Source organism: Leisingera sp. ABD4_442 (assembly GCF_056160905.1).
This window is the reverse complement of the sequence record NZ_JBSWYB010000001.1, coordinates 337,234-391,920: the sequence shown is the minus strand read 5'-3', so window position 1 is coordinate 391,920 and position 54,687 is coordinate 337,234. Positions and strand designations below refer to the sequence as shown.

Sequence of the window (54,687 nt, the reverse complement as noted above, 5' to 3'; positions counted from 1 at the left end):
GTTGGGCCTTATGGAGTGGGTGGGGTGGGTGTTGTTTGAGGCCGTTTTGGGTGGCTGGCCTGAGTTGGGGGCTCTTGGGGGGCTCGGTCGGGGGACCCCCCCCTCTCGCTCCCCGGAGTATTTGGAGAAAGATGAAAGCCCGCTCCGGGCCGTGGTCCTCTGCGGGCCGGGCAACAACGGCGGCGACGGCTTTGTAGTGGCGCGGCTGCTGAAGGAGCGGGGCTGGGAGGTGGAGGTGTTCCTCTACGGAGACCCGGAAAAGCTGCCTGCTGACGCGCGCACAAGTTACGAAAGATGGTCGACAATCGGTACCACCGAAATAACCCCCCAAACGTCACCGTTTTGGGAGGATACCGAGGCTTGGTCCCGCGATGATTTGCTGATCGACGCCCTGTTTGGAACGGGACTAAGCCGTCCCTTGCCTGAGTGGGCAGACGTCTGGACGTCCCACACGGGGTGGGACGAGGCAGATATGGACAGGCAGGGGATTTACCCGCCGAGGTGTGTTTCTGTGGATATGCCCAGCGGAATTTGTTCTGACTCTGGCCGTCGAATAGCCCATGCGCCGCACAAGCTGGATGATCTTTTTCAAGGAAAGGACCTGAGAGAGAAAGATGCCCCTTCTGTTCAGGCTGATCTCACGGTGACCTTTCACGGATCTAAACTTGGGCACGTACTTGATGGAGGGTCCGAGAGTTGCGGCAAAGTTGTGGTCAAAGACATTGGCCTCACCTGCGGATACCGCTCATCGCCGGCAAGGAGCGCTCCGGACGAAAGGGCAGTGCCCGCCTGGCTTGAGATTGTGAGACCGGCCGTACCCTCCCTCGGGCGTAAAGAAGCCGGCCACAAATACACCCACGGCCACTCCCTCGTCCTTTCCGGCGGCCACGGCAAAACCGGCGCTGCCCGGCTGGCTGCCCGTGGTGCGCTGCGGATCGGGGCCGGGCTGGTTACCGTCGGTTCGCCGCGCTCGGCGATGTTTGAAAATGCCGCCAACCTGACCGCCATCATGCTGCAGCAGATCGACGGGGCGCATGGGGTCAGCGAATTGCTGGAGGACACACGGTTCAACGCGGTCTGCCTTGGCCCCGGATTGGGGCGCGGGGCGGATACGCAGGCGCTGGTGATGGCCGTCTTGAAAGAAAAGCGTGCCACTGTGCTGGATGCTGATGCGCTGACCCGGTTTGAGCTGAAACCAGAGGCGCTGTTTGAAATCCTGCACGAGAACTGCGTGCTCACCCCGCATGGCGGCGAATTTGCCAAGCTGTTCCCGGACCTCGCGGAGAAGCTGAACGCACCAGCCACCACCGGCCCCGCCTATTCCAAAGTGGACGCCACCCGCGAGGCCGCCAAACGCGCGGGCTGCGTGGTGCTGTTCAAGGGGCCGGATACAGTGATCGCCGCGCCGAACGGGCGCTGCTCGGTCAATTCCGCCCATTACGAGCGCTCCGCGCCCTGGCTCGCCACCGCCGGATCCGGCGATGTTTTGGCGGGGTTCATCACCGGACTGATGGCACGCGGTTTCGGTCCAATGCAGGCAGCAGAGACCGCCGCCTATATCCACGTCGAATGCGCGCTGGAATTTGGCCCCGGCCTGATCGCCGAAGATCTGCCGGAGCAGATCCCCGCGGTGTTCCGCAAGCTGGGGATGTAAGCAGGCTCAGGCCGCCGGGCGCAGGTCCTCTTGCGGCGCGGCGGCCGCGGCCAGTTCCAATCCGCCTGCATAGATCACATGCGGGCGGGAGAACTCGAGAATGGTCAGATCCATCATCTGCAGCCCCATGTCGCGAATAAACTCGCCGTCCACCAGCTCATAGGCCGGCACCACCGCCTGCGGCTGGCCGAACATCGCCTTGGCGCGCCAGTCGCGCACCAGGATGCGCTGGTCCCATGGCACCACCAGATCGCTGTCAGCACGTGTGTCGCCTAGCGACCCGGCGGCAATGCAAACCGCCTGCAGCATCGCGCGGCGGCTGCGCACTGCCGCTACCTGCGCCATGCCTTGGGTGCGGGTGATCAGGCTGTCGCCCGCCTTGATCTCTTCCGCGGCGCGTTCGCCGTCGCGGGTCAGCACAATGGTGCCGCGCAAAAGACTGATGTTTTGGCTGCCCTGAAACAGCCGCTGGGGACGGGCCTGGCCACGCGCCGCCAGCTGCGCCCGCAAGGCCGCATTGCCGAATGGTTTCATCTTGTTGCTCGCTTTGTCTGCCTCAGACTTTTTTCTGAAACTACGCTACAACTGGATTCCAGGCCCAGTCTTTTCCGGCAAAAATCCGCCCATTGTTGCACGATTGCGGACGGATTGTTGCTGTTTTGCATAAGCCGCCGGCGGGTGCGTTTTCCGCTCGCATCCCCCGCAAAGCTTTGCTATTGACCGCGGCACGCAGGGCCGCGCGCCTTGCGGAACCGTGCGGGTGTGGCGGAATTGGTAGACGCACCAGATTTAGGTTCTGGCGCCGCAAGGCGTGGGGGTTCAAGTCCCTTCACCCGCACCACTTCACAAAGATTTCTGCCATGCGCAGGTGCGGTTCAGTACCGGGTCCAGAGACAATGTTTTCCCCTTTCCGGCGGAAAATATGCTATGCTTGCCGCTGCAGCCTGCGGACAGGGCTGCCGTGTTTGTTCACCAGTCATCAGTTGCAAAGGAGGATGGTCATGAATCGTCTTCTTTCCCTCTCGTCAGCGGCTGCGGCCGGGCTGTGCGCCATTGGCCAGCCTGCCGAGGCCGACCTGAAATACAACAACAGCTCCGGCGGTTATGTGGAGATCTATGGCCAGTTCAATCCTGCCATCATCTCGGTTGACGACGGGCAGCAGACCGAAACCAACCTGCTGGACAATGACCTGTCCCGCTCCCGTGTCGGCCTGCGGCTGATCCAGCCCTTTGGCAGCAATACCTTCGGCTTCCGCTTTGAAACCGGGCTGGGCTTTCCGAACTCGACCGAAGTGAACCAGTTCGGCTCCAACTACAGCGGCTGGACCCGGGCGGATCTGCGGCATGTGGATTTCTGGCTGGAGGGCAGCTGGGGCAAATTCTCTGCCGGGCAGGGCAGCATGGTGGCTGACGGGGCGGCGGAAACCGATCTGTCCTATGTCGGCACCGCGCTCTACTCTTATACCGCTGATGCCAATGCGGGCTTTCTGATCCGCGACACCGGCGGCGTACTCAGCGGGCCAGCGCTGGTGAATGCCTATGATAACCTCGACGGCTCCCGGCGCGGGCGCATCCGTTATGATACCCCGGATTTCAACGGGTTCTCGGCAGGCGTGGCCTGGGGGCAGAACGTGCTCTCCTCTGGGGATGACGCCGACTATTATGATGCAGGCTTGTTCTATGGCCAGGAAATCGGCTCCGCTGCCTTTAACGCCTCGCTGGCCTACCAGGTCCGTGACGATGCAGGGGCCGAACGGTCCGACGTGCTGGGGGCGGCGTCAGTTCTGCTGGACAATGGCCTTAGCCTGACGGTTGCCGCGGGCACACGGGATAATGATGCCGCAGGCGCAACCGATCCAAGCTATTACTACGCCAAGGTCGGTTATGAGGATGAGTGGCTGCCCTGGGGCAAAACCGGGTTTGGCCTGCATTACTATGACGGCGAGGATTTCAACGTCACCGGGTCCAGCTCCAAGGGCTGGGGCATCGGCGCGGTGCAGAAGGTAGAGCGCCTCAATACCGACATCTATCTCACTTATCAGGAATACGATTACGAGGATGGCGCGGCAACCTATCAGGATCTGACCACCTGGGTGCTGGGTGCGCGCTGGCGGTTCTGAGGGTCGGACCGGGCTGGCGGGTGCTTTGGCCGGCTGCTCCTTCTGAACCGCGCGGCGGATGTGCGCAAAAACGCGGAAATCTGCGCGCCAGCGCAGGGTTGCAGCAGCTGCATGGCCCCTCTGCCGCCCGCGCCTTGTAGAATGTGAACTTCATTACCTAACGCTCTGTAATTGCGCGGTTTGCTGCTTGTCTGCTTTCCGGATGCGCGGAAATCCGCCTATTCGGCACCCCTGTGAGTCTCTCTGTTTTTCAACCCTGAAGGCGCAAAAAGCAGCGTGATACCTCCCGGTTCAGGCAGCGGTCTCAGGGATGGAGAGGCGTGCTGCCTGTGGAACAGGAGACTCACAATAATGAGCATCACAGTCGCGTCCCGCGCGGGTCTGGCGTCGCTTGCGGCCCTGCTGGCCGCCCCCGCCGTTGCCGGCCCGAGCTACACCAATGATACCGGCGGCAGCTTCCGCTGGTACGGGCAGTTCAACCCTGCCTTCCAGTCGTTTGACGACGGGCAGGAGGATTTCAACCGCCTGGTCGACAACGAAGCTTCGAATTCCCGGATCGGGTTCGAACTGGAACAGGCCTATGGCGAAAACACCTTGCGGTTCCGCTTTGAAACCGCGTTCGGGCTGCGCGCCTCGGATGGCGTCAGCCAGCTGACCACCGGCGACAACCTCAGCTGGGACCGCACCAACATCCGCCATGTCGATTTCCAGTTCGACACCGCAAGCTTTGGCCGTTTCTCAGCCGGTCAGGGCTCAATGGCGACCGATGGCATCACCGGTGCGGATTTCTCAGGAACCGGCCTTGGCGCCTCGAACTCCGTGGCCGACTCCGCGGGCGGCTATGCGTTCCGTACCGGTGCCGGCGCGCTCAGCGGCATTGATATCGGCGATGCCTTCACCGATCTGGATGGCAGTCGCCTGGGCCGTATCCGTTACGATTCGCCGGAACTGGCGGGCTTTACCCTGTCGACGTCTTACGGCACCGATATCCTGCGCGACGCCAACGACCGCGAAAGCTATGACGTGGCGGTCCGCTGGGCCGCTGACGATGCGGCAGGCTTTGCCATCGACACCGGCATCGGCGCGTCCTGGACCGAAGAGACCGGGGAGGCAGACCGCCGCGACATCTCCGGTTCCTTCGCGGTGCTGCACAAGGCGACGGGCCTGTCGCTGAACCTGGCCGCGGGCGAACGCGACATCGCAGGCACCTATGCCTATGCCAAGCTGGGCTATAAGGCGGATCTGATCGCAGCAGGCTCCACCTCGGTGTCGGTTGACTACTACGACGGCTCCGACATGGTCAGCGCAGGCGACAGCGCACAATCCTGGGGCTTGGCCGCGGTTCAGAAAATCGACGCCTATAATGTCGAGACCTATCTGGCCTACCGCGACTATTCCTACGACGACACCAGCGCCACTACCTACCAGGACGCAAATGTGATCCTGGCTGGTGCCCGCTGGAAGTTCTGAGCCGCAACTCCCTTGGTTTTCAGATCGGAAACACGCCCCTTTGCGGGCGTGTTTTTTCGTTTGCGGCCCGGGAAATCCGCGCGATTGCGCGACAATCGGGCAATGCCCCTTGCGCCGGGGCGCCGGGGGAAATAGAAGACCGCAAATTGTCTGGGGGCACCTCGCGAAGGCGCCCCGAATCTCTATGGGGAATAGGATGCAGGTCACCGAGACGCTGAACGAAGGTCTGAAACGCGGCTACGCCATCACCGTCACCGCGGCGGAGCTGGACGAGAAGGTCAACGAAAAGCTGGTCGAAGCACAGCCGGAAATCGAAATGAAAGGTTTCCGCAAGGGCAAGGTGCCGATGGCGCTGCTGAAAAAGCAGTTCGGCCAGCGCCTGATGGGCGAAGCCATGCAGGAAGCCGTCGACGGCGCCATGAACAAGCATTTCGAGGACAGCGGCGACCGCCCGGCGCTGCAGCCCGACGTCAAGATGACCAACGAAGACTGGAAAGAAGGCGACGACGTCAACGTCGAGATGTCCTATGAGGCACTGCCGGAAATCCCTGAGGTCGACTTCTCCGGCGTCGAGCTGGAAAAGCTGGTTGTGAAGGCTGAAGAAGAAGCGGTCACCGAGGCGCTGAACAACCTGGCCGAAACCGCCAAGGAATTCGAAGCCCGCGAAGAGGGCGCTGCTGCCGAAGACGGCGACCAGGTCGTGATCGACTTCGTGGGCCGCATCGACGGCGAAGCCTTTGACGGCGGCGCAGGCGACGACTACCCGCTGACCCTGGGCTCCAACTCCTTCATCCCTGGTTTTGAGGAACAGCTGGTCGGCACCAAGGCCGGTGAAGAAAAAGACGTGACCGTGTCCTTCCCCGAGGAATACGGCGCAGAGCACCTGGCAGGCAAAGAGGCCGTGTTCTCCTGCACCGTCAAGGAAGTCAAAGCCCCGAAAGCGGCTGAGATCGACGACGAGCTGGCCAAGAAATTCGGCGCCGAAGATCTGGACGGCCTGAAGGCCCAGATCACCGAGCGCCTGGAAGCCGAATATGCCGGTGCCGCCCGCGCGGTGATGAAGCGCGCGCTGCTGGACAAGCTGGACACCCTGGTCTCCTTCGACCTGCCGCCGTCGCTGGTCGAGGCAGAAGCCAAGCAGATCGCACATCAGCTGTGGCACGAAGAAAACCCGGACGTGCAGGGCCACGACCACGGTGAGATCGAAGCCACCGACGAGCACAACAAACTGGCTGAGCGCCGCGTCCGCCTGGGCCTGCTGCTGGCCGAGCTGGGCCAGAAAGCCGAGGTCGAAGTGACCGACGCCGAAATGACCCAGGCCATCATGGCGCAAGCCCGCCAGTACCCGGGCCAGGAACGCCAGTTCTTCGAGTTCATCCAGCAGAACGCCCAGATGCAGCAGCAGCTGCGCGCGCCGATCTTCGAGGACAAGGTTGTCGACCACATCGTCGAGCAGGCCAAAGTCACTGAGAAAGAGATCTCCAAGGACGATCTGCAGAAAGCCGTTGAGGAGCTGGAAGAGGAATAATCGCCTCCGCTCAGCATGTTACGGAAAGGCCGCCCAGTGGGCGGCCTTTTTGCTTGCGGGCGTTTACAGAATAACCCGCTCTTGCAGCCACAGAAGCGACGGGTAGGCCGCCAGCCAGATCCAGAAAAACCGGTTCAGCCCGAACAGGCAGGCATTGGCAAGATGAAACAGCGCCGCGGTGAACAGCGCCACCACCAGCGCCTCCCGGCTGAACAGGGCCAGCGGAAACGCCACCTCAAACAGCATCACCGCCCAGCCCATCATCCACAGCAGCCTGGGGCGGTCTGCAAGGCTGCGGAGACCCTCGCTAACGGGGTAGGCTGAAAAGCGGAACACATCCTGTAACGCCCGGCCGGAGCGCCATTCCGGGTTCACGATCTTGACCTGGCCCGAGATGAAGTAGCAGATCACCAGCTGACCGGCGAGATAGGCAAAAGCGTATTCCTGCCATTGCTCCGACGGCAGCCATTGCGCCGCGGTCAGGCAGCACAGGATCAGCAGGCTCATCTTGTCGCTGCCGCCATTATACGGCCCCTGAAACCGCTGTAGGATCAGCAGTCCCAGCCCAACCAGCCCCAGCAGAACCCAAGGGGTGGCCACACCAAGCAGCAGCAGCCCGGCCAGAACCAGCCGCGGCCCGTAAATCAGCTGCTCCTCCCGGAAACCGGCCAGATGCTCGGCGCTTTGCTGCAGGAACGCCAGCGCCAGCAGAACCTCGGTTGCGCGCAGGGCGATCTCCAGGGTCATGGCGCCGCCAGCCCGGCCATCAGATGCGGCTCTGACTCATAGGTGACGGCCTGGACCAGCCGGCCGTCTTCGCCCCGGTCCAGAAAGACCAGGCGGAACTGCACATAGGGCAGGCGGGCGCCGGGCGGCAGGCTGCGCTGCAGCTCGGCTGTGATCCGGCGCAGGATTTCCTGCTCGCTGTGCGCCGTGGGTTCCAGCGTCAGCCGCTCGGCGCAGGAGACCAGGAACAGGCTTTCGTTCCAGCGCGGGTTCCACAGCATCCGGCGCGCGATTGCCAGCCCGGACAGGTGCTGCGGCCGGGGCCGGAACTCCCGCCAGCTCTGCGGTGCGCTGGCGGCACTGGCCAGCATCGCCCATTCCACCCGGGGCGAGGGGTCAACCGACTTGAAGAACTGCCAGGACGGCATCAGCGCAGGCAGAAGAAGTGTGAACAGGCTCAGCATGGGGCCAGTAAAGGCCGGCAGCGGTTAGAATTTCCCTAAAATCCGCGGCATGGAGCACCTGGGCGCTCCCGCCCGGCCTTGGCGCATCCTGCGGATGCCGCCGCGTCCCGTTGGGCCCGGCAGCGCCCCTGCGGGGCGCTGCGGCCGCCTGCGGCGGCACTCCCAGGGGTTACGGGCGCAGGCCGGTTTCCTTGAGCATCCCGCGCCGCTTGGCCTCGTGGTAATACCCGCGGGAGTAATGCTTGACCGCCATATCCTGGCTGCCGTCGGAAATCAGCCACGCCCCGCGCAGGTATTTCACCGCAAACTGAAGATTGGTATCGGCATCCAGCAAGTCCTTCGGTTCGCCCTCAAACCCCATCGAGCGCGCCGTGGCCGGCAGGATCTGCAGCAGCCCGTAATAGGGCCGGTTCACTGCCCAGGGGCGGTGGGTGCTTTCACGCACCGCAAGCCGGTGCACCAGGCTGCGCGGCACCTCGTAGTGATCCGCCCAGTAGTTGATCTGCTGGCGCAGTTCGGGTGTTTCATTGGGATAGAGCGGCGGGCTGATCCGAGGGGCTTCTGGCGGCGAAGCGGTGCTGCTGCAGGCCGCCAGAACAGCGGCAGCAAAGAACATAATCAAAGTGGTCCGGCGCGTCATGCAGCCTCCGAAATCAGTTTCCTGCGGACAGCTTAGCCGCCTGGCCCGGCACCGCAACGCTGCCGTTCCTCAAATGCTGCGCAACCGGCAGGGAACCGCCAAACCCGGGCGGGAAACCCGCCGGACCCCGGGCCGCGACGGCATGGGGACGGGTGCATCAAACTTTAATCATTAGACATTTGTTAAATATGGTTTCCCACTACATATTGGGGGTGCGCATTGAGGCAGAAACAACCCTCAGGGCAGTTTGCCCCTCACGCCTGTGGGGCAGCTGACCAACTCGGGCAGAGGGGGCCGCGGCTGTTTCCCAATTTTCCGCGGTCCCTATAATCCATGCCTGCTGCCCGGCTTTGCGCCGCCCGCGGCAGGCCCCGGCCCTAGGCCGGCGAACGGTTCAGCAGCTGCTGCAAGCAGTCCGCAGCTGCATCCAGATCGGCACAGGGAAAGACCCCCAGCGCAGCCAGCTCGCGGCTGACATCGACCGGCAGGCTGGTGTTGCTGGCCTCGGGGATTTCATTCAGGCGGCCGCCGATCAGCACCGGAATATCCGCGCCCTGGTCCTGCAGCGCCTGCAGCAGCTGCCGGGCATAGCGCAGCGCCACACCGTTATAGGTGCTCAGCGCAATGGCATCGGCGCCGCTGGCAATGGCCGCAGCAGCGACCTGCGGCGGGTCGCTGGAGATGCCGCCATCGGCCAGCGTAAAGCCGGCCCCGGCAAAGACGCTGTCCAGCAGCATCTTGCCATGCTCATGGACGTCGGAGGCCGCGGTCAGGATGCATAGGTCCGGCCGGGCCAGCGCCGTCAGCATCTGCCCGCCGCTGCTGGCAAGAAAGGCCGCGGCCTCCGCTTCGATTTCCGTGAACGTTGTGGCGGGCACAACCGGCTGGCGCCGCTGGGGCATATCCGCGCGCGCCCGGCCGGCGCCAAAGCGCTGCTCCAGCGCGCGGCCGCCGATGCGGCGCAGCGCCAGCAGCATCTGAAATGGATCGGTGATGTCGACCCCGGCCGCCTCCAGCCCGCGCAGAACCCGGTTGCAAAATCCGGCCCCTTCGGCCAGCAAGGCGGCGCGCAGCCTGTCTGCCGCCTCCAGGTTCAGCAGCGGCAGATATCCTTCTGCCAATTCCTCCAGCCGGTTCAGGTGGCATTGCGCGTCGATGATTTCCTTGGCGTCGGGGATCCGCTCATTCTCGCTCACCGGGACCGGGTTCACAGCATGGCCGCTGGGCAGCAGCTTTTGCGCCGCAATATCTGCCAGCAGATAAGACGACAGCCCGGCGTAGTTTTCCGCGCGGCTGCCCTTGTACAGCACCGTGGCGCCATAGACCTGGGAGCCGGGAACCCCCTCGCAGACCGCCGCCAGCGCTCGCTGGAACGCAATCCGGGACAGCGGGTCGGTGAAATGATGGCCGTAACACACCGCATAGGGCGCGCCGATCAGATCCGCCACGATGTATTTCTCCAGCATCGCCTGGCCCAGGGCGCTGGTCAGATCTTCATAGACCGCGGCATAACCGTCATCCAGGTTGGAATGCACCAGCACCTCGGCAGGCTGTGCCGCGATTAGCCCCAGGGCCTGCACGGTGGCGGCGGTGGCGGCCGCGTCATCGGTGCAGCCCGGCAGGCGGAAGGTGAAATACTGCCCCAGGTTGCCGATTGCCGTGGCCCCGGCCGCCAGGGCGCTGCGGGTGTTTTCCAGCGCTGCCGGAAAGCCCAGCATGAAGTCGCCGAAATGCATCGCGGCCGGCGCCGCCTGGGTGAGCCGGGCAAAATCCTCGCAGTCTTGCAGCAGAATGCCTGTGCCACGCGTCTGCGCGCTGCGCTGCGCCCGCGGATAGCCCATGGACCAGTCCAGGCACATGCCGAACCGGTCGATCCGGGCACCGCGTGCCGCACAGGCCTCATAAACTTCGGCGGTGGCCGCAACCGTTTGCTCCAGATCCCGGAAGCCAAGATGCGCGTGCCGCATCACCCGGCCCCGGGCCATCATCCGCCGTTTATACTCCGCTTCGCTGCTGCAGCCCTGAGCCGTGTGAAACGCGCTGCGGCCCAATTGCCAGACCGCCGCCATCGACCGGCCTTCCTGCAGCAGGCTGTGCCCGTCCGGCAGGCTATCATCCGGGAAAATATCCTGGCGGGTGAGGGGCGCAAGATGCTGCATCGGCGGGCCTGTCCTGATTGTCCGGCAGCGCGACCTTACCCGTGCAAACCGAGCAGCGGTAGACTGAACCGGGGCAGGCGGCGGCGCTCAGACCGTCCGCCGGGGCACGCTGGGCTGGCGGAACAGCTCCCGCCCCGGCACGATCAGCCCCTGCGGCACCAGGTCCGAGACCGCCTCTGTCTTAAAGGCCGGCCGGTCGAACTTGTGGCCCCGCAACAGGCGGAACAGCAGCCGACGCCGCAACGCCAGCTCTTCACGGTCCAATGCAGTTTGCATCCTCATCCCTTTCCGTTTCTCCCGCCGCCAGTCTGGCGCGGCAGGGCAAAGGCAAGGTTTACGGGCAGGGGCATTCTGCCGGCAGTTTGAGGCGCTTTATCAAAGCACTCTGCAAAAACAGAAAAGGCCGCCCGGACAGGCGGCCTTTCCCATGTCTCACTGTCCCAATAAGGATCAGTTGGTTTCTTCGCCAGCGGCTTCGGCCGGTGCGTCGTCGTCGTCAGACGCCGCGGAGCCGATGTCGTCGAACAGCTCGGAGATTTCGAACTCAGCAGCGGCTTCCTCTTCGGCGGCCAGCTCCTGGATCGATTTGCCCGTTGCCTGCAGCTCGGCTTCCTCTTGGGAGCGGGCCACGTTCAGCTTGATTTCGACTTCCACTTCCGGGTGCAGTTTCACGGCGACGGAATGCAGGCCCAGTTCCTTGATCGGTGCGATCAGGGCGACCTGTTTCTTGTCGACCGAGAAGCCGTCCGCGGTTGCAGCATCTGCCGCGTCGCGCGGGGTGACGGAGCCGTACAGCGCGCCCGCGTCCGAAGCGGAGCGAATCACGATGAACTGCTGGCCGTCCAGCTTCTCTGCCAGGGCCTCGGCTTCTTTCTTGGTCTCCAGGTTGCGCGCTTCCAGCTGCGCTTTCTGGGCCTCGAAAGAGGCGATGTTGGCCTCAGAAGCGGTTTTTGCCTTGCCCTGCGGCAGCAGGAAGTTGCGGGCGTAACCGGGCTTCACGTCGACGACGTCGCCCATCTGGCCCAGCTTTGCAACGCGCTCAAGAAGGATAACTTGCATCTGCTTTTCTCCTTACTTCACGGCGTAGGGCAGCAGGGCGAGGAAGCGGGCGCGCTTGATAGCACGGGCCAGCTCACGCTGCTTCTTGGCCGAAACGGCAGTGATGCGCGAAGGCACGATCTTGCCGCGCTCAGAGATGTAGCGCTGCAGCAGACGGGTGTCTTTGTAGTCGATCTTCGGCGCATTTTCACCCGAGAACGGGCAAACCTTGCGGCGGCGGAAAAACGGTTTGGCTGCCATGATTTAGCGTCCTTTTCTCAAGCGTTGATCAGCGGCGCTCGCGACGGCCGTCGCGTTCGTCGCGCTTCTGCATCTGGACCGAAGGGCCCTCGGCGTGCTCGTCGACCTTGATGGTCAGGACGCGCATCACGTCATCATGCAGACGCATCAGGCGCTCCATTTCCTGCACGGCAGACGCAGGGGCGTCGGTGCGCAGGAAGGCATAGTGGCCCTTGCGGTTCTTGTTGATCTTGTAGGCCATCGTCTTGACGCCCCAGTACTCATTGTCGACCAGCTTGCCGCCGTTGTCGGACAGAACAGCACCGAAATGTTCGATGAGGCCTTCAGCTTGCGAGTTGGACAGGTCCTGACGCGCAATCATGACATGCTCATAGAGTGGCATGCGAACTCCTGTTTGTGTCTAGGCGCATTTCATAGACAGGGCATGTCGCACTTCCGCTGCCCGGTCACGAGAGGCTGCGCGGATCGAAGATGTCGCGGAAGCAGGGCCTCCTATACAGGCTGCGGCCAAAAGAGCAAGGCCAAAGGGCATATTGCCTATGCTGCGGCCGCCCGCCGCGGCAAAACCGCAAGCCCGCCCCATTCATGCCCCAATGCGGGTCTTCACTCCTTAACGAAGCCTTAACGCGGACAGAAGACCGCAGGGCCGGAAACCCGGCATGGGCAGCTTGAGAAAGGGCAGACAGATGGCAGTGACAGATCAAACCCCGCCGCAGGCAACAAGAACCCCGGGCGCTGCCGCCTTTGGCGTGGTGGCCGGTGTGGTGCCGCTCAGCCTGCGGCTGGAGGCCAACTGGAAGCTTCGGGTTGCCGTGCTGCGGCTGCTGGGCGCCGCCATGATCCTCAGTTCGACCGGCCTGTGGCTGGTGCCTGGCGCGGGTGCCGACCCGGACATGAACCTGATCCGCTTCGGCATCTCGGTGGCCTTCCTGCTGACCGGCCTGGTGCTGATGACCACCCATGAGCCGGGCAACAGGCCTGAGGCCTGTTTCGACCCGGTCCGCCGCGAGCTTCGGGTGCTGCAGCGCGACAGCCGCGGCCGTCCGCGCACCGTGCTGCGCCGCAGCTACGACACGCTCGGCGGTGCACGGCTGACGGCCTCCACCGTGCAGATGTTCGAAACAGACGGCAGCCTGCTGATCGAGCTGCCCATCGGCTCTGCCGCCATGCGCAGCGAGCTGCGCGACCAGCTCAGCGGCGCGGTTCGGATCCTGACCTGAACCGCCATCACGTCTGCGCGAGGATTTCCCGGCGGTGCCCCCGCCGGGTTTTGTGTTCGCCCGCTCACAGATAGTGTTGGAATTTGCGGGCTTTCCTTTTGCAGGCCTAATGCCGCATCTTTTGCCACAAGATTTATTCAGACGGAGCTTTCCCATGAAAAAGACCCTGCTTGCCGCCGCCCTTGCTGCCGCTGCTGCAACCGGTGCCGCCGCAACACCTGAGAAATACGTGCTGGATTCCAGCCATAGCCAGATCCTGTTCGATTACAACCACTTGGGCTATTCGACCACCTACGGCCTGTTCTCCGGCTTTGAAGGCGAGATCATGTTCGACCAGGAAAACCCGGCGAATTCCTCCGTCTCCGTCTCGATGCCGCTCAGCATGATGTTCACCGGCTGGCAGGCCCGGTTCGACCACTTCATGACCAAAGATTTCTTTGACGCAACCGAGGATGAGACCATCAGCTTCACCTCCACCGGCATCGAAGTGACCGGCGACAGCACCGCCAAGATCACCGGCGACCTGACCCTCAACGGCGTGACCAAGCCGGTGGTGCTGGACGCCAAGCTGAACCAGACAGGCGACCACCCGATGGCGAAAAAGCCCTGGGCGGGTTTTGACGCAACAGCCACCGTGGTGCGCTCCGACTTCAACCTGGGCCAGTTCGCGCCCTTCGTCAGCGACGAGGTCAACATCAAGATCTCGATCGAGGCAATGAAGGCCGACAGCTAAGCCAGCCTGCACAGTCTGAAAACGCTGCCGCCAGCGCCTCATGGGGCTGGCGGTTTTTTGCGGCCTGCCGCCATCTGCCTCCCCAAAGCGTGACAGGAGTTCATTGGCCTTTCCCCGCCCGCTGCGGCAGGCTGAGGATGGCCCCTCCGGCCACCTCGGAAAGGAGGCACCATGTTCCGCTTCGGCTTATTGACTTCAGCCAGCGCGGCATTGGCCCTCGCTGCCAATCTGGCCTTCACAGCGCCAGCCGCCGCCCATGATTCCAGCCGCGACGCCGCCCGTGCCATTGCCGGGCTGATCGCCCTGGGCCTCATCGCCAAAAGCCTGGATGACCGTAAGGACCGGCACTACGGCTACACGCATTCTTATCAGCCGCGCACCTATTACCGGCCCCACGGCGGGCGCCGGCATGTCAGGCAGCACCGGCACCGTTACCACGGTATCCACCGGCACCGCACCCGTCACGGCGGCTACTACCGTCACAGCCACTGACCTGCCAGACCTGCCGGGCACCTGTTGAGCAGCAGGAGCGCGGGCCGCGCCAGGCAGAAGCGGCCCGCCAAAAGCAACAGCGCCGCGCGTCAGCGCGGCGCCAGGGCAAAGACTGCCCCAAGGCTGAAAGGAGGCGCCGGCGCAGCCGGAAGCCTCCGCTGGCCCTGGCTATTCGGCCCGTTTCGCCTCCAGCTCCACCGCGACATCCACGGCAAAGGCCAGCGAGCTTTCGTCCGGCAGGTTCTTGCCGACCCCGAAATCCAGCCGGTTCAGCGTCAGCCCGCCGCGCATCTTGGCGCTGTCGCCGGTCAGCTCCAGATCAAAGGGCAGGGTGGCCGGCACGGTTTCCCCTTTGATGGTCAGCGTGCCCACGGCCTGATAGCCATCTTCCAGTTTCTCGATCTCAGCCTTGAACAGTGCGGTGGGGAAATTGGCGCTGTCGAAATAATCCGCACCCATCGCCTGGCCCGCGACGGAGCCCAGCTCCAGCGAGGGGATCACGATGGTCACCTCCACGTCGCCCGCAGGGCCGGGGGCGGCAGGTTCTTCGAAGTTGATCATCGCCGACCATTCGCCAAAGCTGCCATTGATGACGCTGCCCATCTGGGTGACGGAAATCCCCAGCCTGCCGGATTGCACCGCCCAGCTGCCCGCAGCCTCAGGTGCCGCGGCCACAACCGGGGCCGCTGTGCCTTCTGTGCCATGATCATGGCCGCCCAGAAGGCCCAGCGCTGCACCGCCGCCCAGCACGCTGCCCCAGACTGCCAGCGCCGCCAGCAAGGGCAGGACGCTGTGCGCCTGCGCAGGCGGCTTGGGCAGGGTGCCGCTGCCCGGCAGCATCCGCCGCAGGGTGGCGTCGCGGTCGATCACATGGTGCTTCAGCGCGCCGGCAATATGCAGCCCCAGCGCCGCCGCCAGCGTCCAGACCAGCAGCCAGTGCAGGCTGCCAAAGAAACCAGCCACCGCTTCCGACTTCGCCACAAACGGCAGGCTCTGCCCGAACGGCCACCAGATCGGCGCAAAGCCTGTGGTTGCCGCATGGTGGATCCACCCCGTAAGCGGCACCGCCACCAGCGAGCCATAAAGCAGCCAATGCACCATCTCCGCCGCCAGCGCCTCTGCCTTGCGGTCCGGGTGCAGCAGGCCGGGTTTCGGCTGGCTCAGCGCCCACAGGATCCGCAGCAGCGCGGTAAAGAACACCGCGACGCCGATGGTCTTGTGCAGCGAAAACAGCAGCGTCGCCCGCTCAATCACCGCCTGGCTGCCGTCAAATCCGGGGCTCTGGATCTCATGCGCCAGCTCATTGGCAAAATAGCCCAGCGGAAAGGCCGAGAAGATCAGCAGGGCGGTCAGCCAGTGAAAGCCTTTGGCAACAGAGCCATAAGACGAAAACGTGTTGGAGCGTGACATAAAGCGCATTTCCTGGTCAGGGTCGGGTTGACCTTAACCTAACTGCGCGCACCCGGGATGCAACGCATGGGGCTGTCCGCCCATGCACAGCTTGCGTGCGCAAGATGCACCTTTGCTTGTACGTTAGGGAAAGGGCGGGTACATCAGGCAAAACGCTAAAACAGACGAGGTCATCAATGACGATCGCATTTGTGTTCCCAGGGCAGGGCGCCCAGACCATCGGCATGGGCAAGGCGCTGGCCGAGGCCTATCCGGCCGCCAAGGCCATCTTTGACGAGGTGGACGAGGCCCTGGGCGAAAGCCTGAGCCAGCTGATCTGGGAGGGCGACATCGAAACCCTGACCCTGACCCAGAACGCCCAGCCTGCGCTGATGGCCACCTCCATGGCCGCGATGCGCGCGCTGGAGGCCGAAGGCGTCACCATCGGCAAGGCAGCCTTTGTGGCCGGCCACTCCTTGGGCGAATATTCCGCACTGGCCGCGGCCGGCGCCATTTCGGTCGCTGACACCGCGCGCCTGCTGCGCACCCGCGGCCTCGCGATGCAAAGCGCGGTGCCGGTGGGCGAGGGCGCCATGGCTGCGATCCTCGGCCTCGGTCTCGACGACGTGCGTGCGGTAGCTGAAGAAGCCGCGCAAGGCGAGGTCTGCCAGGCAGCCAACGACAACGATCCCACCCAGGTTGTGGTCTCCGGCGCCAAGGCCGCGGTCGAACGCGCGGCCGTGATCGCCAAGGAAAAAGGCGCCAAGCGCGCGGTGATGCTGCCGGTGTCCGCCCCCTTCCACTGCGCCCTGATGCAGCCCGCGGCGGACGCGATGGCCGAAGCTCTGGCAGGCGTTGATATCAAATCCCCCGCAGTGCCGCTGATTGCCAATGTGCGCGCCGATGCCGTCACCAGCCCCGATGAAATCCGCCAGCTTCTGGTCGAGCAGGTCACCGGCTCCGTGCGCTGGCGCGAAAGCGTGCAGGCGATGGCCGCTAAGGGCGTCACCGAATTCTGGGAAATCGGTGCAGGCAAGGCGCTGTCGGGCATGATCCGCAAGATCGACCGCAACCTGGCCTGCCGCCAGGCCGGCACTCCGGAAGAGGCCCAGGCCGCCGCCGCAGGCTAACCGGAATTTTGCAAAAATTCCGGCCCGTTTTCCGCGCCGGAAAACGGCGCCCCTGGCGGGCCGGAGCGTTCACAAAGGAAATGATATGTTTGATCTGACTGGCAAGACCGCCCTCATCACCGGCGCCTCTGGCGGCATCGGCGGCGACATCGCCCGCGCCTTGCACGCTGCCGGCGCCACCGTGGCGCTGTCCGGCACCCGCGAAGAGCCGCTGCAGGCGCTGGCCGCCGAACTGGGTGAACGCGCCCATGTGCTGCCCTGCAACCTGTCTGATGCCGAGGCGGTTGAGGCGCTGCCGAAACAGGCGGCTGAGGCAATGGGCTCTGTCGATATCCTGGTCAACAACGCGGGCATCACCCGCGACAACCTGTTCATGCGTATGAAGGACGAGGATTGGCAGAGCGTCCTGGACGTGAACCTCACCTCCACCATGCGCCTGTGCCGCGGCGTGCTGCGCGGCATGATGAAGGCGCGCTGGGGCCGCATCATCAACATCTCCTCGGTTGTGGGCGCCACCGGCAACCCGGGCCAGGGCAACTATGCAGCGTCGAAGGCCGGCATGGTCGGCATGTCCAAATCGCTGGCCTATGAGGTCGCCAACCGCGGCATCACCGTGAACGCGGTGGCACCTGGCTTCATCGCCACCGCCATGACCGACAAGCTGAACGACACCCAGAAAGACGCGATCCTGACCCAGATCCCGGCCGGGCGCATGGGGGAATCAAAGGAAATCGCCTCTGCCGTGCTGTACCTGGCCAGCCAGGAGGCAGGCTATGTCACCGGCACCACCCTGCATGTGAACGGCGGCATGGCGATGATCTGAGCCGCCCTGGGCCGCAGCGCTCTGTCAGCCCCGCAGCCTGCTGCGGGGCTTTCTTTTTCCCGGCACCCGCCTGGACAGCACAGCCTCCCGGCTGTTTCGCGCCGTCAAGCCGTTGAAATGCGGCGGAAATGCGAAAAAAATTCCGCTCGGGCCTTGCAAGCTCTTGATCAGAGCGCCATCTGCACGCTTCATAGCGCCCACAGGCCGCCCGGCCCCGGCCGCTGTGACCAAGCGAAACCGTTTGCCTTGGCCGCGGTCTATGCTATAGGCGGCCCGTATCCGCCGGCATTTCCTAACGGAAACGCCGCACAGCCCCGCCCGGCGGGGACCACACCGCCCGCACCGGGCAATAACCACGCCGCCCGAACGGGCAAGGGCAGAACCGGGCAGAGTGCCCTGAAAGACGAGGAAGAGACATGAGCGACGTCGCAGATCGCGTTAAGAAGATCGTTGTTGAGCACCTGGGTGTTGAAGAAGACAAAGTCACCGAAAACGCCTCCTTCATCGACGATCTGGGCGCAGACAGCCTGGACACCGTGGAACTGGTGATGGCGTTTGAAGAAGAGTTCGGCATCGAGATCCCGGACGACGCAGCCGAAACCATCCAGACCTTCGGCGACGCGGTCAAATTCATCTCCGAAGCGTCCTAAGCCACGCTTCCGGAAGACCGGATTGAGCGGCGCTCTCCCCAGCGGAGGGCGCCGTTTTCTTTTGTCCGGCGGGGCGGTGCGAATCTGGCGCTGCGGCGATCCGCCGCCTTGTTTGTTTGCGCTATCATGCGGTGCGCATTTCCGCGCCGCAATTGTTCCATAAATCGTCATGATACGCCGTTCAGCCGGGAAAAATCCGTGCTACTGTGACCCCAAGAGGCAACAGAGAGGAGATAGGCACTATGATGATTTACCCCACGATGGAAATTCAGAACGGCCGCTGCGTGACCCTCGAGAAAGGCCGCCTGGACGAGCCGATGATCTGGCATGTGGATCCGGTGGAAACGGCCAAGGGATTTGCCGCTGCCGGCGCGGAGTGGATGCATGTCACCGATTTCAACGCCATTGAAGGCGACTACAGCAACGAAGAGCTGATCACCGAAATCATCCGCGGCGCCGGCATTCCGGTGCAGCTGGGCGGCGGCATGCGCTCGCGGGAACATGTGGAGCATTGGATCGACAAGGGCGCCGGGCGCATCGTGATCGGCACTCTGGCCGCACGTGATCCGCATCTGGTGCAGGAGCTTGCCAAGCACCACCCGGACCAGATCGTGCTGTCTGTGGATGTCTACCAGGGCCAGGTGATGACAGACGGCTGGCGCCAGTCCGGCGCCATTGCGCCCGAGGATTTCATTGCCGCCTTCCAGTCCGCGCCATTGGCCGGGATCATTGTCACGGATATCGACAGCGACATGTCGGACCTTGAGGCGCAGCTGGGCCTGATTTCCGGCCTGGCGGAAAAAGCCCGCACGCCAGTGATCGCCAATGGTGTTGTGCGGACCGCCGACGACGTGTCCCGGCTCAAGTATATCTACAACATCTCCGGGGCCATGGTGGGCCGTGCGCTGTTCCGCAAATCCGTTTCGGTCGAAGAAGTGCTGGACGTGGCCCGGCCCGAGCCGGAGGCGGTTGCAGAGTTCCAGTGATCCGCATGTCCCGGCGCGGCCTCAGCGGCAGCGGCGGGACGCAAGCGGCTGGATTGTGAACATACCTGCGGCGGCCCTGACGGGCCGGCGCAATACCACAGGAGGCACCGGCAGGCGGGGCGGGCATTCTGCAGCCATTGCCTGAACGGTCTGCGGGCTGGTTGTCAGGTCGGTTGTTAGGCCGGTGGTCAGGCCGGTTCCGTCTGCTCCAGCAAGGGTGCAGCTTTCGACTTACTGAACCGCAGCAGCCTGTTCAGCTCCTCCCGCGTCAGCCGGCTGCTGAATTTAATACCGGTATAATCGGCATTCTGCCAGCTCACCTGCGCCTCTATCGGCTGAAAGCCCGTGATCACGGCGGTTACAGCCTGCCCTTTGGACAGCTCATCCCCTTCCATCTCCTCCCAGATCCTCAGCTTGGCGCCTGTGCAGCTGATGTCGACGAACAAGGCTGGCAGGTGCGCGGGACCGGACCGCAACAAGGCAGGCAGGGCGCAGGGGTGGCGTTTCCGGCGCCGCCGCTGCCTGCGCGCAAAATACCCCGCGGCCACAAAGCCGGCCGCCCCAAGCGCCAGCGCCAGCAGGCCGCTGGCAATGGCCGCATTTCGCGGCAGCAGCTTCAGGGGGCCGATCCCTGTCCGCGCGCTTGCCGCAAGCTGTTTTTGCGGCGCAAAATCGCAGGGCAGCGGCAGGATCCGGCCTGCGTAGTCGTCCAGCAGTGCAGCCACCCCCAGCCGCTGCGCGCTGGCCGCTGCCTTGCGGCGGCCCTTGCGGCGGTGCACTTCCAGCAGCGCTTTGTGCCGGGCGATCAGCGTGAGGGTCTGCGCCTCATACCCGCCCATGCCGGCCCGCCGCATGCGCACCCGCAGATCCACCGGCGGGTGGTCTGCCAGCCAGTGGCGCAGATAACGGGCCTGGCCTAGGTCCTTGCCGGTGTCCAGGTATTCCAGAAACGCACGCATTTCATGCTGCATCAGCGCCAGGTCCGATTGCAGCAGGCAGGTGTTCCTTGAAGCCTGTGCAGGCAAAGCGGTGCTGAATACTGCGGCAGGCAGGAAAATCGTCGCTATGAGTATCGGCCATTGCTTCATGTCAGGCTTGGCTCCAGACAAACAGGGGTTGAGTCTATCGGAGCGAGTCTGTCAAAGAGTGTTGATTGGCCTGTTAATCAGAAGCGGCCGGGCAGCTAATTCTCCGCAAAAGCCGCAGCACCGCAGGCCGGCACGCGCCGGGCTGGGCAGAACTGATCAGAGTCGCAAGACGTCCCGCTGCATGCCGCAGAGTTTGGCAGCGGCGGCGAAGGGCAGGGCAGCGCGGCAGGGCTCAGCGCGCCAGCCGCATTTCCTCGCGCAGGCTTTCGCCTTCCAGCGGGTAGGCCTCCAGCAGGCGGTGCAGTTGCAGGAAGTTGAAGTCCTTGGTGAATTCCACGCCAAAGTAGTCGGCGGTTTGCCAGCGGATCTGCGCCTCGACCGTGTGGCCGCCGAAATTGAGCGTGACCCGGCCGGAAACGCTGCAGGCATGGTCCGGGCGCACCTTGGCGCCGGCCCGGCTGAGGTCAACCAGATGCGCCTGAAAGCTGCGGCCGCCGGCCAGAACGGCACAGGGCACCGCGCAGGGATAACGTTTGGTGCGGCGGATCTTGCGGATGCCGATCCGGTCCAGAAAATACAGGATGCTGCCGCCCAGAACCAGAAAGGACACCCAGGCGATGGCAGCATTGATGATCTGCTGGCGCTGCCGGGCGTCCGAGGCCGCCACCGCCACCAGTTTACTGCCAAAACCCTCTTCCTTGACCTGGTCGCAGGGCAGCGCCTCCACCTGGATGCCAAAGTCCCGGGCCAGATCGGCGGTGCCGAACTGCCGTGCGCTGTCCTGTGCGGCGCCGCGGCCCTGGCTGCTGAGGATCTGCAGCAGAACCTTTTGCTGTTTCAGCAGCGCCAGGGTGTTTGCCTCAACCGTCTGAATGCCAACGGCCCGCATCCGCTGAAGCAGCGGCGCGGGCGGATGGATGAGCATCCAGGCCTGCAGATCCTGCACATAGTAACCGCCCTGGCCGGAACTCAGATACGACAGGAAGCCCTTGCTGGCGCGGTGCAGATTCGACAAATCCTGATGCACCGCGCAAGTGGCGCCTGCGCGGGCAGGCAGCAGGCCAATCATCAGCAAAAGAACAGCAATCGGAAGCCATTGGCGCATGGCAGGGGTCTTTCTTTGGTTCCTTCCGCCTGACAGGATCGCGCAAATAAGCGAATTTGCGGTTAACACGGAGCCCGGTGCCGGCAAATGGCCGCTTGCCGCCCGGCATCTGCCCGCGGGCCGCTTGCCGCGGCAGGCCGATCCTGCCACCCGCAAAAGGGCAGGAAACCTATGATATCGGAAAAAGGAAAGAAAAAAGCAGGCTGGAGACAAAATGGCCCAGAGCTCCAGCCTGCGTTGGCATGTCGTGAGGACGGATGCCGAGTATGGTTGTTGACTTCATCTTCAACTTAGGGGTGATTGGTTAACGGAATATTCCTGCTGCGCAATTCCTCCGTAAAAAACCAGCTGACGCTGCGTGACACAGGCTGTCACCGCGCTCTTGCACCTTCAGGCCATTCCAAGCTATCTGGACGGACGGATTGCCGAGGCAAAGGAGAGCAAGGAATGCGTCGAGTAGTTGTCACCGGTCTGGGCCTGGTTACCCCTCTGGCCAGCGGAGTCGAGGAAACCTGGTCCCGGTTGCTGGATGGACAGTCGGGCGCCGGCCCCATCACCCTGTTTGACGCCGAAGCCAGCGGTGTCGCCACCACCTATGCCTGCGAAGTGCCGCGCGGCGATGGTGCGGATGGCACCTTCAACCCGGACGACTGGGTGATCAAGAAAGAGCAGAAGAAGATCGACGACTTCATCCTCTATGGCATCGCAGCCGCCGACATGGCCGTGCGCGACGCCGGCTGGACGCCAGAGGATGAGGAAAGCCGCCTGCGCACCGGCGTGATGATCGGCTCCGGCATCGGCGGTCTCAGCTCGATCGCCGACACAGCCGTGATGATCAAGGAGAAGGGCCCCCGCCGGGTCTCCCCGTTCTTTATCCCCGGCGCGCTGATCAACCTTATTTCCGGCCAGGTCTCGATCCGCTTCGGTTTCAAGGGCCCGAACCACTCCGTCGTGACAGCCTGTTCAACCGGCGCCCATGCCATTGGCGATGCTGCCCGGCTGATCAAATCCGGCGACGCCGACGTGATGATTGCAGGCGGCGCCGAAGCCGCGATCTGCGAAATCGGCATTGCCGGCTTCAACGCCTGCAAGGCGCTGTCGACCAAACGTGCCGATGATCCGGCCAAGGCCTCGCGCCCCTATGACGCCGACCGTGACGGCTTTGTCATGGGCGAGGGTGCCGGCATCGTGGTGCTGGAAGACTATGAACACGCCAAGGCCCGCGGTGCCAAGATTTACGCCGAGGTGCTGGGCTACGGCCTCTCCGGCGACGCCTACCACATCACCGCGCCGTCCGAGGACGGCGAGGGCGGCGAACGCTCGATGAAGGCGGCGCTTGCCAACGCAGGTCTTGACGCAACCGCCATCGACTACATCAACGCTCATGGCACCTCGACCATGGCCGACACCATCGAACTGGGCGCTGTCGAACGGCTGCTCGGCGGTCACGCGGGCAATGTCACCATGTCCTCGACCAAATCCGCCACCGGACACCTCTTGGGCGCGGCCGGCGCGATTGAGGCGATCTTCTCGATCCTGGCGATCCGCGACCAAGTGGCGCCGCCGACCATCAACCTCGACAACCCCGCGGTTGAAACCCCGGTCGACCTGGCCCCCAACGCCAAGCGCGAACGGGAAATCAACGTAGCGCTGTCGAACTCCTTCGGCTTTGGCGGCACCAACGCCTCGGTGATCTTCGGGAAAACCAGCTGATGTGGCGCAGCCTCGCCTCTAATATGCTGACGGTCCTGATCGCCGCCCTATTCCTCTTGGGCGGCCTCATCCTGTGGGGCCAGTCGCAATACACCGCCGAAGGCCCGCTGGAGACGGCGATCTGCCTGCGGGTGGAGCGGGGCTCCAACATGGCCCGTGTCAGCCGCGATCTGGAAGAGCAGGGGGCTGTGGCCTCCGGCACGCTGTTCCGCCTTGGTGCCAAATACAGTGAGAAGACGAGCCAGCTGAAGGCCGGCAGCTTCCTGGTGGAGCCGGGCGCCTCAATGGAGCAGATCATCAGCCGGATCACCACTTCCGGCGCTTCCACCTGCGGCACTGAGATCGTCTACCGCATCGGTGTGACCCGCACTCAGGCAGAGGTGCGCGAGCTGGACCCGGCGACCAACAGGTTTGCGGAGAAGGCGGAGTTCATCCTGGGCGAGGATGACGTCCCGGCTGAGTACACCGAAACCCGCCAGGACGCCGACACCCGCTACCGTATCGCGCTGGCCGAAGGCGTGACCAGCTGGCAGGTGGTCGAGGCGCTCAAGGCGATGGATGTGCTGGCCGGCGACCCGGGCGAGCGCCCCGCCGAGGGCCATCTGGCGCCAGACAGCTATGAGGTCACCCCGGGCACAGAGCGCTCCGCGGTGCTGGCCGAGATGCAAGAGCGCCAACAGCTGCGCATCAACGCCGCCTGGGAAAGCCGCTCCGCCGATGCAGCGGTGCAAACCCCTGAGGAGATGCTGATCCTTGCCTCGATCATCGAGAAGGAAACCGGTGTCGCCTCCGAGCGCGGCGTGGTGGCTTCGGTCTTCACCAACCGTCTGAACCGCGGCATGCGGCTGCAGACGGACCCGACGGTGATCTATGGCGTCACCAAGGGCGAGGGCGTTCTTGGCCGCGGCCTGCGCCAAAGCGAGCTGCGCCGGGCAACCCCCTGGAACACCTATGTGATCGAGGGCCTGCCGCCCACCCCCATCGCCAACCCGGGGCTTGAAAGCCTGGAGGCGGCGGTGAACCCGGACAGCACCGGCTATCTGTTCTTTGTTGCCGATGGCACCGGCGGCCATGCCTTTGCGGAGACCCTGCAGGAGCACAACCGCAACGTTGCCAAATGGCGCGAGATCGAAGCCCAGCAACAGCAGAACAACTGACCGGGCGCCGGAGTTTTGCAAAAATTCCGGCCCGGAAAACACATGTTTTCCGAACCGTTTCCCGTGCGGGGAAACGGTTTGCGGGGCAGGGCGGAAACAGGAAAGGGCGCCAAGCGGCGCCCTTTTTTTGCGGCCCCTAGGCTGTTACGGTTGGTCAATTTAGGTACGAGCAAATTTGTCTCCGAAACCACTGTGTGGACAACGAACAACACATTCAACATTCGCCTGATCAGCGTTTAATCTCTTAGGCTCGTTGAAAAAGCCGTTTCATTCGTCACTGATGCGGTCATGTAAAGGCATGCACAGTTCTCCGGGCGCAAAAGTTGCGAGTTGTGTAGCGGGGAACGGCAGCTGGGAGCGATCATCTGCCACGAAAGCAGCAACTGCGAAGGATTCTCTAACTTTTGCGTAGTAGAGCCGCGTATCGGGTTGGGTGACAAAATTTCCCCAACCATACTCGAATACTTTGTCAGAAGTTATCTTTCCCTGCCGCATTATCTCAATTGAACCCAAACTTTCGTAAAGAGTTTGAGGAATATTGCCATTGTAAAGTTCACCACTCGTGAACCATCGAACCTGGACCCCCCCTTTTTCTGGGACCGGGTAGTGGACATCTTCGTAACGCAATGCGAAGCCGACCTTTGCTGCAAATGCCTGCATGTGAGCGCCGAGCAGAGGCCCATTTGCACGAAAAGCAGCAAGCTGAGGGTCAAAGATACCTTCTCGCAACATCATTGCGCGCATTTCCTCAGGAGAAAGCCACATTTCCTGTAGGAGATCAGGGGCAACGCGCTTCATTTCTTGCATTACCCTGTCCCATTCCCCTTCGTCGGCCTGATTTGCAATCCCCGGGAACGTTCGTGCCATAAATGTTGCCGCCACGTCCAAGTGGCTGGTACCTTGATTGCATGCTGAGCAGCTGGGAAATTCTAGCCCCTTCGGTCTTTGCGACATGCGAAAAATTGCTCTGGGAGGCATGTGGTCAACTTGTTCCGCTGGACCACGTCCGGCACAGTAGATGCAACCTTGCGCATCTTCTAGAACTTTGGAATGGCGACGTTTTTTTACCTTTGCTTCTCCCATAGATTAATTATTCCTGTCTTCGGAGTTTGATTTGAAAGTGTTGGTAGTACAAGTAAAGTTCGCGATAGATGTGATCTAGAGTTCCGGTGCTAGAACTCTCCGGTGAGCCCAACTTTTGTATTTGGTGATACTGAGTAAACAAGCCTAAAACTGTGCTATTGCAAAAATTGCAATAGCTCCCCGTTGCGCACCCACCGTACGCACCCCTCTCTCAAAATGCTTGACTTTTGCGCGCGTTTCCCGTATAGGTTGTGTGGCAGCTAGAAGAAACATCGACGGCCCCGGATCCCTCCGCCGGTGGCCGTCTTTCTTTCTCTCGTGCGGACAAAAACGCATGAGGCAGAGCAACCCATGACAGATACGAAACCAGACCAGGGCGGCAGTACCGTCCTGTCCCGGCAGGTGAATTACACCGCCGATCTCCTGCGCTCCTTACAGGACAGCATTCACCGCCTGCGCAATGAGGCGGAAGAGCTGCGGGCGCAGCTCGAAACCAATGGCGCCGATGAAACCACCGGCGAAAAAGGCCAGATCAGCCGCCTGGAACAGCTGATCCGCGAATGCCAGAAAGTGGAGAGAATCCTTGCAGAACAAAGCACCGACTTCGCCCGTATGTTCAAAACCGAAAACGAGCTCGATTTCGACGCCGCCCGCAGAGACGTCGAAAGCCGCCTGGCTGGCATCCGTGGAGCTCTTTCTCCAGGAGATGTTCCTGAATGAAATCTCTTCCAAGTCCCTCTGCGCGCTGCCGCATTTGTTTGAATTCTGGGCGCTGGCGCATCAGCACCCGCCGGCGGGCAAATGGCGCGCCTGGGTAATTCTGGGCGGCCGCGGCGCGGGCAAGACTCGGGCAGGGGCGGAATGGGTCCGCTCCCAGGCCGAAGGGCCGCGCCCGGACGATCCCGGCACCGCCCGGCGCATCGCGCTGGTGGCAGAAACCTATGACCAGGTGCGCGACGTGATGATCCACGGCGACAGCGGCATCCTGACCTGCTCACCGCCCGACCGGCGGCCGAAGTGGAAGGCGTCGGAGCGCAAGCTGATCTGGCCCAACGGGGCAGAGGCGCAGGCGTTCTCTGCCCACGACCCCGAGGCGCTCCGCGGCCCCCAGTTCGACGCTGCCTGGGCGGATGAGCTGGCCAAGTGGAAGAAGGGCGAGGAATGCTGGGACATGCTGCAGTTCACCTTGCGGCTGGGGCAGGATCCGCGCGTCTGCGTCACCACCACGCCGCGCAACGCAACCGTGCTGAAACGGCTGCTGGCCTCGCCCAGCACCGTCACCACCCATGCCCCGACCGAGGCCAACCGCGCCAACCTCGCACCCTCCTTCCTGGCGGAGATGCGGGCACGCTATGCAGGCACCCGCCTGGGCCGGCAGGAGCTGGACGGGGTGCTGCTGGCGGACATCCAAGGTGCGCTTTGGACCACTGCGGCGCTGATTGAGGCCCAGGTGGCCGAGGCGCCGCCTTTGGACCGGGTGGTGGTCGCCGTCGCCCCGGCGGTCAGCGCAGGCAAGGACTCTGACGCCTGCGGCATCGTGGTGGCAGGCGCCGTCACCCACGGCCCGCCGCAGGATTGGCAGGCCTATGTGCTGGCGGATTGCACCGTGCAAGGCGCCACTCCGATGACCTGGGCGCAGGCGGTGATTGCCGCCCGCGACCGCTATGGCGCCGAACGGGTGGTGGCAGAGGTCAACCAGGGCGGCGCCCTCGTTGAAAACGTGCTGCGCCAGGCCGACCCGCTGGTTCCGTTCCGTGCGCTCCACGCGCGAAAGGGCAAGTCTGCCCGCGCTGAACCGGTCGCGGCGCTCTACGAACAAGGCCGGGTATTTCACCTGCCCGGCCTTGGGGATCTTGAGGACCAGATGTGCCAGATGACCCCGCAGGGCTACCGCGGCAGCGGCTCTCCCGACCGGGTCGATGCGCTGGTCTGGGTGCTGCATGAGCTGATCATCCAGCCCGCTGCCAGCCTGCGCAGGCCGCAGGTCCGGGTTCTGTAAGCTACCGCCTGGCCGCAGGCCGGGCAGCGCCCGTCCGCCCTCCGTTATGCCGGAGGCGTGCTTCCAGCACGATGGGGCGGGCGCTTCCCGCCCACCCGCGGACCGGCGCTGCCCGTCGTAAACTCCGCAAGCCGCCCACTGCGCAACGGGCGGTTTTTCTTTTTATTCAGTGGGTTGATACAGGGTGTTGCGTACCCGCCGTACGCACCGCTTCTCAAATCTTCAGGCCTTTCTGCCACTAATGATCCTCAGCAAAGGCGCATCAGCCCCAAGGCTCATGGCGCCACACAGGAACAAGCTGAGGAGCGGACCATGGTCTTTGACCTGCTGCGGCGCAAAACGCCAGACCCCCGGAAACCGGGCCCCAATAATCCGGGCCTGGAACAGAAGGCCAGCCAGACCGCCCGCGTGGTTTCCTGGCACGGCGCCGGCCGCATCGCCTGGAGCCCGCGCGACAGCGTTTCCCTGACCCGCAGCGGCTTTGCCGGCAATCCTGTCACCCACCGCGTGATCCGCCTCATTGCCGAGGCCGCAGCCGCCGCGCCGCTGGTGCTGCAGGACAGCCGCCAGCGCTTTGATGTACACCCCTGGCTGGCGCTGCTGGCACGCCCCAACCCGGCCCAGACCCAGGCTGAGATGCTGGAGGCCCTTTATGGCCACCTGCTGCTCTCGGGCAACGCCTATATCGAAATGGTCACGGCAGAGGACGCAACGCCTGCAGAACTGCATGTGCTGCGCTCCGACCGGATGAATGTGGTGCCGGGGCCGGACGGCTGGCCCGCAGGGTTCGACTATGTGGTGGGCGGGCGCAAGCACCGCTTTGCCAACGAGCCGGGCCAATCCCCGATCTGCCACATCAAGAGCTTCCACCCCCAGGACGACCACTATGGCCTCTCAGCCCTGCAATCGGCGGCCATGGCGATTGACGTCCATAACGCCGCCTCCCGCTGGTCCAAGGCGCTGCTGGACAACGCAGCCCGCCCCTCCGGCGCGCTGGTCTGGACCGGTTCCGACGGCCAGGGGCAGATGTCCGACGATCAATTCCGCAATCTAAGCGAGCAGATTCAATCAAACTTCCAGGGCGCCAATAATGCCGGCCGCCCGATGGTGCTGGAGGGCGGTCTGGATTGGAAGCCGATGGGCTTCTCTCCCTCCGACATGGAGTTCCAAAAAACCAAGGACACCGCCGCCCGCGAAATCGCACTGGCTTTCGGGGTGCCGCCGATGCTGATCGGCATCCCAGGCGACGCGACCTATGCCAACTATCAGGAGGCCAACCGCGCCTTCTACCGTCTGACCGTACTGCCGCTGGTCTCCAAGGTGACAGCGGCGCTGTCCGGCTGGCTGACCGGCTGGACAGGCGAAGCGCTGACTTTGAAACCCGACCTCGACCAGCTGCCTGCGCTTGCGGCAGAGCGCGAGGCGCAGTGGCGGCGCATCACCACCGCGGATTTCCTCACACACGAGGAAAAACGGCGTCTGCTGGGGTTGCCCACAGAAACCCTGCCCACAGAGCAGACGGAGGGCGGACAGGATGACTGAGCACCCGATGCACGCATTCGATTGTTCACCGGGATTGCGCCTGTCCGCCCATGAGCGGGTCGCCCAGATCCAGAACGACGCCGTGAACCGCCGTCTCGACCGGATCGAACAGATGATGGAGCGGCTGGAGAAACGCCTCTGGCTCACCGTCTACGGCGTTGCCGCCGTCATCCTGGCGCAGGCCTTCCAATCCTTCCTGACGGTGCAATTGCCGTAAATCCAACGACTTGCGAGGTTCAGATGATGCAGGGATCCCCCCAGCTGGAACATAAATTCGCACGCTTCGGCGAGGATCTCTCGCTGAAGGACGCAACAGAGATTAAGGGCTACGCCAGCCTGTTCGGCCAGACCGACCAGGGCGGCGATGTGGTGCAGCGCGGCGCCTATGCGGCTTCGCTGAAGGCGCTCAAGGATCAGGGCCGCAGCGTCAAGATGCTGTGGCAGCACGACCCTGCCCAGCCCATCGGCGTCTGGGACGAAGTGCGCGAGGACACGCGCGGGCTGTACGTCAAGGGCCGCATCCTCACCGCCACCCCCAAGGGCGCCGAGGCTGCCGCGCTGGTCGAAGCGGGCGCCATTGACGGCCTCTCGATCGGTTACCGCACCCAGAAAGCCGCCCGCGCGCCGGACGGCACCCGCCACCTCACGCAGGTGGAGCTGTGGGAGGTGTCGCTGGTCACCTTCCCGATGCTTCCCGCGGCGCGGGTGGCGGCGAAATCCTCCGCGCTGGAGGCAGAAGCGCAAGCGCTGCGCGCCTTGGCCGACGGCCTGCGCCAGATCACCCGTGACCTCAGAACAGGACACTCAATATGAGCAACCAAGACCTCCCGGCCCAAACCGGGGACGCAGCGCCCCTGGCGCATGAAGTGAAACAGGCCATCGCCGGCTTTCTTCATGAATTCAAGGGCTTTCAGAACGACGTGCAATCAAGGCTGAAACAGGCAGAAGAGCGAGTGACCATGCTGGACCGTAAGACAATCTCTCAGAACCGCCCCCATCTGGCAGCCAGCCAGGACGCGGGCGCCCCGCATCAGAAGGCGTTCAACGCCTATCTGCGCAGCGGCGACGACGACGGCCTGCGCGGCCTCGAACTGGAGGGCAAATCCATGTCCACCGCGGTGGGCAGCGACGGCGGCTACCTGGTCGATCCGCAGACCGCCGACACCGTCAAGGCGGTGCTGAACGCCTCCGCCTCGATCCGCGCCGTGGCCTCCGTGGTGCATGTGGAGGCGGCGTCTTATGACGTGCTGATCGACCACAGCGAAATGGGCGCCGGCTGGGCCAATGAAACCGGCCCCTCCGCGGAAACCTCTACCGGCACTATCGACCGCATCTCGATCCCGCTGCATGAACTCAGCGCGTTGCCCAAGGCGTCGCAGCGGCTGCTTGATGACAGCGCTTTTGACATCGAGGGCTGGCTGGCAGGCCGCATCGCCGACAAGTTTTCCCGCTCCGAGGCCGACGCCTTCATCAATGGCGATGGCGTCGACAAGCCCACCGGTTTCCTCAACTACAACGTCGAGGAAAACGGCAACTGGAGCTGGGGCAACATCGGCTATGTCGCCACCGGCGTCGATGGCGAGATCGGCAACGGCGACGCGATCATTGACCTGGTCTATGCGCTGGGGGCGGAATACCGCGCCAACGGCACCTTCATTCTGAACTCCAAGACCGCGGGAATGCTGCGGAAATTGAAAGACGCCGATGGCCGCTTCCTGTGGTCCGACGGCCTGGCCGCGGGCGAACCCGCACGCCTGATGGGCTACCCGGTGCTGATCGCCGAGGACATGCCGGACCCAGGCCTGAACAGTTTCCCCATCGCCTTTGGCGACTTCCGCGCCGGCTACACCATCGCCGAACGCCCGGACCTGCGCGTCCTGCGCGATCCCTTCAGCGCCAAACCGCATGTGCTGTTCTACGCGACCAAACGCGTCGGCGGCGACGTCAGCGACTTTGCCGCGATCAAGCTGATGAAATTCGGCGCGAGCTAACCGCTCTGCGCTGATGGCGGACCGGCAGCCCGGTCCGTCGGCTGGCACGCATCCCATATTTCCCTGCCGTCTAGCTGCTCCCCCTCCGTCCGAGCGGCAGGGAACGGTGCGTGCCGGCCGAACTTTCAACGGACAGCAGATCAGGGCCGCCAAGGGGGAGGCCCGCAGGAGTGAGATGATGATGCTGAGCGAAGTGACCCCCGTGCCCGAGGCCGCCCTGCCGCTGGCCCAGTTCAAGGCACACCTCCGCCTGGGCACCGGCTTTGGCGAGGGCAGCCTGCAGGACGAGGTGCTGTTTGGCTTCCTGCGCGCCGCCCTGGCCGCGATCGAAGCAAGGACCAGCAAGGCACTGATAACCCGTGAATTTGAGCTGGAGATCCGCCACTGGCGCGACCGCAGCCGGATGGTGCTGCCGATCGCCCCGGTGCAGGCCGTGACAGAGGTGATGATCCGCAATGCAGGCGGTGCTGAGACGGTCCTGGACCCAGCGGCCTACCGCTTGGAACGCGACAGCCAGCGCCCGCGGCTGTGCCCATCTGCCAGCCTGCTGCCCGCGATCCCGACGGGCGGTTTGGCGCGGATCACCCTGCAGGCTGGCATGGCCGCCGACTGGGGCGGCTTGCCCGCCGATCTGGGCCAGGCGGTGATGCTCCTGGCGGCGCATTACTACGAATACCGGGCCGACACCGGCCTCCATGGCGGCTGCATGCCCTTTGGTGTAACCAGCCTGATCGAACGCTACCGCACCCTGCGGCTCAGCTTGGGGGGGCTCGCATGAAACGCCCCCCGAACCTGACCCGCAAACTGGTGCTGGAAGACCCCCAGCGTACCCCCGACGGCGCTGGCGGCTATACCGAGACCTGGGTGGCGCTTGGCACCCATTGGGCTGAGGTGAAATCCCTCAGCGGGCGCTTGAACAGCGACAGCCTGTCTTTGCAGAAATACCGCATTACGCTGCGCGCATCCCCTGAAGGCTTTGCATCCCGGCCGCGCCCCGATCAGCGGTTCCGCGATGAAAACCGCCTCTACCGCATTGATGCAGTTGCAGAAAACGAACCCGCAGGCCGTTACCTCACTTGCTTCGCGGTTGAGGAGGTGAGCGGATGACCTATGCCATCGCTGGCGGGCTGCAATCCGCCATCTACACCCATCTGACCGGCGACCCGGGCCTGACCACGCTGGTCGGCAGCGCGATCTATGACGCCCTCCCCGCAGGCCCCTTGCCGCAGACCTATGTGGCGCTTGGCAGCGAAGAGGTGCTGGACCGTTCCGACATAACGGCGGGCGGGGCGGAGCACCGGTTCTTTGTCACCGTCACCACCGACATGGCCGGTTTTGCCACCGCCAAATCCGCTGCCGCCGCCGTCTGCAACGCGCTGGTCGGCGCCGCGGTGCCGCTGCCGCGCGGGCAGCTGACCGGCCTCTGGTTCGACCGCGCCAAGGCGGAGCGGCTCAGCACCGGCGGCAGGCAGATCACCCTGCGCTTCAGGGCGCGGGTGGATGATGTCTGAACCGCAGAATTCTCATGAAACCAATTGAAAACCATGGAGAAACCCCATGACAGTTCAAAACGGCAAGGACCTCTTGGTCAAAGTGGACATGAACGGCGCCGGCCTTTTTGAGACCATCGCCGGCCTGCGCGCCACGCGCATCAGCTTCAACGCCGAAAGCGTCGATGTGACCAGCCTCGAAAGCCAGGGCGGCTGGCGCGAGCTGCTGGCCGGTGCCGGCGTGCGCTCCGCCAGCATTTCCGGCTCTGGCATCTTCCGGGACGAGGCGACGGACGAACGCGCCCGGCAACTGTTCTTTGACGGGCTCACGCCGGAGTTCCAGGTGATCATCCCGGACTTCGGCATCGTGCAGGGTCCGTTCCAGGTCACCGCACTGGAATACGCAGGCAGCCACAATGGCGAGGCAACCTATGAGCTGTCGCTCGCCAGCGCCGGCCAGCTCAGCTTTGCGGCGGTTTAATGATGGTGAACCCGCACGCAGGCGAGGCAGAATTGCTCGTAAATGGAGACCCTTACGCGCTGAAGCTGACCCTGGGCGCGCTGGCAGGGCTAGAGGCCGCGCTGGAGGAAGGCACGCTGGTGGATCTGGTGCAGCGGTTCGAACAGGGCCGGTTTTCCGCCCGTGATGTGCTGGCGCTGCTGGCGGCAGGATTGCAGGGCGGCGGCCATGATCTCAGCCGCGAAGACCTGGCTGCGGCCACCATAGGCGGCGGCCCGATGCAGGCGGCACGGGTGGCAGCGGAACTCTTGGTGCGCAGCTTTGCCGTGCCGGACGGCCCATGAGTGCGCTCGACTGGCCTGCCCTGATGCGCGCCGGGATGGCGGGGCTGAAACTGCTGCCGCGCGATTTCTGGCAGCTGACGCCCGCTGAACTGCGGCTGATGCTGGGCGATCCGGCTGCGCCGCAGCCGCTGGGACGTGACCGGCTGGCAGCGCTGATGCAGGCCTTCCCGGACGCCGCCGGCCCGAAGAACAAGGAGACAACAGATGACTGACTCATCCTCTATGGCGGAACTGGAACTGCAGGGCGAGGCTTTGGGAGAAGCGCTGGACGGTGCCACTGGAATGGCTGCTGCCTTTGCAGAAGTGCTGGGGCGGGTCAAGGAAGGGTTCTCCGAGACCGGCCGTGATGCCCAGATTCTGGATCGCAGTCTTTCCAAGGGCTTGCGCCGTTCATTTGACGATCTGGTGTTTGACGGTGCCAATCTGTCGGAGGCGATGGACACGCTGGCGCGCTCAATGATCCGCACCACTTATAACGCTGCGATGAAACCGGTCACCAACCATGTTGGCAGTCTGATTTCCGATGGTTTCGGCAGTTTGATCGGGAACATTCTGCCCTTCGCCAATGGTTCTGCCTTCAGTCAGGGCAAGGTGATGCCTTTTGCCAAGGGCGGCATTGTCACCAGCCCCACAACCTTCCCGATGCGCGGCGCCACCGGGCTGATGGGCGAAGCGGGGCCGGAGGCGATCCTGCCGCTGACCCGCGGCGCCGATGGATCGCTGGGGGTGCGCAGCCAGGGCGGCGGCGCTGTGAATGTGGTGATGAATGTCTCTACCCCCGACGTCAAAGGTTTTGAACGCAGCCGCAGCCAGATCGCCGCACAGCTGTCGCGCGCGCTGAGCCGCGGCGGGCGCAATCGTTAAGGATGGAGGGTAACACTATGAATTTCCACGAAGTCCGCTTTCCCGCTTCGCTCAGCTTCGGCTCCGTCGGCGGCCCTGAGCGGCGCACCGATGTGGTGACGCTGGCCAACGGGTTTGAGGAGCGCAACACCCCCTGGGCGCACTCCCGCCGCCGCTATGACGCAGGCCTTGGCCTGCGCGCGCTGGAAGATATCGAAACCCTCATTGCCTTCTTCGAGGCCCGCCAGGGGCAGCTCTATGGCTTCCGCTGGAAGGATTGGAGCGACTATAAATCTGCCCGGCCCAGCGCGGAAGTGGCCTTTGACGATCAGGTGATTGCCATGGGCGACGGCAGCACGGTGGCGTTTCAGCTGGCCAAGACCTACCGCTCCGGGGCCTTCACATATCAGCGCCCGATTGCCAAGCCGGTGGCGGGAACGGTGCGGGTGGGGATTGAGCAGGACGAGCTGCGCGAGAGCGTGGACTATGAACTGGATACCGCCACCGGCCTCATCACCCTGGCGCACCCGCCGGAGCATGGCCTGAGCATCAATGCAGGGTTTGAGTTTGATGTGCCGGTGCGCTTTGACACCGCCAGCATCCAGACCAGCGTGGCGTCCTTTCAAGCGGGTGAAGCGCCTGCCGTGCCTGTGGTGGAGGTGCGGGTATGACCAGTCTTTCCAATGCATTGCGCGGCCATCTTCAATCCGGCATCACCACGCTCTGCCGCGCCTGGGCACTGACCCGGCAGGACGGCACGGTGCTGGGGTTCACCGATCATGACTGCGTGCTGTCCTTTGATGGCATCACCTTCCAGCCCGGCAGCGGCCTGACCGCACGCGCGGTGCAACAGGCCACCGGCCTGTCGGTCGACAACACTGAGGCGCTGGGAGTGCTGAGCGATGCCGCAGTGCGCGAGGAAGACATCGAGGCAGGCCGGTTCGACGGCGCTGAGGTGCGCTGCTGGCTGGTCAATTGGCAGGATGTCTCCATGCGCTGGCTGCAGTTCCGCGGCACGATTGGCGAGATCCGCCGCGCCGGCGGCGCTTTTGAGGCAGAGCTTCGCGGGCTGACCGAGCAGCTGAACCAGCCGCAGGGGCGGATCTATCAGAAGCCCTGCACCGCGGTTCTGGGCGACCGGGCGTGCGGGTTTGAATTGAACACGCCCGGCTATGCCGTTGAAACTGCGGTGGACACCGTAGAGCGCAGCGAGGATTTCCGCTGGGACGCGTTACCGGGGTTTGAGCCAGGCTGGTTTGCGGATGGCCGGCTGACGGTTCTCAGCGGTGCGGCAGCGGGGCTGTGGGCCGCGGTGAAGTCCGACCAGTCCAATGCTGCGGGGCGCAGGATCACCCTGTGGGAGCCGGTCCGTGCGGTTGTGTCTCCGGGTGATACGGTGCGGCTGGTAGCGGGCTGCGACAAGCGCATGGAGGCCTGCCGGCTGAAGTTCAATAACCTGATGAATTTCCAAGGGTTCCCGGATATTCCGGGCGAGGATTGGATCATGGCGGTGCCGCGCCAGTCCGGCATGAACACCGGGGGAAGCCGGCGATGAGCCGGGTGGTAGAGGCCGCGCGCGGCTGGATAGGCACGCCCTATGTGCATCAGGCGTCCTGCAAGGGTGCGGGCTGCGATTGCCTGGGGCTGATCCGGGGGGTGTGGCGGGAGCTGTACGGCGCGGAGCCGGAGGTGCCGCCCGCCTATACAATGGACTGGTCGGAGCCGCAGGGTGCCGAGGCGCTGTGGCAGGCCGCAGCACGGCATCTGGCGGCAAAGCCGCTGGATGATGCAGCAGCGGGTGATGTGATCCTGTTCCGGATGCGGGAGGGATCGGTGGCCAAGCATCTGGGGGTGCAAAGCATAGCCATAGAACGAAACGCGAGGGCAGCGCCGGTCCCGCGCGGGGAGGGCGTAAAGCGCCCGCCCGTTTTGCCGGAGGCAAACCTCCGGTTTGACGGGGGGGCGGGACGGGCGCTGCCCGGGCCGTTGGCCCGGACGGGTTCTCTAACAAATGCTCCCGCCTTCATCCACGCCTATGCCGGCCACGGGGTTGTCGAAAGCCCGCTGAGCCCGCCCTGGCAGCGCCGCATCGTGGCGCGGTTTCACTTCCCCGGCATGTCCTGACAAAGGAGCTGATCTGATGGCAACCATTCTTCTTTCTGCCGCCGGTGCGGCGGTCGGCGGCGCAATTGGCGGCACCGTGGCGGGGCTGTCCTCGGCGGTGATCGGCCGCGCGGTGGGCGCCACCCTGGGCCGCATGATAGACGAGCGCCTGCTGGGCTCTGGCGCTGATCCGGTGGAGACCGGCAAGGTCGACCGCTTCCGGCTGACCCAGGCCAGTGAGGGCGCGCCGGTGGCGCAGGTCTATGGCCGGATGCGGCTGGGCGGGCAGGTGATCTGGTCCTCGCGCTTTCTGGAGACCTCGCAGACCAGCGGCGGCGGCGGCAAGGGCCGTCCCAGCCAGCCGCAGGTCACCAGCTACAGCTATTCGGTGTCGCTGGCCATTGCGCTGTGCGAAGGTGAGATCGCCAGCGTCTCGCGGGTCTGGGCCGATGGCGAGGAAGTGGCGCCGAAGGATCTGAACATGACCGTTTACCGCGGCACGGCGGATCAGCTGCCGGACCCGGTGATGGAGGCGATCGAGGGCCCGGGGCAGGTGCCGGCCTACCGCGGCACCGCCTATGTAGTGATGGAGAACCTGGAGCTAGGGCGCTTTGGCAACCGGGTGCCGCAGTTTTCATTCGATGTCTTGCGGCCGGAACAGCCTGCCAGCAGCACCTATGCGCAGGACCTGGGGCAAATCGTGCAGGGGGTGGCGCTGATGCCCGGCACCGGGGAATATACGCTGGCCGCGGATGTGGTGCAGTATTCCGGCGGGCCAGGAGATGCGAAACCGGCGAATGAGCATACGCCTTCGGGACTTTCCGATCTCGAGACCTCGCTGAATGCCCTGCAGGAGGAGCTGCCGTCCTGCAGCGCGGCCTCGCTGATTGTGTCGTGGTTCGGGGATGACCTGCGCTGCGGCAGTTGCACGCTGAAGCCCAAGGTGGAGCATAAGGACGCTGAGGGGAACATGGTCTGGTCCGTCAGCGGCGTGACCCGCGATGCAGCCGAAGAGGTGCTGATGCAAGATGGCGTGCCGCTTTACGGCGGCACGCCTGCGGATGCGTCGGTGGTGCAGTCGATCCGGGAAATGCAGGAGCGCGGCCTTCGGGTGATGTTCTACCCCTTCATCCTGATGGATCAGGCAGAGGGCAACGCGCTGGCCGATCCCTGGACCGGCGGCGCCAGCCAGCCGCATCTGCCCTGGCGCGGGCGGATTACCCTGTCGGCGGCGCCGGGCCGGCCTGGATCGCCGGATGGCACCGCGGCGGCGGATGCGGAGGTGGCAGCGTTCTTCGGCACGGTCACCGCGGCGGATTTCACGGTGGGCGACGGCACCGTCGCTTACAGCGGGCCGGAGGAATGGAGCCTCAGCCGGTTCATCCTGCATAATGCGGCGCTTTGCGCGGCGGCGGGCGGGGTGGAGGCCTTTTGCATCAGCTCCGAGATGCGGGCGCTGACGCAGATCCGCGGGGCCGGTGGCTTCCCGGCTGTGCAGGCATTGAAAGGGCTGGCGGCGGAAGTGCGCAGCCTGCTGGGGCCGGAGACCAAAATCGGCTATGCCGCCGACTGGTCGGAATACTGGGGCTATCAATCGCCGGAGGGCGACCGGTATTTCCATCTGGACCCGCTGTGGGCGGATGAAAACATCGACTTTGTCGGCATCGACAATTACATGCCTTTGTCCGATTGGCGCGAGGGTGATGATCATCTGGACGCGCAGGCGGGCGTGCCGTCGATCTATGACCTCGAATACCTTAGCGGCAATATGGAGGGCGGCGAGGGGTTTGATTGGTATTACCATTCCCCCGAGGCGCGCGAGGCGCAGATCCGCACCCCGATCACCGATGGCGCGCATGATGAGCCCTGGATCTGGCGCTACAAGGATATCCGCAGCTGGTGGATGCAGGAGCATCACGAGCGCATCGGTGGGGTGCGGCAGGCTGCGCCGACCGACTGGGTGCCGCAATCAAAGCCCGTGTGGTTCACCGAACTGGGCTGCGCCGCCATCGACAAGGGCACCAACCAGCCCAACAAGTTCCTGGACCCGAAAAGCTCGGAGTCAAAACTGCCGCGTTATTCCAACGGTTTGCGAGACGATCTGATGCAGATCCAGTACCTGCGCGCCTTTCTGGGCTATTGGGGTGAGGCGGCCAATAATCCCGTGTCAGAGGAATACGGCGGGCCAATGCTGGATATGTCCAACGCCTATGTCTGGGCCTGGGACGCGCGGCCGTTTCCGGCCTTTCCGGCGCGGGTGGAGATCTGGAACGACGGCGAGAACTACCTGCGCGGGCACTGGCTGAACGGGCGTGCCGGGCAGCGCACGCTGGCCTCTGTGGTGGAGGAAGTCTGCCACCGTGCGGGGCTGTATGACATTGATGCCACGGGTCTTTATGGCGTGGTGCATGGGTTTGTGAACCCGGATGTGGCGGACGCCCGCGCGGTGCTGCAGCCGCTGATGCTGCGGCACGGGTTTGACGCGGTGGAGCGCGACGGGGTGCTGCGGTTCCGGATGCGCAAGGGCACCGGCGCGGAGATGCTGAGCCTCGAGCATCTGGCCCACAATGACGAGATGGACGGCAGCCTGGAGCTGGCCCGCGCCAGCGAGGCGGAACTGGCGGGCCGGGTGCGGCTGCGGTTCACCGAATGGAGCGGCGACCATGCTGCGGGCTCGGTCGAGGCGGTGCTGCCCAATGAAGCAACGCATAGTGTCAGCCAGAACGAGCTGCCGCTGGCCATGACCCGGGCGGAGGCGCGCCAGACCGTCGCCCGCTGGCTGGCGGAAGCGCGGGTTTCGCGCGACACCGCGCGGTTCGCGCTTCCACCCTCACTGCTGCATCTGGGGGCAGGCGACGTGGTCTCAGTCCCGGTGGAGGGCAAGGATCAGCTCTACCGCATCGACCGGGTGGAGCAGGCGGAGGCGCAGATGGTGGAGGCGGTCAGGATCGAGCCGGGCACCTATGATCTGGCCGCGGTGGCAGAGGAACTGCCGGGGGTCAACGCCTTTGCCGCACCCGGGCCGGTGCTGCCCTTGTTCATGGATCTGCCCCTGATGCGCGGCGATGAGGTGCCGCACGCGCCGCATCTGGCGCTGACCGCCGCCGCCTGGCCCGGCAGCGTGGCAGTTTACGGATCAGAAGCGGATGAAAATTACGCGCTGGAACAGGTGATTGCAGCGCGGCAGGTGGTGGGCGTCACGGAAACGCCGCTGCTGGCCGCAGGCGCGGGACGCTGGGATCTGAGTGCGGATTTGCAGGTCAGGCTGATCACCGGCAGCTTGGAAAGCCGCACGGCGGAGGCGGTTCTGAACGGTGCCAATGCCGCCGCCATCGGAGATGGCTCGGCGGGCAACTGGGAGCTGTTCCAGTTCCGCGAGGCGGAGCTGATTGCGCCGCAGACCTACCTTCTGCGCGGGCGTTTGCGGGGGCAGCAAGGCACGGATGCGGTGATGCCGGATGTCTGGCCTGCAGGGGCCTATGTGGTGCTGCTGGATGGCACGCCGGTGCAGATGGAACTGGCGCCGGAGCAGCGCCGCAGGGTGCGGCATTACCGGATCGGCCCGGCGCGCCGCGCGCTGGAGGATCCGTCCTATGTGCACCTGCAGGAAGCTTTTGAGGGCAATGGCCTGAGGCCTTATGCGCCGGTGCACCTGCGGCTGAATGGTGCGCTGGGACAGGATATCAGCACCACATGGATACGCCGGACCAGGATCGAAGGCGACAGCTGGGAGCTGGACGAGGTGCCGCTGGGCGAGGAGATCGAGAGCTACCGCATCCGGGTGATGCGCGGCGCAACGGTGCTGCGGGAGGAAACCTCTGCCACGCCATCCTGGGCCTATCCGGCAGCGGCGCAGGTCGGCGATGGGGTGCAGGCAGGCGACGTGCTGGAAGTGGCGCAACGCTCGGCCCGGTTTGGCGCCGGGCCTGCGGCGAAGGCTGTGCTGGGATGATCCGCCCGGTGCTGCCCGGCGATGTTTCCGCAGCGTCGCGGGCCTTGCTGATGGTGCCGGAGGGCGCGCGCCTTGCCTTGTGCCGCCGCATTTTCGGTGCCGCCGCGGAGGCGGCGGCGCATGGCCGTCTCTTTGGCCGTTTGCATCCGCGCTGGGGCGACGGGAGTTTGAGCGCCGCTGCCCGGCGGTATGCGCTGGCGGAGGAACCGTTTCTGGATGATCCGGAATATCTGCAGTGCACCCGGCTGGTGCTGCGGGAACTGGCGTTCGTTCTGGAAACAGACGGGGCGGCGTCCGCCCGCCAGTCTGGCGGGGTCAAGGAGGGCCGCAGGCCCCCGCGCCTGGGCGCGGCTTGTCCTTGAGGCTGTCAGGCTGGCCTTACACTTGGGAAGGCGTCTTGAGGAAGCAGGATGCGCCCTCAAGCGCTTCTCAGCAAAACACCCTTTCCACCATATGCTGCGCATTTCCCGGCCGGCTGCTTGCACGTTCCAGTGGCTGCCAAGCGGCAGCGCCGCGCGCCGACGGCGCGCGGCGCGGGTCGTTTCGGGCACAGCCCGAAGCGAAAAACCTCACCTCCGGCCGGACCAAGACGCCGGAAATGCAGTTGAGCGCCCCCAGGCCAGCTGTTGCTTGAGCCGCGCCTGACCGGACTCATTCAATTCAAAAATATGCCTCATCACGGGTTTGCGTTTGCTGCAAACCACCTTAGATGGGTAGTCTGAGCGGAGAAAGGACGTTGACCCATGGCAAAAACACAGCAAGCCGTTACGCCAGTGGATCCCGTATGGGACCGCATCACCCGCGAAGCTGAGGAGGCCGTTGCCACCCAGCCGCTGATGGGCGGGCTGATTCACGCCTGTATCCTGCACCACAAGTCGCTGCAGAAGGCGCTGTCCTACCGGATTTCCGCGAAGCTTTCGTCCAACGAAATGTCGATGGTGATCCTGCGCGAGATTGTTGACGACGCCTATGCCGGCTGCCCGGAACTGGTGGAAGCCGCGCGTGCCGACCTGATGGCGATAAACGAGCGCGACCCGGCCAGCCACCGGCTGCTGCAGCCGATCCTGTACTTCAAGGGGTTTCAGGCGGTGCAGGCCTACCGGGTCAGCCACTACCTGTGGGACCTGGGGCAGAAGGATCTGGCCTATTTCTTCCAGATGCGCACCTCGGAGATTTTCGGGATCGACATCCACCCGGGCGCCTGCCTGGGCAAAGGGATCATGATCGACCATGCCCATTCCATCGTGATCGGTGAAACCGCGGTGGTCGGCGACAATGTGTCGATGCTGCATTCGGTGACGCTGGGCGGTACCGGCAAGGAAGAGCAGGACCGCCATCCGAAGATCGGCGACGGGGTGCTGATCGGCGCGGGCGCCAAGGTTCTGGGCAACATCAAGGTCGGCCATTGCAGCCGCATTGCGGCCGGGTCCGTGGTGCTGTCAGAGGTTCCGCCCTGCACCACAGTCGCGGGCGTGCCTGCGAGGATCGTTGGCGAAGCGGGCTGTGATCAGCCTTCGATCAACATGGACCAAGTGGTGCCGGCCGGATCTCCCTCAGCGGAGTGAGGCAGCGGGCTGCCGGCCTGGGATACCGAGTATTAATGCAAAGAAAGAGGGGCGGGTGGCGCCCCTTTTTTGTTGGACCCTAGAGTGAATAGTGTTTTGAAATAGGCGGTTGCGGGCGCCTGTTGATCTTGTGCGCGCCGGTGGCGCGGCCTGCGGTTCCGCAGATCGCCAGTTCCGGCGGAGACTGGTCTTAATCGCCGCTGGCGGGCGCTGGCTGGCTTGAACCCGGCTGGGCTGGGGCGCATATTCCTGACCAACAGCTTCTATTTCTGCAGTTTCGATTTTGGGGGACAGATCATGATTTACACAACCGAAGGCCGCGGACGGCTGTTTGGCTCGATCCTGGAAACGGTGGGCAATACGCCTGCGATCCGGCTGAACACCATCGCGCCAAGCCATGTCACGATGTATGTGAAGTTTGAGGCGTTCAACCCAGCGGGATCGGTGAAGGACCGGCTGGCGCTGAACATCATCGAAGCGGCGGAGCGCGAGGGGCGCTTGAGCCCGGGCCAGACCGTGGTGGAGGCCACCAGCGGCAACACCGGAATCGGGCTTGCCATGGTCTGCGCCGCCAAGGGCTATCCGCTGGTCATTACCATGCATGACGGGTTCTCGGTCGAGCGGCGGCGGCTGATGCGGATGCTGGGCGCCAAGGTGGTGCTGACCCGCAAGGAGGACAAGGCGGTTGGCATGGTGGTGAAGGCCAAGGAGCTGGCGGAGGCCAACGGCTGGTTCCTGGCGCATCAGTTCGAGACCAAGGACAACGCCGATATTCATGAGGCCACCACCGCGCGGGAGATCCTGGGAGATTTCGAGGGTGAACGGCTGGATCACGTGGTGCTGGGCTATGGCACCGGCGGCACGGTGTCAGGCCTGGGCCGGGTGCTGAAGGGCGCGCGGCCGGATCTGAAGATTACTCTCAGCGAGCCGTCGAATGCGGCGCTGGTTCAGTCCGGCGAGGCGCAGGCGCGCAACGGTGAGGGTGAGCCTGCGGCGACCCATCCGGCCTTCAATCCGCACCCGATCCAGGGATGGACCCCGGATTTCATCCCGCTGGTACTGCAGGAGGCGCTGGACGAGGGGCATTTCGATGCGCTGGAACCGGTGAGCGGCGAGGACAGCATCAAGTGGTCCCGGCGGCTGGCGGCGGAGGAAGGCATCCTTGCCGGAATTTCCAGCGGCGGCAGCCTGGCTGCGGCAATGAAGGTGGCTGAGAGCGCACCGGAAGGTTCTGTGCTGCTGGCGGTGCTGCCGGATACCGGCGAGCGCTATCTGTCGACGCCGCTGTTCGAGGATATTCCGGCGGAGATGGATGCGGCGGAGCAGGCGCTGTCGGCCTCGACGCCCGGGTATCAGTACTGAGCGGCGGACCGCCGCTGGCCGGGTGCTGGCGGCGTCTGTGGCGCAGATGAGTATTTTGGGAAAGATGAAGGAAACGGTGGCGCTGCCTTATTGAACGGCGCCGGATATCGCCGCTGCCTGGGTCGCGGCGGCCTTTGGCCTGATCCCGCGCCGGGTGCGGAACGTAAAGGAAAAGCCCCGGGTGTCGCCGGGGCTTTTTTCATTTCTCCAATGCTTTAGCCTCTTAGGCCAGCATCACCATCGGGTTTTCCAGGTTGTCGACGATCGCCTTCAAGAGGTCCGCGCCGAGGGCGCCGTCGATGACGCGGTGGTCGACCGACATGGTGACGCTCATCACCGTGGCGACCTTCAATTCGCCGTCCGAACCCACGACCGGCTTCTTGACGCCGGATCCGACCGCCAGGATGCCCGCATGCGGCGGGTTCACGATGGCGTCGAAATTGTCGATGCCGAACATGCCGAGGTTGGAGATGGCAAAGCTGCCGCCCTGGTATTCATGCGGCGCCAGCTTGCGCTCGCGGGCGCGGGCGGCGAGGTCCTTCATCTCTGCCGACAGCGCGGAGAGCGATTTGGTGTCGCTGTCCTGCAGCACAGGGGTGAACAGACCGCCCTCGATGGCGACGGCAACCGCCACGTCGGAGGCTTTCATCTTCAAGACCCGGTCGCCGGCCCAGACCGCGTTGGCGTCCGGCACCGCTTGAAGTGCCAGCGCCACAGCCTTGATGATGAAGTCGTTGACCGAGAGCTTCACACCGCGGGGTTCCAACTGCTTGTTCAGCTCACCACGGAATTTCAGCAGCGCATCCAGCTGGATGTCGCGGCGCAGGTAGAAATGCGGGATGGTCTGCTTGGCCTCGGTCAGACGCGCGGCGATGGTCTTGCGCATGCCGTCCAGCTTGACCTCCTCGAACGCGCGGCCCTCGTACATTCGGGCAACCATGTCGGCGGAGGGGCCGGCCGGGGCTGCGGAAGCGGCAGGCGCGGCGGCCGGGGCGGAAGCTGCCGGGGCAGCGGTGGCTGCTGCCTGCGGCTTGGCGTCGATCACGTCGGCCTTGACGATGCGGCCCTTGGGGCCGGAGCCCTTAATGGCGCTCAGGTCCAGGCCCTTGTCGGCGGCGATGCGGCGGGCCAGCGGCGAGGCGAAGATGCGGTTGCCGTCAGCGCCTTGCGGCGCGGCAGGGGCGGCTTTGGCCTCTTCCTTGGGCGCGGCTGCGGGGGCTTCGGCTTTGGCCGCGGGGGCCTCTTCCTTGGCCGGGGCGCCGCCGCCGTCAACGCCGCCGGAGGACTGGATGTCGTCGGCGCTTTCGCCGTCTTCCAGCAGCACCGCGATGGGGGTGTTGACCTTCACGCCCTCGGAGCCTTCGGCGATCAGGATCTTGCCGACCACGCCTTCGTCCACGGCTTCGAATTCCATGGTGGCCTTGTCGGTTTCGATCTCGGCCAGCAGGTCACCGGAGGAGACGGTGTCGCCCTCCTTGACCAGCCATTTGGCAAGGGTGCCTTCCTCCATGGTGGGAGAAAGCGCGGGCATCAGGATTTCAGTGGGCATCTTGAGGCTCCTTACCGGTAGGTGACTTGCTTCACAGCGGCGACCACCTCATCCGTAGTGATCAGCGCGTGGCGTTCCAGGTTGGCGGCATAGGGCATCGGCACGTCCTTGCCGGTGCAGGTCACAACCGGGGCGTCGAGATAATCGAACGCCTGCTGCATCACCTCGGAGGCAATGTAGCTGCCGACGGAGCCCTGCGGCCAGCCTTCCTCGACCGTCACCAGGCGGTTGGTTTTCTGCACCGAAGCGATCACCGTGGGCAGGTCCATGGGCCTGAGCGTCCGCAGGTCGATGACCTCGGCTGAGATGCCGTCCTCAGCCAGCTTGTCAGCCGCTTCAAGCGCGTATTTCATGCCGATGCCGAAGGAGACGATGGTGGCGTCCGAGCCTTCGCGCCAGATCCGGGCCTTGCCGAAGGGCACGGTGAAATCGTCCATCTTGGGCACGTCGAAGCTTTGGCCGTAGAGGATTTCATTCTCCAGGAAGATCACCGGGTTGTTGTCGCGGATCGCGGTCTTCATCAGGCCCTTGGCGTCGGCGGCGGAGTAGGGCATCGCCACCTTGAGGCCCGGGATCTGCATGTACCAGGCGGCGTAGTCCTGGGAGTGCTGGGCGCCGACACGGGCGGCGGCGCCGTTGGGGCCGCGGAACACCATCGGGGCGCCCATCTGGCCGCCGGACATATAGAGCGTCTTGGCCGCCGAGTTGATGATGTGGTCAATCGCCTGCATGGCGAAGTTGAAGGTCATGAACTCAACAATCGGGCGCAGGCCGCCGAAGGCCGCGCCGGTGGCGATGCCGGCAAAGCCGTGCTCGGTGATCGGAGTGTCGATCACGCGCTTGGAGCCGAATTCATCCAGCAGGCCCTGGGAGACCTTGTAGGCGCCCTGGTACTCGGCGACTTCCTCGCCCATCAGGAACACGTCCTCGTCGCGGCGCATTTCCTCGGCCATGGCGTCGCGCAGGGCTTCGCGCACGGTGGTCTGCACCATTTCGGTGCCTTCCGGGTAATCCGGCTCCAGCACGCGGCTTTCGACCGGGGCTGGCGCGGAAGCAGCAGCAGCGGGGGCTGCGCGCGCCTCAGCTGCGGGTGCCGGGGCTTCTGCCGCGGGGGCAGGGGCGGCGGAGGCGTCGTAGGTTTCGCCGTCTTCGACCAGCACCGCGATGGGGGTGTTCACCTTGACGCCTTCGGTGCCTTCACCGATCAGGATCTTGCCGACGGTGCCTTCGTCGACGGCTTCGAACTCCATCGTCGCCTTGTCGGTTTCGATCTCAGCGAGGATATCGCCGGAGTTTACGGTATCGCCTTCCTTGACCAGCCATTTGGCCAGGGTGCCTTCCTCCATGGTCGGCGACAGGGCGGGCATCAGAATTTCAGTTGCCATGTCTTGTTCTTCCCTCTCAGGCGTAGATGTCGGTCCAGAGTTCGTCCAGGGCGGGCTCGGGGCTCTCCTTGGCGAAGTCTGCGGATTTGTTGACGATCTCCTTGATCTCCTTGTCGATCGCCTTGAGATCCTCTTCGGTGGCGTGCTTGCCGGTCAGCAGCATTTCGCGGACCTGCTCGATCGGGTCGCGCTCCTCGCGCATTTTCTGGACCTCTTCGCGGGTGCGGTACTTGGCCGGGTCCGACATCGAGTGGCCGCGGTAGCGGTAGGTCTTCACCTCCAGGATGTAGGGGCCGTCGCCGCTGCGGCAGTGGGCCACGGCGCGCTCGCCTGCTTCCTTCACCGACAGCACGTTCATGCCGTCCACCGCCTCGCCCGGGATGCCGAAGGCCTTGCCGCGTTCCCAGATCTCGGCGCTGGAGGTGGAGCGCTGCTGGGCGGTGCCCATGGCGTACTGGTTGTTCTCAATGACGAAAATCACCGGCAGTTTCCACAGGGCGGCCATGTTGAAGGTCTCGTAGACCTGGCCCTGGTTGGCGGCGCCATCGCCGAAATAGGTAAAGGTGACGCGGCCGTTGCCCTTGTATTTGTCGGCAAAGGCGAGGCCCGCACCCAGCGGCACCTGGGCGCCGACGATGCCGTGGCCGCCGTAGAAATGCTTCTCCTTGGAAAACATATGCATGGAGCCGCCCTTGCCCTTGGAGTAACCGCCCTCGCGCCCGGTCAGTTCGGCCATAACGCCGTCCGGGTCCATCCCGCAGGCCAGCATATGGCCGTGGTCGCGGTAGGAGGTGATCCGCTTGTCGCCTTCCTCGGCGGCGGCCTCCAGGCCCACAACAACCGCTTCCTGACCGATATAGAGGTGGCAGAAGCCTCCAATCAGGCCCATGCCGTAAAGCTGGCCCGACTTCTCCTCGAATCGGCGGATCAGCAGCATCTCGCGGTAGTGTTTGGTCAGTTCTTCGGCAGAAACGTTTGGTTTCTTTGCGCTTTTTCTAGCGGCCATGGTGGTCAGCTCCCCCTGAAGGCTAGATAGTTTAGTGTTAAACAAATTCATAACCGGTTTTGACCCGGCTGGATAGTGTTATTCTGCCGCGGGGTTTCCGCCGCGTAAAATTCCGCTCAGGCAGCGCAAAAATGCCACGCTTGGGGGCTGCGGCACGGGCGGTGGCGTTCAGGAAGTTGAAAAATTCCGGCCAGGAAAATTGCAAATATTCCTAACCGTTTTCCTTGCAGGAGAACGGTTTCGCTGGGGCGGGTCAGGGAAAGATCAGCGGATCACGATCTCGTCCGCGCGGACGAGACCGAGAACCGAGCGCGCCTGCTCGTCAAGGAGGTCGAGGTCGAGGTAGTCGTCGGACAGGCGCTGTGTCAGGTTCTCCATCTCGCCGATTTGAGATTGGAGACGGCCGAGATCCAGCCGCAGTTCTTCCGCTTCGGCCTGGATCTCGACCCTCCGGAACAGACCGAAGTCGCCCTGCACCGCCGCAAAGGTGAAATACGCGCTGAGCGCGAAGGCGATAGCAAAGAAGGCGATGGCGCCGAGGGAGGGCCGGTTGCTTCGGGTCACGTTTGGAGTGCCTGTATGATACTGCTCAAGTTTTTGATTTTGCGCCGTTTCCCGGCGTCTAAAGTGACTATGCCACAACCGAATCGGCTTGTGAATCCCAAAACTGTCCACAGGGTGCATTTTTTGCGGCGCCGGACTAGTTGCGGACTTTTTCCGGTCACAGGATCACCTCTTGAAGTGCCTTGGGGTGGGACGTGATCTGTTCATAGCCGTCTTCGGTGATGATGAAACTGTCGCCGACCTGGGCGCGGAATGTATCGGTGGAGACCGAGCCGTCGACAGCAAAGACCATGCCGGGCTTCAGCACGGTTTCGTCGCCGGTGACCAGCTGCGGGCTTTCGAGGAAGCTGAAGCCGGTGGCGCGGCCGCAGCGGAACGGATAGCTGAAGCCTGCGTCCTGGATCACCTCGGCATAGGCGCGGTGAACCTCCTGCGCTTCAATACCGGGGCCAAGCACCTCCAGCGCCGCCTGCTGGCTGGCCACGGCCACCTCATAGATGCGGGCCTGTTCCGGGTCCGCCTCACCAATCCAGAAGGTGCGGTCGAAGCCCAGCTTGAAGCGGTGGAAATTGGTCATGCCGCAGAAGCACAGGAACACCGGCTCACCGTGCTGCATGATGCGGGTGGAGGCGCGGTGGTGGGTTTTGGTGATGTCCCGGCCTGAGGCCATGATCTGCAGGAAATGGGTGCTGGGCGACATGTTGGCATCGCTGTAATGGGTGCTGAGCAGTTCCGCCGCGGTGCGGGTGCCGGCCTGGGAGGTGGCGATGGCGACCTCGTATTCCGGCACACCGGCGGCAATGGCGCCGCGGCCTGCGGACATCATGGCGCCGGCCACCTGGCCAGCGTGCCGGGCCAGTTGCAGCTCCTCCGCCGATTTGATCATCCTGAGGTCGGAGAGCGCCGGGGTGATGCTGGCGATTTCAGTGCTGCCCGCGAGTTCATCGACACAAGCGCGCACCATTGGCGGCATGTGGTCCGGCTCGATGGCGATGCGGCTAGCACCTGCCAAGGCGTCTGGCAGTTCGGCGCGCCACTCGGCGCCGTCGCCGTCGTTCCAGGCAGCGATGCGGTCCACTTGGGCGGCCTCCTCGGCCATCACCACGTCGATCACCGGGGTGATCAGCAGGGAAGGGCCGTCGCAGGGAACCACCAGGATGGTGGGGCGGCCAAACTCCATATGCAGGTAGTCGTAGTAGCCGGTCAGGTAATAGACATTGTCGTCGTCGGTGATCAGGGCCACGCCGATTTCGGCCTCTGCCATCTTCTGCCGCAGGCGGGTCATGCGCTCCTGAAACATCCCTGTGCCTCCTTGTTCCGGATATCTGCGGAAGACGCTAGGGGCAGGCAGTGACTCGCGGCAAAGGCTTTATTGTCCCGTGACAAAGAAAACGCCCCGGCGGGAAGGCCGGGGCGCGGTCATGCCGAGTGCGGGTTAGACTTACTGTTCCAGCGCCGCAACGCCAGGGAGCTCTTTGCCTTCCATCCATTCCAGGAAGGCGCCGCCGGCGGTGGAGATATAGCTGAAATCGCCCGCAGCACCTGAAGCGTTCAGCGCGGCCACGGTGTCACCGCCGCCTGCGACCGAAATCAGCTGGCCTGAGCGGGTCAGGGCGGCGGCCTTGAGCGCGGCGGCGTTGGTGGCGGTGTCGAAGGGCTCCAGCTCAAAGGCGCCCAGGGGGCCGTTCCAGATCAGCGTCTTGCTGTTCTCGAACACTTCGTTGATGCGGGCCAGGCTGTCGGGGCCTGCGTCCAGGATCATACCGTCCTCGGGGCACTGATCGGCGGGCAGGATTTCATGATCGGCGTGGGCTTCGAATTTCTTGGCGACCACGATGTCGGAGGGCAGGATGATCTCGCAACCGGCCGCCTCAGCTTTGGCGAGGATCTCGGCTGCGGTGTCCTTCATGATGCGTTCGGCGAGCGAAATGCCGACCGGCAGGCCCTTGGCGACCAGGAAGGTGTTGGCCATGCCGCCGCCGATCACCAGGTGGTCGACCTTCTCGATCAGGTTGCCCAGCAGTTCCAGCTTGGTGGAGACCTTGGCGCCGCCGACCACGGCGGTCACCGGGCGCTGCGGCTGGCCCAGGGCGCTTTCCAGCGCTTCCAGCTCGGCCTGCATCAGGCGGCCGGCGCAGGCGGGCAGCAGGCGGGCAATGGCCTCAGTCGAGCTGTGCGCGCGGTGGGCGGCAGAGAAGGCGTCGTTGCAGTAGACCTCGCCCAGGCGCGCCATGCCGGCAGCCAGATCCGGGTCGTTCTTGGTCTCGGCGGCGTGGAAGCGGGTGTTTTCCAAGAGCAGGACTTCGCCCGGCTGCAGCGCGTCTGCCGCGGCCTCAGCCCCGGCGCCGACGCAATCGGCGGCAAACAGGACCTTGGTTTCAAAGGCGCGCTCCAGCGTCGGCACCAGCTGGTTCAGCGACAGGTTCTCGCGGCGCTCGCCGCCGGGGCGGCCGAAGTGCGCGAGCAGGATCGGCTTGCCGCCGACCGCCAGAATATCGCGCACGGTGGGGGCAATGCGGCGGATGCGGGTGGAGTCGGTCACCACACCGTCGACGATCGGCACGTTGATATCCACGCGCACCAGCACGCGCTTGCCGTTCAGATCCATGTCGTCGAGTGTTTTCCAGCCCATCTTGAGAGCCCCCTTATGGTGAAAATGCAGTCAAATCCGGGCGCTGTTTCGGGGGTTTTTGCGGATCAGTCAATGCTCCCTTGGCATTTGGTGGCGCTACCCTTAACTATCGTTGCAAATTTCGACGACAGGAGGGCCAGATGGCCGAGATTAAAGATCCCGAAAACACCGTCATCATCGAGCTGAAGGACGGCAATGTTGTTATCGAGCTGCTGCCTGATGTGGCGCCGAAGCACAGCGAGCGGATGAAGGAACTGGCCCGTGCCGGTGAGTATGACAACGTGTGCTTCCACCGGGTGATCGACGGCTTCATGGCGCAGACCGGCGACGTGGCCAACGGCGACATGGAAGACGGGTTCAACATCCGCATGGCGGGCACCGGCGGCTCCAGCCTGCCGAACCTGCCGGCCGAGTTCTCCAAGCTGCCGCATGACCGCGGCACCCTGGGTGCAGCGCGCTCCGCCAACCCGGACAGCGCCAACTCGCAGTTCTTTATCAACTTCAAGGACAACCACTTCCTGAACGGCCAGTACACCGTTTATGGCCGTGTCATCGAAGGCATGGAGCATGTGGACGCGATCACCCGCGGCGAGCCGCCTGCGAACCCGGACCGGATGATCTCTGTCAAGGTAGCTGCGGATGCGTAAGGCGCTGAGCCTGGTGGCCCTGCTGGCAGCAGGGCCTGCTTTCGCCTCCGGCCTGGAAATCCAGGTTGCGGGAGAAGCAAACGGCACCATCAAGATCGACCTGTTCGAGGACGTGGCGCCGGCGCATGTGGCACAAATCACCGCGCTGGCCGGCGAAGGACAGTATGACGGGGTGGTGTTCCACCGGGTGATCGAGGGCTTCATGGCGCAGACCGGCGATGTGCAGTTCGGCAAGGCTGGCGGCGACATGCGCCGGGCCGGGCAGGGCGGCTCTGACCGTCCCGATCTGCCTGCCGAGTTCTCGGACATCACCTATGGCCGCGGTGTTGTGGGCATGGCCCGGGCGCAGGACCCGAACAGCGCCAACTCGCAGTTCTTCATCATGTTTGAGCCGGGTCCGTTCCTGGACGGCCAGTATACGGTTGTCGGTCAGGTGACCGAAGGCATGGATGTGGTTGATGCGATCAAGCGCGGCGCAGGCCCCAATGGCGCGGTGGTCGGCCAGCCCGACACCATGACCAAGGTGACTGTGACAGAATAAACGGTCCGGCAGACGGATCGCAGAGGCCCGCTCCCGGTTTCCGGTGGCGGGCCTTTGCCGTTTCAGCCACGGCTTGCGCCAATCCTCTGACATGACGTCACAAGCCCGTGTTTCCCGCTGTTCAGCAGGCTGTGCTCTTCCGTACCCTGGGGTCAGCGGAGAACCAGGTATGTTGAAACGCGTGTTGATGAGTGCCGCTGTATTGCTGCCCTGGATGGCGCAGGCCGAACCGGGACAGTGGCAGCGGGAATGGCCGAGGACGGATTTTAGCCGGACCAGCATTCCGGACTGGGGGCAGATCCGCTCAGGCGGGGTACCCAAGGACGGTATTCCGGCGCTGGATGCGCCTCAGTTCGTGGAGGCGGCGAAGGACCGCCGGATCAAGCCCCGCGAGCCGGTGATCGCGCTGGAGTTAGAGGGCGCCCGGCCGCGGGCCTATCCGCTGCGGTATCTGACCTGGCATGAGATCGTGAACGATGTGGTGGCGGGGGTGCCGGTTGCGGTGACCTATTGCCCGCTCTGCAATTCGGCGATGACATTTGACCGGCGCACCCGGGCGGGGGTGCTGAGTTTCGGGGTCAGCGGCAAGCTGCGGTTCTCTGACATGGTGATGTATGACCGCGAGACCCAAAGCTGGTGGCAGCAGGCCCTGGGCACCGGCATTGCCGGTGAAATGAGCGGCCAGAAACTGGCGAGCCTGCCATCCTGGGTGGAAAGCTGGGAAGCGTTCACCGCGCGCAACCCGGACGGGCTGGTGATGGCGCAGCCGGGGTACAACCGCCGCTATGGGCAGAACCCTTATGTGAATTACGACAGCTCAGACTGGCCGTTTCTGTATGACGGCACGCCGCCGCCGCACGGGCTGGCGCCGCTGGACCGGGTGGTGCGGGCCGGCAGCCGGGCCTGGCCGCTGGCGCGGCTGGCTGCAGCGGGTGAAATCCGCGAGGCCGGGCTGGTGCTGAGCTGGCGGGAAGGGCAGGCCTCGGCGCTGGATACGGCCAGCCTGGCCGCCGGGCGCGACATCGGGTCGGTGCGGGTGCGCGACAGCAACGGTCTGGACGTGCCGCATGACGTGATGTTCGCCTTTGCCTTTCATGCCTTCTGGCCCAAGGGGCAGTGGATGCTGCAATGACAAAGGCGCGCCCCGCGGCGCGCCTTTGCAACTGGCCGCAGGCACCCGGTTCAGAACAGGAAGTTGTCCGTGTTCTGCAGGTCCGGCAAACTGATATTCTGAACAAGAATGCTGGCCTCTTCAAAAGAGATAAGCACATCACTGTCCAGCTGTTCGAAGCTGAGCTGGTCGATGGATGACAGGTCACGGCGGATGCGGATCAGGTCTGTTCCAGCAGAGAAATCAGTGATGGTATCGTTGCCGAACGTCTTGCGGAAAAGAAATATGTCCTTTCCGGAACCGCCTGTCAGCCTGTCGTTGTCCAAGCCGCCATTCAGGCTGTCATTTCCAGCCCCGCCGCGCAGCAGATCCCCTTGCCAGGAGCCCTTGAGCGTGTCGTTTCCATTTCCACCAACCAGAGTGTCGTTGCCAGAGTGGCCACGCAGCCAGTCATCACCCTTGTTCCCGTACAGAACATCTTCGCCCCAATTGCCATGAAGCCGGTCGTCATCGTCACCGCCGGACAGAGTGTCGTCGCGCAGCCCGCCGAAAAGCCGGTCGTCGCCGGTATTTCCAATCAACTGGTCGCTGCCTCTGGAGCCGAACAGAATGTCGTCCCCGGCGCCGCCGTCCAAGGTATCGCGGCCGCGAAAGCCAAGAATTGTATCCGCCCCATCGAGGCCCGCCATTTGATCATGCGAGGTTGAGCCATGCATGAGATCGCGCAGTTCTCCGGGCATGGAGTCTCCAGACACAGCACCGTCAGATTTTTGCACGTTTGTGACGGGAATTGTCCAGTCTTGGAATTGGATGAATTCAATTTCTTGAAAAGTGATTTCATGCCTGCTGGTTTCCAGCGCCGCAGAGCCATAAAAAATGAAAATACCGGCCTCATTAAAATCGGCATTGATGATCAGCGTGTCGACCCCGTCTCCGCCTTCAATATTCTGGTCTCCTGTCCCCGGATCAATAGTGTCATCGCCAGCACCCGCCAGCCAATGCGCATCTTCGCCGCCGGTGTTTCTGACGAAGTCGTTTCCACTTAAACCGGTGAGTAAAAGGCTCTCAGTGAAGTCGCGGAGGTAGTCGCCGCTGGACGAGAAAGGAAGGTTCAGATCTGTCGCCGTCAACGCAAGACTATCGTCGAGGGAGAAGGTGAAAGTGGATACTACTCCGCTGTCGTAGTCTCCAGAATAAAGAAAATTTCCCTCAAGTGTGATTACAAATGCCTTTTCCGGATCGAGCCGTTGAGGGTTTTTGTAATTTCCTGTGATGACGATTGCGTCATGCGATTTGGAAAGGATTTTTGTGTTGCTGAAAGCTTTCCCTGTGGGGTGATAAATCCAGCCGTCACCCGATGGTTTTGCCGAAAATGAACTGGGTACAATTCTGGCATCGTGGAAAATAAAGTTCCCCATTTTATTTTCCTGTATTTTGAAGTTGAAAGTGCTGCTTGAAAATTAGCGGTGCATGATGCGTCTGAAGCGGCTTACACTTGCAGATTGCAATGTCGGATTAGTGAACGCCTCATAAGGTTTGTCAAGGCTTGATGCCGTCGGGGGAGCGGTTACAGCATCAAAGCCGACGGGCAGTTTAAAGGGAGTCTGGGATTTTAAGAGGAATTCGCCGGTTGAGGCGCGTAAAACCGCAACGTAAAAGCTGCGGTCTTGTTCCGCTGCTGCAATGAAAAAAGGCGCGCCGCAGGGCGCGCCTTGGAACCGGTGGCCGGGCAGGGGTCAGAACAGGAAGTTGTCTGCGTCCTGCAGCTGTGCCACGGTGATGTCTTCCACCAGGATGGTGACATTTGCAAAAGAGACCAGGACATCATCGCCCTGGCTTTCGAACTCCAGCTGTGCCAGCCGGTTGGCGCCGCGGCCGATCTGGATGTGATCCTCGCCTGCGGTGAAATCGGTGATCGTGTCGTTGCCGTGGCCCTTGTGGAAGACAAAGATGTCGGCCTGGCTGCCGCCGG

Annotated in this window: 57 protein-coding genes and 1 tRNA gene (1 of these 58 only partly in view); 37 read left to right on the top strand and 21 right to left on the bottom strand. The window is 63.9% G+C overall.

The genetic code is table 11. The features are described from left to right. Position 1 precedes the first annotated feature (1 nt). Positions 2-1,654, top strand: a complete 1,653-nt coding sequence (locus ACXAHG_RS01855) for an NAD(P)H-hydrate dehydratase (protein ID WP_475055611.1) — start codon at positions 2-4, stop codon at positions 1,652-1,654. Positions 1,655-1,660: 6 nt separating this feature from the next. Here the strand turns inward: ACXAHG_RS01855 and ACXAHG_RS01850 are convergent, their stop codons facing one another. After that, entirely contained in the window at positions 1,661-2,188 is a 528-nt protein-coding gene (locus ACXAHG_RS01850; protein ID WP_475042887.1) for a Hint domain-containing protein, read from the bottom strand. A gap of 222 nt (positions 2,189-2,410) precedes the next feature. Here ACXAHG_RS01850 and ACXAHG_RS01845 point away from each other — a divergent pair. The 4 genes from ACXAHG_RS01845 (at position 2,411) to tig (ending at position 6,772) form a co-directional block, all read left to right on the top strand. Then, a tRNA-Leu gene (locus tag ACXAHG_RS01845) sits at positions 2,411-2,495 on the top strand. Between the two features lie 160 nt (positions 2,496-2,655). Further along, a complete protein-coding gene (locus ACXAHG_RS01840; protein ID WP_475055610.1) occupies positions 2,656-3,774 on the top strand; it encodes a porin in 1,119 nt (372 codons plus the stop codon). A 351-nt stretch (positions 3,775-4,125) separates the two neighbouring features. Further along, positions 4,126-5,244, top strand: a complete 1,119-nt coding sequence (locus ACXAHG_RS01835; protein ID WP_475055609.1) for a porin — start codon at positions 4,126-4,128, stop codon at positions 5,242-5,244. A gap of 196 nt (positions 5,245-5,440) precedes the next feature. Further along, positions 5,441-6,772 (top strand): trigger factor, encoded by a 1,332-nt coding sequence (gene tig, locus ACXAHG_RS01830; RefSeq protein ID WP_475042973.1) that lies wholly within the window; start codon positions 5,441-5,443, stop codon positions 6,770-6,772. Between the two features lie 63 nt (positions 6,773-6,835). On the opposite strand, the gene ACXAHG_RS01825 is transcribed toward tig, so the two are convergent. The 8 genes from ACXAHG_RS01825 to rpsF all read right to left on the bottom strand — a co-directional run bounded on the left by ACXAHG_RS01825 (position 6,836) and on the right by rpsF (position 12,442). Then, positions 6,836-7,519 (bottom strand): HTTM domain-containing protein, encoded by a 684-nt coding sequence (locus tag ACXAHG_RS01825; RefSeq protein ID WP_475055607.1) that lies wholly within the window; start codon positions 7,517-7,519, stop codon positions 6,836-6,838. Further along, entirely contained in the window at positions 7,516-7,962 is a 447-nt protein-coding gene (locus ACXAHG_RS01820) for a hypothetical protein (RefSeq protein ID WP_475055605.1), read from the bottom strand. The genes ACXAHG_RS01825 and ACXAHG_RS01820 overlap by 4 nt, the downstream gene beginning before the upstream one ends. Positions 7,963-8,131: 169 nt before the next feature. Then, positions 8,132-8,602, bottom strand: a complete 471-nt coding sequence (locus ACXAHG_RS01815; RefSeq protein ID WP_475055603.1) for a transglycosylase SLT domain-containing protein — start codon at positions 8,600-8,602, stop codon at positions 8,132-8,134. Positions 8,603-8,979: 377 nt separating this feature from the next. Further along, entirely contained in the window at positions 8,980-10,761 is a 1,782-nt protein-coding gene (locus tag ACXAHG_RS01810; protein ID WP_475055602.1) for a cobalamin-dependent protein, read from the bottom strand. 87 nt (positions 10,762-10,848) lie between these two features. After that, positions 10,849-11,043, bottom strand: a complete 195-nt coding sequence (locus ACXAHG_RS01805) for a hypothetical protein (protein WP_475055600.1) — start codon at positions 11,041-11,043, stop codon at positions 10,849-10,851. 168 nt (positions 11,044-11,211) lie between these two features. Next, positions 11,212-11,820: a 50S ribosomal protein L9 gene (gene rplI / locus ACXAHG_RS01800; protein ID WP_475042984.1), complete on the bottom strand. Its 609-nt coding sequence runs from the start codon at positions 11,818-11,820 to the stop codon at positions 11,212-11,214. 12 nt (positions 11,821-11,832) lie between these two features. Continuing rightward, on the bottom strand, positions 11,833-12,060 hold the full coding sequence (gene rpsR / locus ACXAHG_RS01795; RefSeq protein ID WP_005608650.1) for a 30S ribosomal protein S18: 228 nt from the start codon (positions 12,058-12,060) through the stop codon (positions 11,833-11,835). A gap of 28 nt (positions 12,061-12,088) precedes the next feature. After that, positions 12,089-12,442, bottom strand: a complete 354-nt coding sequence (gene rpsF, locus ACXAHG_RS01790; protein WP_475031250.1) for a 30S ribosomal protein S6 — start codon at positions 12,440-12,442, stop codon at positions 12,089-12,091. A 304-nt stretch (positions 12,443-12,746) separates the two neighbouring features. Between rpsF and ACXAHG_RS01785 the strand changes: the two genes are divergently transcribed. The 3 genes from ACXAHG_RS01785 (at position 12,747) to ACXAHG_RS01775 (ending at position 14,505) form a co-directional block, all read left to right on the top strand. Beyond that, a complete protein-coding gene (locus ACXAHG_RS01785) occupies positions 12,747-13,280 on the top strand; it encodes a hypothetical protein (protein ID WP_475042986.1) in 534 nt (177 codons plus the stop codon). A gap of 154 nt (positions 13,281-13,434) precedes the next feature. Then, positions 13,435-14,013, top strand: coding sequence for a YceI family protein (locus ACXAHG_RS01780; RefSeq protein WP_475055599.1), 579 nt, complete (start codon positions 13,435-13,437; stop codon positions 14,011-14,013). 171 nt (positions 14,014-14,184) lie between these two features. Continuing rightward, positions 14,185-14,505: a hypothetical protein gene (locus tag ACXAHG_RS01775; RefSeq protein WP_475055598.1), complete on the top strand. Its 321-nt coding sequence runs from the start codon at positions 14,185-14,187 to the stop codon at positions 14,503-14,505. 168 nt (positions 14,506-14,673) lie between these two features. On the opposite strand, the gene ACXAHG_RS01770 is transcribed toward ACXAHG_RS01775, so the two are convergent. Next, positions 14,674-15,915, bottom strand: a complete 1,242-nt coding sequence (locus ACXAHG_RS01770; RefSeq protein WP_475055596.1) for a cytochrome b/b6 domain-containing protein — start codon at positions 15,913-15,915, stop codon at positions 14,674-14,676. Between the two features lie 176 nt (positions 15,916-16,091). Between ACXAHG_RS01770 and fabD the strand changes: the two genes are divergently transcribed. The 4 genes from fabD to ACXAHG_RS01750 all read left to right on the top strand — a co-directional run bounded on the left by fabD (position 16,092) and on the right by ACXAHG_RS01750 (position 19,483). Then, complete coding sequence (gene fabD, locus ACXAHG_RS01765; protein WP_475055595.1) at positions 16,092-17,024, top strand: ACP S-malonyltransferase; 933 nt, start codon at positions 16,092-16,094, stop codon at positions 17,022-17,024. 85 nt (positions 17,025-17,109) lie between these two features. Continuing rightward, complete coding sequence (gene fabG / locus ACXAHG_RS01760; protein ID WP_475055593.1) at positions 17,110-17,847, top strand: 3-oxoacyl-ACP reductase FabG; 738 nt, start codon at positions 17,110-17,112, stop codon at positions 17,845-17,847. 416 nt (positions 17,848-18,263) lie between these two features. Continuing rightward, a complete protein-coding gene (locus ACXAHG_RS01755) occupies positions 18,264-18,497 on the top strand; it encodes an acyl carrier protein (RefSeq protein ID WP_005982462.1) in 234 nt (77 codons plus the stop codon). 242 nt (positions 18,498-18,739) lie between these two features. After that, the gene (locus ACXAHG_RS01750) at positions 18,740-19,483 is read left to right on the top strand and encodes a 1-(5-phosphoribosyl)-5-[(5-phosphoribosylamino)methylideneamino]imidazole-4-carboxamide isomerase (RefSeq protein WP_475042996.1); all 744 of its coding nucleotides are present in this window, start codon (positions 18,740-18,742) and stop codon (positions 19,481-19,483) included. Between the two features lie 188 nt (positions 19,484-19,671). Here ACXAHG_RS01750 and ACXAHG_RS01745 read toward each other — a convergent pair whose 3' ends face one another. Beyond that, a complete protein-coding gene (locus ACXAHG_RS01745; protein WP_475055592.1) occupies positions 19,672-20,571 on the bottom strand; it encodes a PilZ domain-containing protein in 900 nt (299 codons plus the stop codon). A 232-nt stretch (positions 20,572-20,803) separates the two neighbouring features. Beyond that, positions 20,804-21,676: a PilZ domain-containing protein gene (locus ACXAHG_RS01740; protein WP_475042999.1), complete on the bottom strand. Its 873-nt coding sequence runs from the start codon at positions 21,674-21,676 to the stop codon at positions 20,804-20,806. Positions 21,677-22,123: 447 nt separating this feature from the next. Here ACXAHG_RS01740 and fabF point away from each other — a divergent pair, with 447 nt between their 5' ends. Both fabF and mltG read left to right on the top strand, forming a co-directional pair. Continuing rightward, complete coding sequence (gene fabF / locus ACXAHG_RS01735; protein ID WP_475043000.1) at positions 22,124-23,389, top strand: beta-ketoacyl-ACP synthase II; 1,266 nt, start codon at positions 22,124-22,126, stop codon at positions 23,387-23,389. After that, positions 23,389-24,546: an endolytic transglycosylase MltG gene (mltG, locus tag ACXAHG_RS01730; RefSeq protein ID WP_475055590.1), complete on the top strand. Its 1,158-nt coding sequence runs from the start codon at positions 23,389-23,391 to the stop codon at positions 24,544-24,546. Before fabF ends, mltG begins: the two co-directional genes overlap by 1 nt. 267 nt (positions 24,547-24,813) lie before the next feature. Here the strand turns inward: mltG and ACXAHG_RS01725 are convergent, their stop codons facing one another. Beyond that, the gene (locus tag ACXAHG_RS01725; RefSeq protein ID WP_475055589.1) at positions 24,814-25,629 is read right to left on the bottom strand and encodes a hypothetical protein; all 816 of its coding nucleotides are present in this window, start codon (positions 25,627-25,629) and stop codon (positions 24,814-24,816) included. Between the two features lie 297 nt (positions 25,630-25,926). Here ACXAHG_RS01725 and ACXAHG_RS01720 point away from each other — a divergent pair, with 297 nt between their 5' ends. From ACXAHG_RS01720 to ACXAHG_RS01625, 20 genes are all read left to right on the top strand, one after another. Then, positions 25,927-26,349: a hypothetical protein gene (locus ACXAHG_RS01720; protein ID WP_475055587.1), complete on the top strand. Its 423-nt coding sequence runs from the start codon at positions 25,927-25,929 to the stop codon at positions 26,347-26,349. Next, a complete protein-coding gene (locus ACXAHG_RS01715; RefSeq protein WP_475055620.1) occupies positions 26,336-27,628 on the top strand; it encodes a DNA-packaging protein in 1,293 nt (430 codons plus the stop codon). The genes ACXAHG_RS01720 and ACXAHG_RS01715 overlap by 14 nt, the downstream gene beginning before the upstream one ends. Before the next feature lie 312 nt (positions 27,629-27,940). Then, entirely contained in the window at positions 27,941-29,170 is a 1,230-nt protein-coding gene (locus ACXAHG_RS01710) for a phage portal protein (RefSeq protein WP_475055586.1), read from the top strand. Next, positions 29,163-29,387: a GTA head formation protein, RCAP_rcc01685 family gene (locus ACXAHG_RS01705; RefSeq protein ID WP_039182700.1), complete on the top strand. Its 225-nt coding sequence runs from the start codon at positions 29,163-29,165 to the stop codon at positions 29,385-29,387. Before ACXAHG_RS01710 ends, ACXAHG_RS01705 begins: the two co-directional genes overlap by 8 nt. Positions 29,388-29,413: 26 nt before the next feature. Further along, entirely contained in the window at positions 29,414-29,983 is a 570-nt protein-coding gene (locus ACXAHG_RS01700; RefSeq protein ID WP_475055584.1) for an HK97 family phage prohead protease, read from the top strand. After that, a complete protein-coding gene (locus ACXAHG_RS01695; protein WP_475055582.1) occupies positions 29,980-31,161 on the top strand; it encodes a phage major capsid protein in 1,182 nt (393 codons plus the stop codon). Before ACXAHG_RS01700 ends, ACXAHG_RS01695 begins: the two co-directional genes overlap by 4 nt. Positions 31,162-31,339: 178 nt before the next feature. Then, a complete protein-coding gene (locus tag ACXAHG_RS01690; protein ID WP_475055581.1) occupies positions 31,340-31,939 on the top strand; it encodes a head-tail connector protein in 600 nt (199 codons plus the stop codon). Then, positions 31,936-32,268, top strand: coding sequence for a head-tail adaptor protein (locus ACXAHG_RS01685; RefSeq protein WP_475055579.1), 333 nt, complete (start codon positions 31,936-31,938; stop codon positions 32,266-32,268). The genes ACXAHG_RS01690 and ACXAHG_RS01685 overlap by 4 nt, the downstream gene beginning before the upstream one ends. Next, positions 32,265-32,672: a DUF3168 domain-containing protein gene (locus ACXAHG_RS01680; RefSeq protein ID WP_475055577.1), complete on the top strand. Its 408-nt coding sequence runs from the start codon at positions 32,265-32,267 to the stop codon at positions 32,670-32,672. Before ACXAHG_RS01685 ends, ACXAHG_RS01680 begins: the two co-directional genes overlap by 4 nt. 46 nt (positions 32,673-32,718) lie before the next feature. Next, the gene (locus tag ACXAHG_RS01675) at positions 32,719-33,132 is read left to right on the top strand and encodes a phage major tail protein, TP901-1 family (RefSeq protein WP_039170035.1); all 414 of its coding nucleotides are present in this window, start codon (positions 32,719-32,721) and stop codon (positions 33,130-33,132) included. 2 nt (positions 33,133-33,134) lie between these two features. Further along, on the top strand, positions 33,135-33,455 hold the full coding sequence (locus ACXAHG_RS01670) for a gene transfer agent family protein (RefSeq protein WP_475055575.1): 321 nt from the start codon (positions 33,135-33,137) through the stop codon (positions 33,453-33,455). Further along, a complete protein-coding gene (locus ACXAHG_RS01665; RefSeq protein WP_475055573.1) occupies positions 33,452-33,667 on the top strand; it encodes a rcc01693 family protein in 216 nt (71 codons plus the stop codon). The genes ACXAHG_RS01670 and ACXAHG_RS01665 overlap by 4 nt, the downstream gene beginning before the upstream one ends. Continuing rightward, entirely contained in the window at positions 33,660-34,319 is a 660-nt protein-coding gene (locus ACXAHG_RS01660; protein ID WP_475055572.1) for a phage tail tape measure protein, read from the top strand. Before ACXAHG_RS01665 ends, ACXAHG_RS01660 begins: the two co-directional genes overlap by 8 nt. Before the next feature lie 17 nt (positions 34,320-34,336). Then, a complete protein-coding gene (locus ACXAHG_RS01655) occupies positions 34,337-34,969 on the top strand; it encodes a phage distal tail protein, Rcc01695 family (protein WP_475055571.1) in 633 nt (210 codons plus the stop codon). Beyond that, the gene (locus ACXAHG_RS01650; RefSeq protein WP_475055569.1) at positions 34,966-35,853 is read left to right on the top strand and encodes a DUF2163 domain-containing protein; all 888 of its coding nucleotides are present in this window, start codon (positions 34,966-34,968) and stop codon (positions 35,851-35,853) included. Before ACXAHG_RS01655 ends, ACXAHG_RS01650 begins: the two co-directional genes overlap by 4 nt. Continuing rightward, positions 35,850-36,422 carry a C40 family peptidase gene (locus ACXAHG_RS01645; protein ID WP_475055568.1) on the top strand — a complete coding sequence of 191 codons (573 nt, stop codon included), beginning with the start codon at positions 35,850-35,852 and terminating at the stop codon, positions 36,420-36,422. Before ACXAHG_RS01650 ends, ACXAHG_RS01645 begins: the two co-directional genes overlap by 4 nt. Positions 36,423-36,438: 16 nt before the next feature. After that, complete coding sequence (locus tag ACXAHG_RS01640; RefSeq protein ID WP_475055566.1) at positions 36,439-40,353, top strand: baseplate multidomain protein megatron; 3,915 nt, start codon at positions 36,439-36,441, stop codon at positions 40,351-40,353. Further along, the gene (locus tag ACXAHG_RS01635; protein ID WP_475055565.1) at positions 40,350-40,715 is read left to right on the top strand and encodes a DUF7742 family protein; all 366 of its coding nucleotides are present in this window, start codon (positions 40,350-40,352) and stop codon (positions 40,713-40,715) included. Before ACXAHG_RS01640 ends, ACXAHG_RS01635 begins: the two co-directional genes overlap by 4 nt. Positions 40,716-41,096: 381 nt before the next feature. Beyond that, a complete protein-coding gene (gene cysE, locus ACXAHG_RS01630) occupies positions 41,097-41,918 on the top strand; it encodes a serine O-acetyltransferase (RefSeq protein WP_475055564.1) in 822 nt (273 codons plus the stop codon). Between the two features lie 297 nt (positions 41,919-42,215). Then, complete coding sequence (locus tag ACXAHG_RS01625; protein ID WP_475055563.1) at positions 42,216-43,280, top strand: PLP-dependent cysteine synthase family protein; 1,065 nt, start codon at positions 42,216-42,218, stop codon at positions 43,278-43,280. 223 nt (positions 43,281-43,503) lie between these two features. On the opposite strand, the gene ACXAHG_RS01620 is transcribed toward ACXAHG_RS01625, so the two are convergent. The 6 genes from ACXAHG_RS01620 to ACXAHG_RS01595 all read right to left on the bottom strand — a co-directional run bounded on the left by ACXAHG_RS01620 (position 43,504) and on the right by ACXAHG_RS01595 (position 50,416). Continuing rightward, on the bottom strand, positions 43,504-44,829 hold the full coding sequence (locus ACXAHG_RS01620) for a pyruvate dehydrogenase complex dihydrolipoamide acetyltransferase (RefSeq protein ID WP_475055561.1): 1,326 nt from the start codon (positions 44,827-44,829) through the stop codon (positions 43,504-43,506). An 11-nt stretch (positions 44,830-44,840) separates the two neighbouring features. Continuing rightward, on the bottom strand, positions 44,841-46,214 hold the full coding sequence (locus tag ACXAHG_RS01615; RefSeq protein ID WP_475055560.1) for a pyruvate dehydrogenase complex E1 component subunit beta: 1,374 nt from the start codon (positions 46,212-46,214) through the stop codon (positions 44,841-44,843). A gap of 16 nt (positions 46,215-46,230) precedes the next feature. Then, positions 46,231-47,220, bottom strand: a complete 990-nt coding sequence (gene pdhA, locus ACXAHG_RS01610; RefSeq protein ID WP_475043024.1) for a pyruvate dehydrogenase (acetyl-transferring) E1 component subunit alpha — start codon at positions 47,218-47,220, stop codon at positions 46,231-46,233. A 264-nt stretch (positions 47,221-47,484) separates the two neighbouring features. Then, the gene (locus tag ACXAHG_RS01605; RefSeq protein WP_475043026.1) at positions 47,485-47,784 is read right to left on the bottom strand and encodes an FtsB family cell division protein; all 300 of its coding nucleotides are present in this window, start codon (positions 47,782-47,784) and stop codon (positions 47,485-47,487) included. Positions 47,785-47,941: 157 nt separating this feature from the next. Further along, positions 47,942-49,084, bottom strand: coding sequence for a M24 family metallopeptidase (locus ACXAHG_RS01600; RefSeq protein WP_475043028.1), 1,143 nt, complete (start codon positions 49,082-49,084; stop codon positions 47,942-47,944). Positions 49,085-49,225: 141 nt separating this feature from the next. After that, positions 49,226-50,416: a phosphoglycerate kinase gene (locus ACXAHG_RS01595; RefSeq protein WP_475055558.1), complete on the bottom strand. Its 1,191-nt coding sequence runs from the start codon at positions 50,414-50,416 to the stop codon at positions 49,226-49,228. 140 nt (positions 50,417-50,556) lie between these two features. Here ACXAHG_RS01595 and ACXAHG_RS01590 point away from each other — a divergent pair, with 140 nt between their 5' ends. From ACXAHG_RS01590 to ACXAHG_RS01580, 3 genes are all read left to right on the top strand, one after another. Continuing rightward, on the top strand, positions 50,557-51,063 hold the full coding sequence (locus ACXAHG_RS01590; RefSeq protein WP_475043031.1) for a peptidylprolyl isomerase: 507 nt from the start codon (positions 50,557-50,559) through the stop codon (positions 51,061-51,063). Beyond that, the gene (locus ACXAHG_RS01585; protein ID WP_475055556.1) at positions 51,056-51,604 is read left to right on the top strand and encodes a peptidylprolyl isomerase; all 549 of its coding nucleotides are present in this window, start codon (positions 51,056-51,058) and stop codon (positions 51,602-51,604) included. Before ACXAHG_RS01590 ends, ACXAHG_RS01585 begins: the two co-directional genes overlap by 8 nt. Before the next feature lie 187 nt (positions 51,605-51,791). Continuing rightward, positions 51,792-52,736 (top strand): DUF3179 domain-containing protein, encoded by a 945-nt coding sequence (locus ACXAHG_RS01580; protein WP_475055555.1) that lies wholly within the window; start codon positions 51,792-51,794, stop codon positions 52,734-52,736. A gap of 50 nt (positions 52,737-52,786) precedes the next feature. On the opposite strand, the gene ACXAHG_RS01575 is transcribed toward ACXAHG_RS01580, so the two are convergent. Beyond that, entirely contained in the window at positions 52,787-54,133 is a 1,347-nt protein-coding gene (locus ACXAHG_RS01575) for a calcium-binding protein (protein WP_475055554.1), read from the bottom strand. 318 nt (positions 54,134-54,451) lie between these two features. Then, positions 54,452-54,687, bottom strand: partial view of a calcium-binding protein gene (locus tag ACXAHG_RS01570; RefSeq protein ID WP_475055552.1) — the end only. 1,006 nt of this gene lie beyond the right edge of the window; only the last 236 of its 1,242 coding nucleotides appear in the window; the start codon falls outside the window, past its right edge; the stop codon is at positions 54,452-54,454.

Bases quoted from the DNA above. Each gene is read 5' to 3' on its own strand.
- ACXAHG_RS01850 (WP_475042887.1), bottom strand. From the start codon at position 2,188: ATGAAACCATTCGGCAATGCGGCCTTGCGGGCGCAGCTGGCGGCGCGT.
- ACXAHG_RS01840 (WP_475055610.1), top strand. From the start codon at position 2,656: ATGAATCGTCTTCTTTCCCTCTCGTCAGCGGCTGCGGCCGGGCTGTGC.
- ACXAHG_RS01835 (WP_475055609.1), top strand. From the start codon at position 4,126: ATGAGCATCACAGTCGCGTCCCGCGCGGGTCTGGCGTCGCTTGCGGCC.
- tig (WP_475042973.1), top strand. From the start codon at position 5,441: ATGCAGGTCACCGAGACGCTGAACGAAGGTCTGAAACGCGGCTACGCC.
- ACXAHG_RS01825 (WP_475055607.1), bottom strand. From the start codon at position 7,519: ATGACCCTGGAGATCGCCCTGCGCGCAACCGAGGTTCTGCTGGCGCTG.
- ACXAHG_RS01820 (WP_475055605.1), bottom strand. From the start codon at position 7,962: ATGCTGAGCCTGTTCACACTTCTTCTGCCTGCGCTGATGCCGTCCTGG.
- ACXAHG_RS01815 (WP_475055603.1), bottom strand. From the start codon at position 8,602: ATGACGCGCCGGACCACTTTGATTATGTTCTTTGCTGCCGCTGTTCTG.
- ACXAHG_RS01810 (WP_475055602.1), bottom strand. From the start codon at position 10,761: ATGCAGCATCTTGCGCCCCTCACCCGCCAGGATATTTTCCCGGATGAT.
- ACXAHG_RS01805 (WP_475055600.1), bottom strand. From the start codon at position 11,043: ATGAGGATGCAAACTGCATTGGACCGTGAAGAGCTGGCGTTGCGGCGT.
- rplI (WP_475042984.1), bottom strand. From the start codon at position 11,820: ATGCAAGTTATCCTTCTTGAGCGCGTTGCAAAGCTGGGCCAGATGGGC.
- rpsR (WP_005608650.1), bottom strand. From the start codon at position 12,060: ATGGCAGCCAAACCGTTTTTCCGCCGCCGCAAGGTTTGCCCGTTCTCG.
- rpsF (WP_475031250.1), bottom strand. From the start codon at position 12,442: ATGCCACTCTATGAGCATGTCATGATTGCGCGTCAGGACCTGTCCAAC.
- ACXAHG_RS01785 (WP_475042986.1), top strand. From the start codon at position 12,747: ATGGCAGTGACAGATCAAACCCCGCCGCAGGCAACAAGAACCCCGGGC.
- ACXAHG_RS01780 (WP_475055599.1), top strand. From the start codon at position 13,435: ATGAAAAAGACCCTGCTTGCCGCCGCCCTTGCTGCCGCTGCTGCAACC.
- ACXAHG_RS01775 (WP_475055598.1), top strand. From the start codon at position 14,185: ATGTTCCGCTTCGGCTTATTGACTTCAGCCAGCGCGGCATTGGCCCTC.
- ACXAHG_RS01770 (WP_475055596.1), bottom strand. From the start codon at position 15,915: ATGTCACGCTCCAACACGTTTTCGTCTTATGGCTCTGTTGCCAAAGGC.
- fabD (WP_475055595.1), top strand. From the start codon at position 16,092: ATGACGATCGCATTTGTGTTCCCAGGGCAGGGCGCCCAGACCATCGGC.
- fabG (WP_475055593.1), top strand. From the start codon at position 17,110: ATGTTTGATCTGACTGGCAAGACCGCCCTCATCACCGGCGCCTCTGGC.
- ACXAHG_RS01755 (WP_005982462.1), top strand. From the start codon at position 18,264: ATGAGCGACGTCGCAGATCGCGTTAAGAAGATCGTTGTTGAGCACCTG.
- ACXAHG_RS01750 (WP_475042996.1), top strand. From the start codon at position 18,740: ATGATGATTTACCCCACGATGGAAATTCAGAACGGCCGCTGCGTGACC.
- ACXAHG_RS01745 (WP_475055592.1), bottom strand. From the start codon at position 20,571: ATGAAGCAATGGCCGATACTCATAGCGACGATTTTCCTGCCTGCCGCA.
- ACXAHG_RS01740 (WP_475042999.1), bottom strand. From the start codon at position 21,676: ATGCGCCAATGGCTTCCGATTGCTGTTCTTTTGCTGATGATTGGCCTG.
- fabF (WP_475043000.1), top strand. From the start codon at position 22,124: ATGCGTCGAGTAGTTGTCACCGGTCTGGGCCTGGTTACCCCTCTGGCC.
- mltG (WP_475055590.1), top strand. From the start codon at position 23,389: ATGTGGCGCAGCCTCGCCTCTAATATGCTGACGGTCCTGATCGCCGCC.
- ACXAHG_RS01725 (WP_475055589.1), bottom strand. From the start codon at position 25,629: ATGGGAGAAGCAAAGGTAAAAAAACGTCGCCATTCCAAAGTTCTAGAA.
- ACXAHG_RS01715 (WP_475055620.1), top strand. From the start codon at position 26,336: ATGTTCCTGAATGAAATCTCTTCCAAGTCCCTCTGCGCGCTGCCGCAT.
- ACXAHG_RS01710 (WP_475055586.1), top strand. From the start codon at position 27,941: ATGGTCTTTGACCTGCTGCGGCGCAAAACGCCAGACCCCCGGAAACCG.
- ACXAHG_RS01705 (WP_039182700.1), top strand. From the start codon at position 29,163: ATGACTGAGCACCCGATGCACGCATTCGATTGTTCACCGGGATTGCGC.
- ACXAHG_RS01700 (WP_475055584.1), top strand. From the start codon at position 29,414: ATGCAGGGATCCCCCCAGCTGGAACATAAATTCGCACGCTTCGGCGAG.
- ACXAHG_RS01695 (WP_475055582.1), top strand. From the start codon at position 29,980: ATGAGCAACCAAGACCTCCCGGCCCAAACCGGGGACGCAGCGCCCCTG.
- ACXAHG_RS01690 (WP_475055581.1), top strand. From the start codon at position 31,340: ATGATGCTGAGCGAAGTGACCCCCGTGCCCGAGGCCGCCCTGCCGCTG.
- ACXAHG_RS01685 (WP_475055579.1), top strand. From the start codon at position 31,936: ATGAAACGCCCCCCGAACCTGACCCGCAAACTGGTGCTGGAAGACCCC.
- ACXAHG_RS01680 (WP_475055577.1), top strand. From the start codon at position 32,265: ATGACCTATGCCATCGCTGGCGGGCTGCAATCCGCCATCTACACCCAT.
- ACXAHG_RS01675 (WP_039170035.1), top strand. From the start codon at position 32,719: ATGACAGTTCAAAACGGCAAGGACCTCTTGGTCAAAGTGGACATGAAC.
- ACXAHG_RS01670 (WP_475055575.1), top strand. From the start codon at position 33,135: ATGGTGAACCCGCACGCAGGCGAGGCAGAATTGCTCGTAAATGGAGAC.
- ACXAHG_RS01665 (WP_475055573.1), top strand. From the start codon at position 33,452: ATGAGTGCGCTCGACTGGCCTGCCCTGATGCGCGCCGGGATGGCGGGG.
- ACXAHG_RS01660 (WP_475055572.1), top strand. From the start codon at position 33,660: ATGACTGACTCATCCTCTATGGCGGAACTGGAACTGCAGGGCGAGGCT.
- ACXAHG_RS01655 (WP_475055571.1), top strand. From the start codon at position 34,337: ATGAATTTCCACGAAGTCCGCTTTCCCGCTTCGCTCAGCTTCGGCTCC.
- ACXAHG_RS01650 (WP_475055569.1), top strand. From the start codon at position 34,966: ATGACCAGTCTTTCCAATGCATTGCGCGGCCATCTTCAATCCGGCATC.
- ACXAHG_RS01645 (WP_475055568.1), top strand. From the start codon at position 35,850: ATGAGCCGGGTGGTAGAGGCCGCGCGCGGCTGGATAGGCACGCCCTAT.
- ACXAHG_RS01640 (WP_475055566.1), top strand. From the start codon at position 36,439: ATGGCAACCATTCTTCTTTCTGCCGCCGGTGCGGCGGTCGGCGGCGCA.
- ACXAHG_RS01635 (WP_475055565.1), top strand. From the start codon at position 40,350: ATGATCCGCCCGGTGCTGCCCGGCGATGTTTCCGCAGCGTCGCGGGCC.
- cysE (WP_475055564.1), top strand. From the start codon at position 41,097: ATGGCAAAAACACAGCAAGCCGTTACGCCAGTGGATCCCGTATGGGAC.
- ACXAHG_RS01625 (WP_475055563.1), top strand. From the start codon at position 42,216: ATGATTTACACAACCGAAGGCCGCGGACGGCTGTTTGGCTCGATCCTG.
- ACXAHG_RS01620 (WP_475055561.1), bottom strand. From the start codon at position 44,829: ATGCCCACTGAAATCCTGATGCCCGCGCTTTCTCCCACCATGGAGGAA.
- ACXAHG_RS01615 (WP_475055560.1), bottom strand. From the start codon at position 46,214: ATGGCAACTGAAATTCTGATGCCCGCCCTGTCGCCGACCATGGAGGAA.
- pdhA (WP_475043024.1), bottom strand. From the start codon at position 47,220: ATGGCCGCTAGAAAAAGCGCAAAGAAACCAAACGTTTCTGCCGAAGAA.
- ACXAHG_RS01600 (WP_475043028.1), bottom strand. From the start codon at position 49,084: ATGTTTCAGGAGCGCATGACCCGCCTGCGGCAGAAGATGGCAGAGGCC.
- ACXAHG_RS01595 (WP_475055558.1), bottom strand. From the start codon at position 50,416: ATGGGCTGGAAAACACTCGACGACATGGATCTGAACGGCAAGCGCGTG.
- ACXAHG_RS01590 (WP_475043031.1), top strand. From the start codon at position 50,557: ATGGCCGAGATTAAAGATCCCGAAAACACCGTCATCATCGAGCTGAAG.
- ACXAHG_RS01585 (WP_475055556.1), top strand. From the start codon at position 51,056: ATGCGTAAGGCGCTGAGCCTGGTGGCCCTGCTGGCAGCAGGGCCTGCT.
- ACXAHG_RS01580 (WP_475055555.1), top strand. From the start codon at position 51,792: ATGAGTGCCGCTGTATTGCTGCCCTGGATGGCGCAGGCCGAACCGGGA.
- ACXAHG_RS01575 (WP_475055554.1), bottom strand. From the start codon at position 54,133: ATGGGGAACTTTATTTTCCACGATGCCAGAATTGTACCCAGTTCATTT.